This window comes from Intrasporangium mesophilum (assembly GCF_054783095.1).
Genome location: NZ_BAAGRF010000011.1, coordinates 1 through 51,158 on the forward strand (window position 1 = coordinate 1; position 51,158 = coordinate 51,158).

Annotated in this window: 40 protein-coding genes and 1 pseudogene; 30 read left to right on the forward strand and 11 right to left on the reverse strand. The window is 65.9% G+C overall.

Features of this window, described 5'->3' with window-relative positions; genetic code table 11:
- Positions 1–255 precede the first annotated feature (255 nt).
- The 4 genes from ACYVLP_RS10560 (at position 256) to ACYVLP_RS10575 (ending at position 5,725) form a co-directional block, all read left to right on the forward strand.
- Positions 256–1,152 (forward strand): IPT/TIG domain-containing protein, encoded by an 897-nt coding sequence (locus ACYVLP_RS10560; protein ID WP_460627336.1) that lies wholly within the window; start codon positions 256–258, stop codon positions 1,150–1,152.
- Positions 1,149–1,961, forward strand: coding sequence for an IPT/TIG domain-containing protein (locus ACYVLP_RS10565; protein WP_460627337.1), 813 nt, complete (start codon positions 1,149–1,151; stop codon positions 1,959–1,961). Before ACYVLP_RS10560 ends, ACYVLP_RS10565 begins: the two co-directional genes overlap by 4 nt.
- Positions 1,962–3,492: 1,531 nt before the next feature.
- Complete coding sequence (locus tag ACYVLP_RS10570) at positions 3,493–4,344, forward strand: cutinase family protein (protein ID WP_460627300.1); 852 nt, start codon at positions 3,493–3,495, stop codon at positions 4,342–4,344.
- A 745-nt stretch (positions 4,345–5,089) separates the two neighbouring features.
- Complete coding sequence (locus ACYVLP_RS10575) at positions 5,090–5,725, forward strand: cutinase family protein (RefSeq protein ID WP_460627338.1); 636 nt, start codon at positions 5,090–5,092, stop codon at positions 5,723–5,725.
- 104 nt (positions 5,726–5,829) lie between these two features.
- On the opposite strand, the gene ACYVLP_RS10580 is transcribed toward ACYVLP_RS10575, so the two are convergent.
- The 3 genes from ACYVLP_RS10580 to ACYVLP_RS10590 form a co-directional block, all read right to left on the reverse strand.
- Positions 5,830–6,906, reverse strand: a complete 1,077-nt coding sequence (locus ACYVLP_RS10580) for a C40 family peptidase (RefSeq protein ID WP_460627301.1) — start codon at positions 6,904–6,906, stop codon at positions 5,830–5,832.
- Positions 6,907–7,135: 229 nt separating this feature from the next.
- Complete coding sequence (locus ACYVLP_RS10585; protein ID WP_460627302.1) at positions 7,136–7,567, reverse strand: hypothetical protein; 432 nt, start codon at positions 7,565–7,567, stop codon at positions 7,136–7,138.
- Positions 7,564–8,106 (reverse strand): hypothetical protein, encoded by a 543-nt coding sequence (locus tag ACYVLP_RS10590; protein ID WP_460627303.1) that lies wholly within the window; start codon positions 8,104–8,106, stop codon positions 7,564–7,566. The genes ACYVLP_RS10585 and ACYVLP_RS10590 overlap by 4 nt, the downstream gene beginning before the upstream one ends.
- A gap of 910 nt (positions 8,107–9,016) precedes the next feature.
- Between ACYVLP_RS10590 and ACYVLP_RS10595 the strand changes: the two genes are divergently transcribed.
- Together ACYVLP_RS10595 and ACYVLP_RS10600 are read left to right on the forward strand one after the other, a co-directional pair.
- A complete protein-coding gene (locus ACYVLP_RS10595; RefSeq protein WP_460627304.1) occupies positions 9,017–10,018 on the forward strand; it encodes a hypothetical protein in 1,002 nt (333 codons plus the stop codon).
- On the forward strand, positions 10,015–10,353 hold the full coding sequence (locus ACYVLP_RS10600) for a signal peptidase I (protein WP_460627305.1): 339 nt from the start codon (positions 10,015–10,017) through the stop codon (positions 10,351–10,353). The genes ACYVLP_RS10595 and ACYVLP_RS10600 overlap by 4 nt, the downstream gene beginning before the upstream one ends.
- Before the next feature lie 94 nt (positions 10,354–10,447).
- Here ACYVLP_RS10600 and ACYVLP_RS10605 read toward each other — a convergent pair whose 3' ends face one another.
- Entirely contained in the window at positions 10,448–10,972 is a 525-nt protein-coding gene (locus tag ACYVLP_RS10605) for a hypothetical protein (protein WP_460627306.1), read from the reverse strand.
- A 330-nt stretch (positions 10,973–11,302) separates the two neighbouring features.
- Here ACYVLP_RS10605 and mobF point away from each other — a divergent pair, with 330 nt between their 5' ends.
- Together mobF and ACYVLP_RS10615 are read left to right on the forward strand one after the other, a co-directional pair.
- Positions 11,303–14,578, forward strand: coding sequence for a MobF family relaxase (gene mobF / locus ACYVLP_RS10610; protein ID WP_460627307.1), 3,276 nt, complete (start codon positions 11,303–11,305; stop codon positions 14,576–14,578).
- Positions 14,579–14,813: 235 nt separating this feature from the next.
- The gene (locus ACYVLP_RS10615; protein WP_460627308.1) at positions 14,814–18,221 is read left to right on the forward strand and encodes a glycosyl hydrolase; all 3,408 of its coding nucleotides are present in this window, start codon (positions 14,814–14,816) and stop codon (positions 18,219–18,221) included.
- A 76-nt stretch (positions 18,222–18,297) separates the two neighbouring features.
- Here the strand turns inward: ACYVLP_RS10615 and ACYVLP_RS10620 are convergent, their stop codons facing one another.
- Entirely contained in the window at positions 18,298–18,882 is a 585-nt protein-coding gene (locus tag ACYVLP_RS10620) for a TetR/AcrR family transcriptional regulator (protein WP_460627309.1), read from the reverse strand.
- Positions 18,883–19,623: 741 nt separating this feature from the next.
- Positions 19,624–20,649, reverse strand: a complete 1,026-nt coding sequence (locus tag ACYVLP_RS10625) for an Lrp/AsnC family transcriptional regulator (RefSeq protein ID WP_460627310.1) — start codon at positions 20,647–20,649, stop codon at positions 19,624–19,626.
- An 83-nt stretch (positions 20,650–20,732) separates the two neighbouring features.
- Here ACYVLP_RS10625 and ACYVLP_RS10630 point away from each other — a divergent pair, with 83 nt between their 5' ends.
- Positions 20,733–21,299 (forward strand): DoxX family protein, encoded by a 567-nt coding sequence (locus tag ACYVLP_RS10630; protein WP_460627311.1) that lies wholly within the window; start codon positions 20,733–20,735, stop codon positions 21,297–21,299.
- A gap of 732 nt (positions 21,300–22,031) precedes the next feature.
- Here ACYVLP_RS10630 and speB read toward each other — a convergent pair.
- Both speB and ACYVLP_RS10640 read right to left on the reverse strand, forming a co-directional pair.
- Positions 22,032–23,063: an agmatinase gene (gene speB, locus ACYVLP_RS10635; RefSeq protein ID WP_460627312.1), complete on the reverse strand. Its 1,032-nt coding sequence runs from the start codon at positions 23,061–23,063 to the stop codon at positions 22,032–22,034.
- 379 nt (positions 23,064–23,442) lie between these two features.
- Positions 23,443–24,495, reverse strand: coding sequence for a proline racemase family protein (locus tag ACYVLP_RS10640; RefSeq protein WP_460627313.1), 1,053 nt, complete (start codon positions 24,493–24,495; stop codon positions 23,443–23,445).
- Positions 24,496–25,280: 785 nt separating this feature from the next.
- Here ACYVLP_RS10640 and ACYVLP_RS10645 point away from each other — a divergent pair.
- Together ACYVLP_RS10645 and ACYVLP_RS10650 are read left to right on the forward strand one after the other, a co-directional pair.
- Positions 25,281–25,490, forward strand: coding sequence for a Rid family hydrolase (locus ACYVLP_RS10645; protein WP_460627314.1), 210 nt, complete (start codon positions 25,281–25,283; stop codon positions 25,488–25,490).
- 192 nt (positions 25,491–25,682) lie between these two features.
- Entirely contained in the window at positions 25,683–27,533 is a 1,851-nt protein-coding gene (locus tag ACYVLP_RS10650) for a potassium transporter Kup (protein ID WP_460627339.1), read from the forward strand.
- A 262-nt stretch (positions 27,534–27,795) separates the two neighbouring features.
- Here the strand turns inward: ACYVLP_RS10650 and ACYVLP_RS10655 are convergent, their stop codons facing one another.
- Complete coding sequence (locus ACYVLP_RS10655) at positions 27,796–28,539, reverse strand: GntR family transcriptional regulator (RefSeq protein WP_460627315.1); 744 nt, start codon at positions 28,537–28,539, stop codon at positions 27,796–27,798.
- Positions 28,540–28,604: 65 nt separating this feature from the next.
- Between ACYVLP_RS10655 and ACYVLP_RS10660 the strand changes: the two genes are divergently transcribed.
- The 13 genes from ACYVLP_RS10660 to ACYVLP_RS10720 all read left to right on the forward strand — a co-directional run bounded on the left by ACYVLP_RS10660 (position 28,605) and on the right by ACYVLP_RS10720 (position 43,662).
- A complete protein-coding gene (locus ACYVLP_RS10660) occupies positions 28,605–30,035 on the forward strand; it encodes an FGGY family carbohydrate kinase (protein ID WP_460627316.1) in 1,431 nt (476 codons plus the stop codon).
- Between the two features lie 2 nt (positions 30,036–30,037).
- The gene (locus ACYVLP_RS10665) at positions 30,038–31,459 is read left to right on the forward strand and encodes an FAD-dependent oxidoreductase (RefSeq protein WP_460627317.1); all 1,422 of its coding nucleotides are present in this window, start codon (positions 30,038–30,040) and stop codon (positions 31,457–31,459) included.
- Positions 31,456–32,748 (forward strand): NAD(P)/FAD-dependent oxidoreductase, encoded by a 1,293-nt coding sequence (locus tag ACYVLP_RS10670; protein ID WP_460627318.1) that lies wholly within the window; start codon positions 31,456–31,458, stop codon positions 32,746–32,748. Before ACYVLP_RS10665 ends, ACYVLP_RS10670 begins: the two co-directional genes overlap by 4 nt.
- The gene (locus tag ACYVLP_RS10675) at positions 32,726–33,340 is read left to right on the forward strand and encodes a DUF1349 domain-containing protein (protein ID WP_460627319.1); all 615 of its coding nucleotides are present in this window, start codon (positions 32,726–32,728) and stop codon (positions 33,338–33,340) included. The genes ACYVLP_RS10670 and ACYVLP_RS10675 overlap by 23 nt, the downstream gene beginning before the upstream one ends.
- 74 nt (positions 33,341–33,414) lie before the next feature.
- Positions 33,415–34,176, forward strand: coding sequence for an SDR family NAD(P)-dependent oxidoreductase (locus ACYVLP_RS10680; RefSeq protein ID WP_460627320.1), 762 nt, complete (start codon positions 33,415–33,417; stop codon positions 34,174–34,176).
- Positions 34,177–34,233: 57 nt separating this feature from the next.
- Positions 34,234–35,862, forward strand: coding sequence for a GMC family oxidoreductase (locus ACYVLP_RS10685; RefSeq protein WP_460627321.1), 1,629 nt, complete (start codon positions 34,234–34,236; stop codon positions 35,860–35,862).
- Positions 35,859–36,353, forward strand: a complete 495-nt coding sequence (locus ACYVLP_RS10690; protein ID WP_460627322.1) for a hypothetical protein — start codon at positions 35,859–35,861, stop codon at positions 36,351–36,353. The genes ACYVLP_RS10685 and ACYVLP_RS10690 overlap by 4 nt, the downstream gene beginning before the upstream one ends.
- 193 nt (positions 36,354–36,546) lie before the next feature.
- Positions 36,547–37,236, forward strand: coding sequence for a GntR family transcriptional regulator (locus ACYVLP_RS10695; RefSeq protein ID WP_460627323.1), 690 nt, complete (start codon positions 36,547–36,549; stop codon positions 37,234–37,236).
- A 4-nt stretch (positions 37,237–37,240) separates the two neighbouring features.
- Entirely contained in the window at positions 37,241–39,079 is a 1,839-nt protein-coding gene (locus ACYVLP_RS10700) for a putative nucleotidyltransferase substrate binding domain-containing protein (protein WP_460627324.1), read from the forward strand.
- A 59-nt stretch (positions 39,080–39,138) separates the two neighbouring features.
- Positions 39,139–39,708, forward strand: coding sequence for a 3'-5' exonuclease (locus tag ACYVLP_RS10705; protein WP_460627325.1), 570 nt, complete (start codon positions 39,139–39,141; stop codon positions 39,706–39,708).
- 86 nt (positions 39,709–39,794) lie between these two features.
- Complete coding sequence (locus tag ACYVLP_RS10710) at positions 39,795–40,682, forward strand: dihydrodipicolinate synthase family protein (RefSeq protein ID WP_460627326.1); 888 nt, start codon at positions 39,795–39,797, stop codon at positions 40,680–40,682.
- A 40-nt stretch (positions 40,683–40,722) separates the two neighbouring features.
- Positions 40,723–42,195 (forward strand): APC family permease, encoded by a 1,473-nt coding sequence (locus ACYVLP_RS10715; RefSeq protein ID WP_460627327.1) that lies wholly within the window; start codon positions 40,723–40,725, stop codon positions 42,193–42,195.
- A 12-nt stretch (positions 42,196–42,207) separates the two neighbouring features.
- Positions 42,208–43,662, forward strand: a complete 1,455-nt coding sequence (locus ACYVLP_RS10720) for an aldehyde dehydrogenase family protein (RefSeq protein ID WP_460627328.1) — start codon at positions 42,208–42,210, stop codon at positions 43,660–43,662.
- Positions 43,663–43,766: 104 nt separating this feature from the next.
- On the opposite strand, the gene ACYVLP_RS10725 is transcribed toward ACYVLP_RS10720, so the two are convergent.
- A complete protein-coding gene (locus tag ACYVLP_RS10725; RefSeq protein ID WP_460627329.1) occupies positions 43,767–44,678 on the reverse strand; it encodes a LysR family transcriptional regulator in 912 nt (303 codons plus the stop codon).
- A 198-nt stretch (positions 44,679–44,876) separates the two neighbouring features.
- Here ACYVLP_RS10725 and ACYVLP_RS10730 point away from each other — a divergent pair, with 198 nt between their 5' ends.
- The 5 genes from ACYVLP_RS10730 (at position 44,877) to ACYVLP_RS10750 (ending at position 49,387) form a co-directional block, all read left to right on the forward strand.
- Positions 44,877–45,392 (forward strand): RbsD/FucU domain-containing protein, encoded by a 516-nt coding sequence (locus ACYVLP_RS10730; protein ID WP_460627330.1) that lies wholly within the window; start codon positions 44,877–44,879, stop codon positions 45,390–45,392.
- 1 nt (position 45,393) lies between these two features.
- Complete coding sequence (locus tag ACYVLP_RS10735) at positions 45,394–46,215, forward strand: alpha/beta hydrolase (RefSeq protein WP_460627331.1); 822 nt, start codon at positions 45,394–45,396, stop codon at positions 46,213–46,215.
- Between the two features lie 9 nt (positions 46,216–46,224).
- Entirely contained in the window at positions 46,225–47,334 is a 1,110-nt protein-coding gene (locus ACYVLP_RS10740) for a substrate-binding domain-containing protein (RefSeq protein WP_460627332.1), read from the forward strand.
- 5 nt (positions 47,335–47,339) lie between these two features.
- Positions 47,340–48,131, forward strand: a complete 792-nt coding sequence (locus ACYVLP_RS10745) for an ATP-binding cassette domain-containing protein (RefSeq protein ID WP_460627333.1) — start codon at positions 47,340–47,342, stop codon at positions 48,129–48,131.
- A gap of 146 nt (positions 48,132–48,277) precedes the next feature.
- The gene (locus ACYVLP_RS10750; RefSeq protein WP_460627334.1) at positions 48,278–49,387 is read left to right on the forward strand and encodes a sugar ABC transporter permease; all 1,110 of its coding nucleotides are present in this window, start codon (positions 48,278–48,280) and stop codon (positions 49,385–49,387) included.
- 173 nt (positions 49,388–49,560) lie between these two features.
- On the opposite strand, the gene ACYVLP_RS10755 is transcribed toward ACYVLP_RS10750, so the two are convergent.
- Entirely contained in the window at positions 49,561–50,445 is an 885-nt protein-coding gene (locus ACYVLP_RS10755; RefSeq protein WP_460627335.1) for a phosphotransferase, read from the reverse strand.
- Between the two features lie 630 nt (positions 50,446–51,075).
- Here ACYVLP_RS10755 and ACYVLP_RS10760 point away from each other — a divergent pair.
- Positions 51,076–51,158 (forward strand): annotated as a pseudogene (locus tag ACYVLP_RS10760) (electron transfer flavoprotein subunit beta); the annotation flags it as partial.

The window sequence follows — 51,158 nt, forward strand, 5'->3', positions numbered from 1 at the left end:
GTCAGCAACGCGATCACGGTCAAGACCGGCACCACCACGGTGACCCGCAGCGTGCAGCTGCAGCGCCGCCCGTCGACCTCGACCGCCTGGACCACGCTGTCGAGCACGACCACGGCCGCCACCGGCAAGGCCACCATCGGCTACACGGTGCCCGCGGTGGGCACCTGGTACTACCGGCTGTATGCCGTGCCGACCACGACCGCGGCCGGGGCGTACACCCCGGCCCGTACGGTGATTTCGGTCGCGGCCCCGACGGTGAGCGCGGTGTCCCCGAGCAGTGGGCCGACCGCCGGCGGCACGGTCGTGACGATCACCGGGACCAACCTGACCGGCGCGTCCAGCGTCAAGTTCGGCACCGCGACCGGAACCGGCCTGGCCGTGACCGGCCCCACCCAGCTGACCGTCACCTCCCCGGCCGGCTCGGCCGGGACCGTGCCGGTCACCGTGACCACACCCGGCGGCACCTCCACCACCGGCACCGCCACCCAGTACACCTACATCACACCAGCGCCCGCGGCCCCGACGGTGAGCGCGGTGTCCCCGAGCAGTGGGCCGACCACCGGCGGCACCGTCGTCACCATCACCGGGACCAACCTGACCGGCGCGTCCAGCGTCAAGTTCGGCACCGCGACCGGAACCAACCTGACCGTCACCAGCCCCACCCAGCTGACCGTCACCTCCCCAGCCAGCACGGCCGGGACCGTGCCGGTCACCGTGACCACACCCGGCGGCACCTCCACCACCGGCACCGCCACCCAGTACACCTACACCGGGCCGGCTTCCTGCGATACGGCATACACACCCGTGAAGCACGTGACAGGCACTGTCACGTCGAACACGACTTGGTCGCCCGACTGCGCCGGGGTCTACGTGCTCGATGCGCCGGGCGTCACAATCCCCAAAGGCATCGCGCTAGCACTGTCGGCCGGAACTATCATCAAGGCGGCGGGACCTGCGGGCGTCACCGTTGATGGCTCGCTTACAGCCCTGGGAACGAGCGCCGCGCCGGTCATCATCACCTCGTTGCGTGATGACACCGCCGGCGGTGACACCAACGGCGACGGGACAGCCACTACCCCCGCCCCCACCNGTCCCCGAGCAGTGGGCCGACCACCGGCGGCACCGTCGTCACCATCACGGGAACCAACCTGACCGGCGCGTCCAGCGTCAAGTTCGACACCACCCCCGGAACCAACCTGACCGTCACCAGCCCCACCCAGCTGACGGTCACCTCCCCAGCCAGCACGGCCGGGACCGTGCCGGTCACCGTGACCACACCCGGCGGCACCTCCACCACCGGCACCGCCACCCAGTACACCTACACCACACCGGCGCCCGCGGCCCCGACGGTGAGCGCGGTCTCCCCGAACGGCGGCCCGACCACCGGCGGCACCGTCGTCACGATCACGGGAACCAACCTGACCGGCGCCACCAGCGTCAAGTTCGGCACCGCGACCGGAACCACTCTGACCGTCACCAGCCCCACCCAGCTGACGGTCACCTCCCCTGCCGGCACGGCCGGGACCGTGCCGGTCACGGTGACCACACCCGGCGGCACGTCGAGCAGCAGCACCGCCACCCAGTACACCTACACCACACCCGAAACTTGCGATCCGGCTTACACGCCAGTGCGGCACGTCACCGGGAGCATCACAACCAGCACGACCTGGTCGCCCGACTGCGCCGGCGCATACGTGCTCGATGAGACCGTAGCCGTTGCCGCGGGCGCAACTCTTACCCTGACGCCCGGCACTGTTGTTAAGTCGTACCAGACTGGCCTGACCGTGAATGGCGCGTTGAACGCTGCCGGCACCAGCGGGTCACCGGTGACGTTCACCTCCTGGCGCGATGACACCGTCGGNGGCCTCGACCGCGCAAGGGATCCAGCTGGACCACACCATCGTGCGCTACATGGGCTGGACGTCGCTGGGCACCCAGCTCAACCCGGTCACGGTCACTAACAGCACCTTCGAGCACGCCAGGTCGGGCGTGACCGTCACCGGTCAACGCGCCATCACCCTGACCGGAAACACGGTGCGCGACAGCGCCACCAGCGGCCTGACCGTGACCCAGCAGGGGGACGTGACCAACGTCGCCGCATCGACCACCACCGTGTCGGGCAACACCATCGACGACATCCGCGCCGGGGCCGGGCTGATCGTGGATGCCGCACCAAGCCCCTACAACCTCAACCAGGCGCTGCTGAACATCCCGGCGCCAACGGTCACCGGCAACACCGTGCAGAACGTCACCGGCCGCTACAACCCCTTCTACGCGGGCCAGATGAACGGCGAGGCGTTCCGGGTCCTGAGCCATTCCCTGCTGCCAAGCCAACTGACCGGCAACAGCGGAGCGAACAACAGCGTCAACGCACTGCAACTGATCGGGACGCTCAAGGCCGATCTGACCCTGCCCGCGGCAGGGCTGCCCATCGCGATCGGTGGCCCCTACTCCAACAACGTCACCGGACTGACGGTCGCCCAAGGTGTCACCCTCACCCTCAATGCCGGCACCGTCTTGAAAGCCGGGTACGGCACCAACGACTGGGGAACCATCCTGCAGATCAACGGCACACTCCGAGCCCTGGGAACGAGCGCCAACCCGGTCATCATCACCTCGTTGCGTGATGACACCGCCGGCGGTGACACCAACGGCGACGGGACAGCCACTACCCCCGCCCCCACCNCAACAACAGCACCGGGTCGATCAGCCTGGACCGGGTCCGCGTGTCCTACGCCTCGAGTGGGGTGTCGGTCTCGTATGCCGGGTCCGAGTCGATCACCAACAGCACCTTTGACGCCAACGGCTACAACGCCGTGACCCTCAGCGGCCTGCCCGGTGCCCCGGTCCTGACCGGGAACACGTTCACCCGCAACGCCACCCAGTACACCTGCAACGACCCCTGGTGCACCTACAGCTACCTGCCGGTCGTCATCACGTCCGATCATCTGGACCTGGCCAAGCTGGCCGGTAACACCGGCTCGGCCAACAGCTACAACACCATCGGGCTCCATGGCACCCTGACCACCTCCTCGACCTGGCCCACCACCGGGCTGCAGCTGCTCATCGGCCGCTACCCCTACCTGTTCCCGGCCGGTGAAGGCAGCACGCTCACGGTGGCCACCGGGGTGACCCTGACCATGCCCGCCGGCGCGGTGGCCAAGTTCGCCCACGGCAACACCCTGACCGTGAATGGCGCGTTGAACGCTGCCGGCACCAGCGGGTCACCGGTGACGTTCACCTCCTGGCGCGATGACACCGTCGGNCGTGCCCACGGGCGGGCGGGTCAGCCTCGAGTCCACAACGCTGAAGTACGCGAAGCAATGCCTCGCGTCCAGCGGAGGCGGCGTCTATCTGCGGGGAAAGGTAGTCGGCTGCCAGGTGGGGGTGTTCTCGGATGGCACATTCGTCGACGCCCGCGACGTCGACTGGGGATCCGCCTCAGGTCCCGGACCGGACGGCACCGGTGTACCCGTGGTCGGTAGTGGTGTCGTGTACTACCCGTGGGTCGGGTACGTTCCGCCGCCGCGGCCGGCGCCGGCCGACCCGCAGCCGGTACCCCCGGACAACTCCACGAAGTGCTCGCAGCTCGTTGTTCTCGGCGCTCGGGGATCCAGCGAGGACCCTATGGCGACTCGATCCGGACTATTCGGGCCGTGGATCGCGCCTACCTTCAGCGGTGAGTCTGATGGGTTCGGTACCAACTCGTGGGCCGTTTACCAAGAGCTGAAGGACGCACTGGCGATCTCTGATCCTCAGGTCACTGTGAAACCTGTTGCGGTCCAATACCTGGGGCTCAGCGTCCCGGGCTTCGTCTTCCGAGGTCAGTGGGTCGGGCCGGAGGGCTACATGCAGAGCATCTTCGACGGTGAGGACAAGCTCCTTGCTCGGATGCATACGGAACTGCGCGACTGCCCGAACTCCAAGTTCGTCCTTCTCGGCTACTCGCAAGGCGCCCTCGCCATACACCTCAGCCTCCGACTCATGGCAAGCAGTGAACCGTCGCTGCTCGAGCGCGTGGTTGGGGTTGGCCTCATCGCAGACCCCGGTCGGGTCGCGTTCGGGTCTGAGCTGTTGTGGGAGTCCGCCAACACGGAAGCCGGCATCTTGGTCCGCCCATTCACAGGAGTTTGGACGTCGGGCCTCTGGTATGACTCAACCCTCGCCGGTGCGATACCGAACACCGTGACTGGCAGGACGATCTCCCTCTGTCACCAGCTCGATCCCGTATGCGGCGCCAGTATCGGAGGACAGGTACTTGCCCATCTGAACTATTCACCAGCGGAAACCCAGGCCGTCGGGCAGTGGCTCGCACAAAGACTGCACGCCGGCGGAATCGGCTAAAAGCACTCCGGCTCCATGGCTTGTTGACGTCTGCGGCGCCCCGAGCTACGTGGGTCCCACACATCGGCGTTCGCGTCCCCTGGTGATGCTCGAAAGGGGCATCGTGTCGTGGGGGTCGTTCCACCCGCGAATGGCCAAGGCAGACAACGTCCCTGCGCCGGCCGCCGAGCCGCTCACTTTGCCCAAACCAGGTACGTCCGTGCTGAGCTCATCGTAGATTTCGGTTCATCGACGGATGAAGTCGCGACCGGGGTCGCGCCTGGCAGGGGTGGTTCGCTGATGAGTGTCACGCGTCTNTGTGAGCGCAGGAGCGAGCGCAGCTCTAGACGGCGTGAACATCCGCCACGCGACGACGTGCCTCGCCATCATCACGGATGGATTCGCCGAGGTTCACGGCCAGATCACCCACTGTGTGGTCGGTGTGTCATCGGAGTCTTATGTCGACGCAACGAACGTCGACTGGGGAAGTCCGAGCGGTCCCTCGCCAATTGGCACGGGGACCTCGGTATCGGGCTCGGGAGTCGATGTGCTTCCATGGGTTGGCTGGGTGGCGCCGCCAATTCCAGCTCCAGTGCAGCCCGGCAGTCCACCGGACCCTGCCCCTGGCTGCAAGCCGTTCATGTTCTTGGCTGTCAGAGGGTCGGGCGAAGACCCTAAGGACAGCGCGAAAGATACGGACTACCAGGACTGGCTGTCTGGCTTCGGTCGCACGATATGGCCCGTATACCAATCTTTCGTGTCGAAGATGTCTGGGGCCCTCAACGAGCCTGACCCCAAGAAGATCCTGAAGGGGATCGGGCTAAGGTATACGGCGATGCATGTGCCTGTTTGGGAGAACGCGGCGGGCCCTGTCAACCCGCTTTTAGGTATGAATGCCGCGTTTGCTGACGTTTCTTACAACGCGAGCATATGGATGGGCGTCGACCGTATTCAGCAGTACCTTGAGGGCGAAATAGGTCGCTGTGGCACATCGCAGCAGTACGTGCTGGTGGGCTATTCGCAAGGTGCCCTGGCCATCCACATCTACCTCGAGCGAAGAGCTACTAATGCGGTTCTGGATCAGATCGCTGCCGTAGGACTGATTGCCGACCCGGCGAAAAATGGACATGGCGCCGAAAGCGTCTTCACGGATGGATTTAAGACGGCCGAGCCCGGGATGTGGAATGCGACAGGCGTCTATCGGAAGGCGCTCCTTCCTGGGAGTGGCCCACTACCGGACTCAATCACGCCATACACAGCCTCTCTCTGCCACAACAACGACATCGTCTGCGCTCCCGGATGGGGATCCGGATGGTGGAACCACGACTACTGGAACAAGGCTGACGAGATCGACCAGCTCGCGGAATGGTTGGCAAGCACGGCATTGGCCTCCCACCGATAACGGTCGCCGAGCCTCCTAATGGGCCTCTCGCCGGCCCGACGCCTGATCGGGTATAGCCACTGCGCAGTCCGCTGGAACCGCTGACAGTGGATTGCGTGGCCCGATCAGGCGATGTGGCGAAGGCCAGCGAGACCGTCCGAGATGAAGGACTTGAGGGAGACGACACGCACGACGTCGCCGGTGCGGGGTGCGTTGACGACGAGGCCGTAACCGATGTACATCCCGACATGCCCAGGAGCCGCCATGGTGCCAAAGGCTCCGGGGATCATGACGAGATCGCCCGGACGCAAGGCGTCGAGGGAGGCCGGTGTGCCGTTTCGAAGCTGTTGGCCGACGACCCTGCCGATGCGGACGCCGCCGCGGATCCATGCTTGCTGCGTCAGGCCGGAGCAGTCGTAGGCGGCCGGTCCGTTCCCGCCCCATCTATACGGCTTGCCGAGTTGAGCTAGAGCAAACGTGACGGCCATCTGCGCCTGCGGACTCGTGCCAGCGGGTATCGCGTATGCCGTGGGCAATCCGTGGGATCCGTCGATCCCGGGCGGAACTGTTCCGGGTTCGGCGGCGTCGCAGTCTAGTTCGGTGTTGGTGCCCGTTATCGACGCGAGAACGCCGGCCGCGCGCTGGGCTTGGCGCTGGTAGTTCTCGCCGACAACGCTCGACCATCGGTTGGCCTGCGTGGGCACCCCGGTGAACGCTGACCGCTGAACCATCTGGGCGGCATACCAGGGCGTCATGTCCTGCCAGCCCGGCAGCGCCAGCAGCGCGTCGAGGAAGAGCTGAGTCGACTCGATCGGACTCATGCGCTGGGCCGCCGTGCCCCACCCGGGCCGCTGCTGGAACAGGCCAAGGGAGTCGTGGTCGAAGCCGACGCCTTGGTTCGGGTATGCCGCTCCGGTGGGGTCGTTCGGGTTGGCGAGCACTCGCAGCTCCGACTCGGCCAACGCCACCATGACGGCGACGAAGGCGGCGCGTTCGCCACTTCGCTGAGCTGCGACCGCAAAGATGATCCGCGCGTTCTGTGCCTGCGCCGGGGACAGCCCGCCGACGGGACCACCGGACACGCAGGACGGGAGTCGCGCGTCGGCCGGTGAACTGGAAGCGGCGACGATCACGAGTCCCAACGTCGCCAGCACAGTGGCGAGAGCCACGACGACGACAGCACCGATCCGCTGCAGGGACATACGCGCGTCACCGCCACTCGGGGGCACTATCCGGGCTCCTGACTGATCGGTGTCTTTGTCGTGGGAATGCCGCTGGGCTGGGTCACGTCCCTCTGGTGGGGTTCGCTGGTGGGTTTCCACCCCGAACTCGAACGCTGCTCCGTCCTTCTGGACTACGGCGACGGCATCCCGTGGGCACTTCCGGACCAGGCGTTCCGTCCCTGGGCGGCGCGGTCGGCACTGCCACCAGCTATGGCGTCACTGCGATGGCGGAACATGCTGCACTCGCATTGCTGCGAGACCCGGTCGTCTGACCAAGGAGGATCTGGACCTGTCGCCTGGCGTACTGGCGCTCCTTGCCGGTGAGGGACAGCCCCTCGACATAGAGCCGAAGGAGGCCTGGCCAACCCGACGGTGACCCCGCCAGGAGGCGATGGACCGCCCGTCGTTGGGCCGCGGTGTAGCGGAGTTGCTCGAGCATGCGCCTTGTGCAAGCCCGCGAGTTCCCGCCGGCGAGTTTCGCAGTCACGGTCTGCAGTGGGTCGACTGCACCGCGAGCTCGAGCGGCCTCGATACGCGAGATGAAGAGGTCGAACACCGGAGGAAGCTTCATCGCGTCGATCTCTTCCTCGGTGAGACCGAGCTCCTTCATCGTCCACTCTTCGAACGCGTCGACGGTCATGATGCAAGCTCGACCGGATCGGCGTCGGCGAACACGACAGGATCGCCTGGCGAGACGTGGGTCATTCCGTGCAGCGCGTCGCTCTGCGCCGCTCGTGCCGACCCGGCGGCGCCGCGGGTGGCGACGCCGCGGAGCTTGATGAATAAGTCCGTCGGGCTCAGCGCGCGTGCTTCCTCGGCGTGAGCGACCAGCCACTCAATTGCGGCAATCAGCTCGTCAGTCGCGTACTCCGATGTGATGGGGATCGTCGAGCTTGAACCCAGCGGCGTGACTCGGCACAGACCCCGTGTGCAGACCGCGTCTCGAACGGCGAGCCAGAGACGGTCGAGCTCCTCGGAGGCGCGGTCCAGCCTGGAACAGGCAGCCAACGCCTCTGCGAGAAGGTGACCCCTGGCTTCGTTCTTCATGTCGACTCCTTGATTCGGCTGCACCCGTTCGGTCGGGCGCTGCTGGCTTCCGTTGTCGTGCACTGCGGAACTACTTGGTGAGACGGGACGGATGCCTGTGGATGACAGCGGCCCGAGCGCGAGCCCTTCCACAGGCGGCTGATGAGCGACGGCCCCGCCGGTCCCGTCGGGCGCACGATGTGCACGCTGTTGACCGGAGACCGACCGAGTCCTCAAGTCCGAGCAGACCTGGGCGACCCGTGACAGAGTCGGCAAATGGTCCGCTCGCTCCGCCGTGCTGCGGGGCGAAGAGCTCAGGGGAGCAGGAGGGGCAAGTGATCCGTCGGGCGAGTACTCCCGAGCCACCGAGTTCGCGCTGCGCGACCGTTCCTTCCGAAGCTCCATGGCTGCAAGTAAGTCAGGCTCCGACCGGCCCAACTATGACCTGCCAGTGCATCGCCAATGCACTTCAATGTCGGTTCCGCGCCGAACGCCTCGGCGGTGTCGGGCAGTGAACCACGTTGTCGCAGAGTGGCATCCGGTCGACGCGTGCCGACTTCAGCAGGCGATGCGGCTGACCAACGAAGGCTTCGCTGAGCGGCTCGGCTCGGCGCCCCGGACCGTCGCCAAGTGGCACGCCAACCCGAAGATGCGGCTGACGCTCGAGATGCAGCAGGCCTTGGACACGATGCTGAGGATGGCCAGCGATGAAGATCGCGATCGGTTCGCAGCACTAGGCGCCGTCGGCCGAGGCCAGGGGGACGGTCCGCGGTCGATGTGGCGGCGACGACTGGGTTCGGACGCGAACATCGCGTCCGCCATGAACTGGCTGGACGGCATACGGAACGCCCGGACGGGGGAGACGAGGGCCGACGTCGAGAAAGCGCTCGAAGAGTGTGAGGCGACGGGTCCGGTGTCGGCAGCGCGCGCTTCCGTTGACCGGCGGGAGCTGGCGAGCGCAGTGCTCGACTTCTACGGAGACTTCCCCGACGGGTTCGGTGCGGTCACTCTGGCGTGCGACGGTCGCGAAGAGCGGACGACGATGCTCTCGAGACCACAGTGGTTGACAGAGCTGCCGCATCTCGCTGGTGCCACCGCTGCTTTCGAGCTGATTCATGAACCACCACCGGTTGCGGTCGAGCCAACGCCGGACCTGCTTGAGGCCACGGTGCGTCGCATGGTCGAACTGCTGGCGAGCCGGACGCGATTCGTCAATGCCCCCATCTATCGAATGGTGCGTGTGCCCGGAACCTCCGCGGCTCACGGTCCCTTGGGCGGGTTCGCGGTCGACACTTTCGCCCGGTACGCGCTTGTCTGGGACCTGCTCGAGGCGGAGGCTGCAGAAGTCGCCCTCGGCCTTCGCGACCGTATGCCGCTGCGAGCACAGCTCCTGCCTTCGACCGCCTCGGCACTCGAACCATCTGCGCGCGTCTGCGCGGGTGGCGTGCAGGGACTCTGTGCGTTCGCGCGGCCCGCTGGCGCCGATGGAAAGCCCGACTACCTCATCCTGGTGCAAGAACGCAGCCCCCTCGTCGTCAACGCCACGGGCAGGTTGGCCGCCATCCCCAAGTGCTTTCATCAACCGACCACCGACGAGCGCGCTGAAGTCGCGGTTGGAACGAGCCTGCTTCGCGAATTGGAGGAGGAGCTCTTCGGCCGCGAGGAGCTCGACGCCTCTTGGTCCGGCGGTGCGGCCGCAGATCCGATGCACCCGAGCCGGCTCAGCGAACCAATGCGCTGGTTGCAGACCAACGCCGGATGGGACATGCCGCTCACGGGCTTCGGCTTCAACCTCACGACTGGCAACTACGAGTTCAGCGCCCTGATCGCCATCCACGACGAGGCCTTCTGGGGTCGCTATGGAGGCCTGATCCAGGCGAACTGGGAAGCAGCTCGGTTGCGGGCCTTGTCCAGTCAAGACCGTGAAGGCTTGGCGGCGCTCCTCAGCGCGCCCGGGTGGTCCGACGAGGGGCTCGTGACCTTCGCACTAGGGTTGAGGCACCTGGCGGAGTTGAGCCCCGAGCGAGTTGCTCTGCCTCCCATGGAGATCGGAGTCGCCTCGTGAGTATCGCCGCTGGCAACGCCTTCGAAGATGGCAGCCCCTACCGGGGATGGCTCGTCGGTAGCTTCATCGAACCGCCTGACAGCGTGCGCAACTCGACCGATGTCGAGATCAAGTGGGGCATCCACGAGGCCGGTGAGGAACGAGCCGAGTGGACGACAGGGGAGTCGCGGACCTCGCTGTTGATCCTCGTCTCAGGCCGATTCATTCAGAAGCTCCCCGACCGCGAGGTCGAGCTCGCGCGAGAGGGCGACTACGTCATGTGGGGGCCGGGAGTCGTTCACGCGTGGAAGGCGATCGAGCGGTCTGTCGTCATGACCGTTCGCTGGCCGGGCTGATCGCCGGTACCTGCGGGGGACAGCGAGCTGCGGACGAGGGCGGCAGAGGAACGAACCACCGAGTTCGGCCCATACCCCTGCGGTGAGGTCCCCATCAACGGTCATCCGTCGCGGCCGCGGTCGTGCCGTTGCGGAGCATTCGTCGCTCACGCGCGATCCGCCGCAGCGTGGTCTCGTCGGCATCGAGCAGCAATGCCGCTCGGCTCACCCCGGACACGCCTATCAGGGCTATGCGCGCGTCGTCGAGTTTCGCTGTGGCAACGTCGAGCTTCCTTTGGGCGCGGTCTCGGCTTCCGGTGGCAAGCTCCACCGCCTTGAGGGCGTCGGCCTCGGCCCGCTGTGCGGCCTGAAGTCGCTGGCGCGCCGTGGGGCTAACTGGGAAGGGACACATCTTTACTCCTACTGCGTTGGGGTCGTCCTTCGCGATCACTCCGGCGCTGGGCCACCATGCGACAATCGAACAGATGTTCGAGGGCTGCGCCACAATGGGAGGATGGCCGATGGGATGGGTTTCCGGCGCGGAGTCCCGCTTCGCGATCGCCCACTCGCCGGCCCCGGAGCCCCCAAGCAGGCCGTGGCCCGCCAGCGGCACTGCTGGGTCGAAGGCCCAGACGATCATCCCGGGCCGTGGCCCGGCGTTGTGGTCGAGTGGCGCCGTGACCCGGGAACGAGCGACTGGACCGCTCTCGTGGTCTACGTGGTGACCGACGGTCTGCGGTCGACGACGGTTCAGACGTGGCTGTCGGCTCGATACCTCCGACCGCTCGACGGCTCCTGACACCCTGGTCCGACCTGCGCCGTCCGTCTGACCGTGCCCACAAACGCTGCACGTGTCTGTGGCTGGCCTTTCAGGGACCACGACATTGCTCCACACGTCTGGCACCAAGGTGGGCGCCCGCCGGGGTCGGCGCGCATCGTGACCCGCTGGGGTCGTGTGCTCCGAGTGACCATGTCGATCAGGCGGATGACGTTGGGGGCCGGGTTCCGGTACCTCATGTCGTCCGTCGTGCGCGCCGACCAGGCCACGAGAACGACCGATCCGCTGACCGCGTACTACACGGCCGAGGGCACCCCGCCGGGCCGGTTCCTCGGCAAAGGCTTAGCCGGGCTGGACGGCGGCCACGGAGTCGAAGTCGGGTCGGAAGTGACCGAGGACCACCTATGGCGGATGCTCGGGATGCTCCAAGATCCGATCACCGCGGCGCCGCTGGGTCGAGTTCCGGCCGCGGACCGCCCGCCGAAACCCGCAGACGGACCGGGTCGCAAGGGCCGGAAGGCGTCCAGGACGGTGGCCGCGTTCGACCTGACCTTCTCCGCCCCGAAGTCCGTCTCAGTCGCGTGGGCGCTTGCGGACCAGGACACCCGGGCCCGGATCCGCGCCGCCCATGTGAAGGCGCTCGAGTCTGTCATCGGCTACGCCGAGCAGCAGGTGTTCGCAACCCGGACGGGCCGTGGCGGTCTGGTGTCGCAGGACGTGCGTGGGGTGGTCGCGGCGGCGTTCGACCACTGGGACTCCCGCGCCGGGGACCCGCAGCTGCATACCCACGTCGTCGTCCTGAACCGGGTCCAGGCCGCCTCGGACGGCGGCTGGCGGACCCTCGACTCCAAAGCGCTGTTCCGAACGGCAGTCGGCCTGTCGGAGCTGTACAACGGTGCGTTGGCCGACCTGTTGACGGCGGACCTCGGTGTCGGGTGGGAGCCCCAGCGACGCCGCCGGTCGGCCGAGCCGAAGTGGGAGATCACCGGCGTCCCGCAGGCATTGGCTAACGAGTTCTCGCAGCGCTCCTCACAGATCGACGCGGCGAAGGAGCAGCTCGTCGCCGGCTTCGTCGCATCGCACGGGCGGCAGCCCACGACCGCCGAGGTGCTCAAGCTGCGGCAGCAGGCCACCCTCGCGACGCGCCCGGCCAAGCACCTCACGCCGCTCTCTGACCTGGTCGCCCGGTGGCGCAGTCGCGCCGAACCCTTTGTCGGCCCGGCCGGTCCTGGGCAGGAGGCGTGGGTCGCGAGCCTCGCCGGCCGCAACGATCTCCCGCCGCTGACGGCCTCGGACTTGGCAGACGAGATCCTTACCGACGCGGCCCGCGCCGCTCTCGGCAACGTGGCCGCGAAGCGGGCCACGTTCACCCGGCCAAACATCCTGGCGGAGGTTCTGCGGCAGGTCGGCGGCGTCCGGTTCGCCACCCCAGACGAACGGGTCGCGGTTGCGGAACGCGTGTGTGATCTCGCACTCGTCCAGGCTGTCCGGCTCACCCCCGACGACCCACAGCTCGACATGCTCCCGGACGGGTTGCGCCGCCCGGACGGGACATCCCGGTTCCGGCCCACGGACTCAATCCAGTACACATCCCGCGAGATCATCGACGCCGAGCAGCGGCTTCTCGAGGCGAGCCGTACCCTCGACGCCGCCACCGTCGGCCATCACATTGCGGCCGCCTTCGCCACTCGGGAGCTACCGGGACGTGACCACCTTCTGTCCGCGGAGCAAGCCGACGCCGTATGCCGCATCGCCACGTCCGGACGCTGCCTGGACGTGCTCGTCGGGCCCGCCGGGACCGGCAAATCCACCACCATGGCGGGGGTCCGGGCCGTGTGGGAGGCGCAGCACGGGCCTGGGTCCGTTGTCGGGCTCGCCCCGTCCGCCGCCGCAGCGGAGGTCCTCGCTGACGCGGTCGGGGTCCCGACGGAGAACACGGCCAAGTGGCTCATGGAGGCAACCCGCCTGCCCGAACGCCGAGCGCGGCTCGACTCCCTCAAGTCCAGTCTGGACCGGGCCAGCCCATCGCTGCGCGCCCGGGCACTGCTGCGCGAAGCCCACCGAGCCGCGTGCGAAATCGACCGGTGGCGGCTGCGGCCCGGGCAGCTGGTCATCATCGACGAGGCCTCGATGGCTGGCACTCTTGAGCTCGACCAGATCGCCACTTACGCCCGGCAGGCCGGCGCGAAGGTGCTGCTCGTCGGGGACTGGGCGCAGCTGTCCCCGGTGCAGGCCGGCGGCGCTTTCAAGCTGGTTGCGACCGACCGCGACCATGCCCCGGAGCTGCTTGATGTGCGCCGGTTCCGGAACGAGTGGGAACGCGAGGCGTCGCTGAGGCTCCGTACCGGACGCCCCGCTGCCGCAGACACCTATGTTGAGCGCGGGCGGGTAGTCGGCGGGGACCGGGAGCCCGTCCTCGACGCCCTTCTCGAGGCGTGGCAGGCCGACGTCGCCGCTGGGCGCACCTCGCTCATGATCGCCGCCGATGCGCAGACGGTCACCGACCTCAATGTCCGGGCGCGGATTCACCGCGTCCGCACGGGCGAGGTCGCCGCCCAGGGGACGACGCTCGCGGACGGAACGACCCTCGGGGTGGGCGATCACATCGTTACCCGGCTCAACCAGCGCGACCTGGTCACCAGCGACCAGACCGCTTCTCGAGTGGGGGAGTGGGTCAAGAACGGCGACCAGTGGGTCGTCACCAACGTCCGCCCGGACGGGTCGCTGCGGGTGCGACGGGCAACCGGCAGCCGAGCCGTGACGCTTTCGGCGGCATACGTCCACGAGCACGTCGAGCTCGGCTACGCCACCACAGCCCACCGCGCCCAAGGCCGCACCGTCGATGCCGCCCACGCCTACGTCACAGCCACCACCACCCGCGAACCGCTCTACGTCATGGCCACCCGCGGGCGGGAGTCGAACCACCTGTACGTCGACACCGCCTACGACCCCGATCTCGCGACGGCCCACGACGAGACCGAACCCATGGACCCGGTCGAAGTCCTCCAAGCCGTGCTCGCCCGCCCCGGCGCAGACACCTCCGCCACCGCCACCCGCGCCAGCGAACTCGCCACCGCCGCGAGCCCAGCACGGCTCGCCGCCGAAGGCGCCGCCGTGCTCGATGCACGCCGGCAAGCCCACTACGAGCGCATCCTCACCAGCCTCGGAATCACCCACGACGACATCGAGCACGCCAAGACCAGTGACACCTGGCAGCCGCTCCTCGCCCGCATGCACCACGCCGAACGCCTCGGAATCCACGTCGGCGTCGACCCAGGCATCGACGTCGACCGACCGGCCGAACACCCTCGCGGCGATGACCCCCAACGACAGCACGACCGAACCAACTCCCTGCGCGGGTACGAGGCGTACTTGGTCCGCGAGATGAGCCGCGTCGCGCGTCACGATCAGCATCCGACGCTTCTCGAGCGGACGACAGCCCGTCAGGGGACCGAACTCGTCACCTAACAGACCAGAACTCCCCGAGACGGGACGAACAGACCGCTTCGCGGCTAGCGTCACGAGCTCGTCGACGGATGGGCGGCAGCACTGCGAGGCGCCGAACCCGTGACGCTCGGAGGTGGGCGCCGATCATGCCATTTAGTAGACGGACCGTCTCCTATTGACGACATCAAAGGGCGGTTGGTAGCGTCACGAGGGACCATCAATTGAAACCTTTCAATGACGAAGGGAAGTGCGCAGTATGTTCCGATTGCATCGCGCGTACGGCAAGGGCGGGGCGCTGCTGGCAACCTCGATCGCAGCGGCACTCGCGTTGGCCGCCGCGCCGTCGGCTGCATCGCTCGCTGCTCCAGCAGGCCCCACACCAACAGTTGCAAGTTCGGGTGCGCAGCCTGCCCTGACCCCGGCGACGTTCGCCGACCCCCCGGCATCGGTCCGTCCGATTTATCGGTGGTGGATGCCCCTGGCGTACACCCAAGATGATGTGCTGCGCGACCAGCTGCGTGACCTCGCTGCGGCGGGCGCGGGCGGGGTCGAGGTGGCTCCCTTTGTGGTGCCGGGTGAGGGCAACCAGAGCAACGCCTTTCTCGCTCAGTACGGGTGGGGGACCCCGGCGTGGGCGCACAAGATGGAAGTGATCACTGCGGAGGCTGCGGACCTTGGCCTCGTGGTGGACCAGAATCTCGGCCCGCAGTATCCACCCACGGTCCCCAGCTTGAACAGTTTCAACCAGCCTGAGGCCGAGCAGCAGATCATCTTCGGGCGAGAGCTACGCCAGCCAGGCGAGACCCGTTCGGGTGCACTCCCAGCTCCGTCGACCGCTCCGCCGTCAGTGACTACCCAGCTGTGCGAGCCCGCGGCGGCTGGCCAGACCGAGCTGCACGTTCGGAACCTGGGCGGGTTCGCCCCAGGGGACACCATCACGGTCGGCTCCGGCCCCAGCTCGGAGCAGGTGACCGTCACGAGCCTCGGCGATCGGACGGCGGCCTGCGGCGTTCTGACCGTCTTCCTATTGACCAAGGCGCACCCGATCAACGAGACCGTCGCCGACGTGGCGCGCACGACCCGAATTCGGACGCTGGTCGCGCAGTGCGCGAACGCCTGCCCCGTGACGGGGACCGCTCAGCGGCTGCTTGACCCCAACTCGGTGCTCGATGTCACCGCTCAGGTGAACAACGGTGCCCTCACCTACACGTTCCCGGCGGGAAACGGCAACCCCTGGGTGCTGATCGACTTTCTTCAGGCACCCTCGGGCTCCATCGCCCAACGAGGCGGGTATATGGCGACGCAGCCGAACTACGTCGTGGACCACCTGAGCCGGGGCGGGGTCACCATCCAGACCCACTTCTGGGACAAGTACATCCTCACCGACGCTGTGCGGGCCAACCTACGACGGATCGGATCCGGCGCGGTGTTCGAGGACTCGCTCGAGCTGGGTTCGTCGCAGAAGTGGACATGGAACTTCCTCGACACGTTCAAGGACAAGCGCGGGTACGACCTGACGCTGATGCTGCCGGCGCTGGCTGGCGCCGGGAACCAGGGGACCAGCGCGCCCGCGTTCGAGCTGGCGGGCATCGGCCCGAGGGTCCGCGAGGACTACCGGCAGACCATGAGCGACCTCTACAGCAACGAGTACGTCGCCCCGATGCAGGCCTGGGCCGCGGGACACGGCCTCAACTTCCGGGTCCAGTCGTACGGCACCCCGATCGCGACGGCCGTGGCAGCCTCGCGTGCCGGGATCCCCGAGGGCGAGTCGCTCAACTTCGGCAGCCCCAACCCGCTGGGCGCCGAGCAGGACTATCGCGTCGTCAGCGCCGGAGCCCACCTCTCCAGCAAGAACCTGGTCTCGGTCGAGTGCTGCGCAGTGTTCCAGGGCGGGTACCGCTCCAGCCTTGCCGGACCGAACGTCCCCGGCGGTTTCGGTCAGGGAGGTGACGGGTCGGCTGTCGGCGGGCGCTACTCCCAAGGACTGCTCGACAGCATCTACAAGAGCTACGCCGGCGGCGTCAACCAGCTCGTTTGGCACGGCCTGGCCTACCGGGACGCTCCCAAGGGCGTCGGCACCAGCGGCCGCGACGGCGGCACCTGGCCCGGTTACGAACCGTGGGACATCTTCGGCGCCCTCAACGTCAACGACGCGTTCGGTCCGAGACAGGCCAGCTGGGCCGACTACAAGTCGGTGAATGACAGCCTGGCCCGAACCCAGCTGGTCCTGCGACAGGGCCAGGCCAAGCTCGATCTCGGCGTCTACTACGAAGACCTCGGCCTCATCGGACAGAGCGTGAGCGCCCAGCAATCCCCGCAGCATATGCTCGGGACGGATTCGGCGACATCGAGCGCCGGGTACACCTATGAGTACGTGTCCCCGGACCTCCTCGGGGACCCGAGCCTCAAGCCGGACAAGAACGGTGGCCTCTTCGGCGACAGCTCCGGCTACAAGGCCCTGGTGTTGAACAACCAGCGGACCATCTCGCTCGGCGGAGCCCAGCAACTCCTGCGCCTGGCCAAGGCAGGCCTGCGCGTCTTCGTGGTCGGCAACGCACCGATGTCCACGACCGGGGCCGAGCCGGACACGGATCAGCTCGCGCCGGTCATCAGCGCGCTACTCGCCCAGCCCGCGGTCACCCAGGTGGCCACCGAGGCGGCGCTTCCGGACGCGCTGGACCGAGAGTCCATACGACCGGCCGTATCCCCGCAGACGCCCACGCCCGCCCTTGGGCTCGTTCGTCGAGACGCGGGCAACGTCACCTACGACTTCATCTACAACCGGTCCGGAAGCGAGGTAACGCAGAACTTCACCCTGTCCGGGTCCGGACGGCCGTACGCCTACGACACGTGGACCGGCAAGATCACTCCGATCGGGGAGTTCGTCAAGGGCGCTTCCACGGTGACCGTGCCGGTGCGGATCGCGCCGCACGACATGGTCATCATCGCGCTAACCAACCAGGGCGCGATCGTCGGCAGCGACGGGGTCCCGATCCACTCACCCGCGACCTACGCGGTGAGCAGCGACGGACAGATCCTTGCAAGCGGTCAGCCGCAGGGTCTGGTGCTGCGCGCCAGCTCGGACGGTCGGTATGAGACGCAACTGAGCAACGGCACGAGTCGAGTCACGCAGGTGCAGGGTGTATCTGCGCCTCTTCCCCTCAACGCGTGGACGCTCGACGCCCAGACATGGACGCCGGGCGAGAACGAGTACACCACGGTGAAGACCGATCTACCGGTGTTCCCGGTAGTCGCCGGCTCGGACGGGAGGCTTCCGTCGTGGCGCGAGATCACCGCGCCGCAGAACCTCACCCGAAACTCAGGTATCGGCACCTACTCGACGACCTTCCAGCTGCCAACTGGCTGGAGTCCCGCCGATGGCGCCTACCTGAATCTCGGCGACGTGCTCGACTCAGTGACCGCGACTGTCAACGGCCAAGAAGCAACCGTGGACCAGTCCGACCGTGGCCGGATCGATCTCGGGCACTCGCTGCGACCGGGCCAGAACGCACTCACCATCCGGGTCGCCACCACGATGTTCAACGCCGTTCGCTCGACCGGCGACAGCAACTACCAGTCCCCTGACTGGCAACAGACCGGCTTGATAGGACCGGTCGTGCTCACCCCGTACCGCGACACCGACATCGCGCGAGACGGGAAGTAGGAACACCGCTCGGCGCCACGTAGCCGAAACGCTCTGGGGTCCGCGCCGCGTGCGGCGCGGACCCCAGACAGCAGGTTTACCCCCGACCTCGTTGAGACCGCATGATCGCCGGCAGCCAAAGGTCGTTCAGGATGGCTTCAATCCCGTGGATGCTGGCTGGTCGCCCCGTGTGCAAGAACTCGGACATCATCGACGAATGGCCCAGATTCATCACTGATGGCGGCGGTTCAGTCACAAGCTCGCCCCGTACAAGCGCCTCATCAAATATCGTCTGGACTCGGCCAATAATCGTCGGGCCCTCCAGCACGCTTGGTCGCCTAGACATATCGCCTTCGTACATCACTCCCCAGACGGCGCCACCGAAAGGACTGCCCAGGAAGTCAGCCATCTCCTGCAGGAAGCTGAGAAGATCCGCGCGCAGATCGACCGACCTCTCACGCTCCCAGCTGAGGCTGTCCGTCTCTCGCCGGAGCAAGTCCTCCACCAGCTCGACACGGTTCCTCCATCGGCGGTATACAACCGCCTTCGCGGCCTCAGCCCGGGCACAAACTCCCTCAACTGTGAAACCCGCCCAACCCTTTTCGCCCAGCTCGGCCCATGCGGCATCGAGAATCGCCTTCTCGAGGGTTGCACCCCTGCGACGTCGAGCCTTCGAAGTCATGCCGTACAGAATCCTTTCGCGCGGCGGCGGAGCAGGTGATCGAGAGTACGCGCGCCAGCCGACAGAGACACGCCTCCTTGCATCTTCGAAACGCGCGAGACCAAACCCGTGCCGAGTCACTCGGGAGGACGCTATATCACGTTCGCCGGCCGCCTCGACCAAGCCCGGTGAAACTCCCGCTGAGCGGCTGGCCCGTCCGGCATGTCGCGAGGACCGAGGGTCCATCAGCTGGAGCCTCGGTGAGCAGGCACATCCCGGGCTCGTCTTGCCCGCGGCTGACGGCGGCCAAGGACCTTGCCGTCCCGTGCCCGGTTCGAGCGGCTTGGCACCGCGTCCAACCAGAGGCCATCCATAGGTCAGGTCGTCGAGCGGGCACTCGAGCCGCAGGTCACCGCGGGGCCGGCGAGCGTCTCTCTCGTGACTGACCACTCGTCGACCGTGGCAAGCAGCCAAGTACGCGCGTGTGGTTGCAGCGTCGTCGGCGAGGGACTTGGTCGGATTCTGCACGACACGGACCGTGTGCCCGTCGCCGGTGAGCGCGTCGTAGACGCCGCGCCATCCTGCTCCGCTTCCCGAGTCTTCGTGAGGTAGTCAGGCAGTCGCTGCTTGTGTTCATCGCTCATGCGGTTCACCCTGCAGCATCTGCGACACCCGGGTGAGGCAATCACATCCGGACGCGCTGATGCTGCGATGGACTCCGCTGATGACGGCCCTTGAGGCGGGCACTTCGGCAAACCGGGCTCAGCTGGTGGGCAGGACGCGCCCGGATCGCTTGAGCCAGCGTGCGACCAGTTCCGTCTCGACGTGATGCACGCCGGAGAGGGCGCCGATGCGCTCGACGAGGTACCGGCGCAGATCGCGGGCGTCGGAGAGCTCGAGGAACGCGAGGATGCTGGTGCTGCCCGTGGTGGTCGCCGCGTACGCGACCTCGACGTGCGATTCGAGGGCCCGTGTAACGGTTCCGAGCGCGCTCGGGGGGACGTCCATCCAGCAGATCACGTCGACATGTCGCCCGTAGAGCCGGGGGTCGACCTCGACCTCGAACAGGAGCTTGCCAGTGGCGGGGAGTTCGGCGATCCGTCTACGAACGGGCGTCTCCGGCATGCCGGACTCGCGGGCCAGGCGGGTGATGCTCATGCGCCCGTCGGTGGCAAGCAGCCGGAGCAGGCGCGCGTCGGCGTCGGATCGCGTGACACCCTCGGAGCGTGCGCCGCCCGAGCGCGTGCCAACCGTGCGTGTGCCGTCCAAGTGAGTTGCGGTTGACAATGCGGGCGAGGCGAGTGCCTGCTGCTCGGTCGCGGTGAGCGCCGTGAGCCGGCCCGGCCACCCGCCGACGCCGGCGACCGGGGCGAGCAGGCGCTGGGCGGTAACGGCCGCTGTTCCGGCGCTGCGCCGTAGCTGGTCGAGGATGCCCCCCGTATCGCCGGTCGATGCGGGCGCGCGCAGGATGCAGCCGAGACCGTCGTCGCCAGCGAGCGAAGCGATCCAGGACGTGTCATCGCGGCCGGCGAGGCTCCGGGCGAGCGCGCCGGTCGAAGCGCCCGGGCCGACACGGATGAACCAGTCCTCGTGTGTGCGCGGGTCGGCTCGACTGAGCCCGATCACGCGCAGTGCTAGCCGGGACCGCAGGCGGTGGTAGCGCCGCGAGACGGCACGTTCCGACATCCCCAGAATGGACGCGATCCGCGCGAACGAGGCCCGCCCGTCGAGCTGCAGCGCGTGAAGCACCCGCCGATCATCGACATCCAGGGTGATCGGATCCGCCACAACCACCGATGCTAGCTGCGATATTCGCCAAGTTCTGCAGCCGTGGAGGAGGCTTGTGCCAGCGCGAGCCGAGTATCGCCGGCATGGAACCTGTCTTCGCCCTCACTGGCGTAACCATTGCTGTCCTCATCCTGACCCGGCTCTGGCTCGGTCGAGCCGATGGGCTCGAGCTGGCCCTCCGCGCGGGCGTAGGGGTGATGTTCACCCTCACCGGCGTCGCGCACTTCGTCGGCGTGCGCGCCGAGCTCATCGCGATGGTGCCCGAGTCGCTGCCCTTTCCGGGACTCCTCGTCACCGTCACCGGCGTCCTCGAGCTGGCCGCGGCGGCCGCAATGCTCCGCCGTCGTGTCGCCACGGTCGCCGCAGCGGGCCTCACGCTGCTGCTGCTCGTGATGTTCGCGGCCAACGTCACCCTCGCCCGCCCCGGGGCCCAGCTGCCCTGGTGGGATCAGCTGCTGCCCCGCACCGTCATGCAGCTGCTCTTCCTCACCGCCACCATCTCCGTCTTCCTCCTCACGCGCCGCCCAGGGGCCACCGTGACCAAGAAGAGGCGCGCTCGGGAGGCGCCGCCGGCAGGCTTCAGCACCGCCCAGCCCGGTGACACGGTCCTCGAACCCGTCGACCACCGCGCCACCGGGGCCGGCCGATGACCACGGCCGCGTGAGGTCCTCAATGTCGGGGGCCGCGGCGTCCTCGGCGTCGCGCTGGCTGGTGAGCTCGCCCACGCCGACGCGCGGCCGAACAGTGCTCGATCGGGAGGCAGGCGAGCCGCGCCCGGGTCGAACTCGTTCGCCCCGGGCTTCTCGGGACCTAGAACGGGTCGCCAGCAATGAGGGCGGTATTCCTAGCTGTGTAGCCCCCAGTGCTGAGGCGGGCTCACAGCGGCAGCTGACCCCGCTGGTGCTACGAAGGAGGCACGACTAGCACGCTCTCCCACTCGTTAGGACCCACGCGGCCCGATCGGATCGGGGTTTGGGTCTACTGGTAGGCCTCCGTGGTATCGGGCGCCGCCTGGCTCGCCAAGTACCTCGAGACCACGGAGGATTCGCGCGCTCTCCGGCTCCGCCATTCATGCTCGGCTCCTGGGCGCTACGCCACACTCGTGCGGATCATCAAGGCAGCCCACCACCCGGTTAGCCATGGCCGGAAATGCGACTCACCTGACGCACGCCCACAATGCGACGAGCTCGCCGTTCGGTGTGGCTCAGCTCGTACCTGTGCCACCGGCGGCTGTGGGCCCGGGAGCGGTCAGACTTGATCAGCCGCAGCCGGCAGCGGTCGACCCGAGGAGCCGTCGTGCTGTGTTCTAGGCGATCGCCGCGTCACGAGGCGCGAGGCGGCGCGCGACGTCGCGGTGGCGTTCGAGGCCGCGGTCACCGAGGTCACTCATGTGCTCCAGGAGCGACCCCTCCGCGGTGACCGGGCGCTGGTGCCGAATTCTCGGTCAGCTGGGCTGCCTGGTCCTGATCGGCCAGCCCCATAAGGGTAATGAGCTCCCAAGCCGTGTGTGCCGCTGCAAGCCCAGTCAATCCTGCGTGGTCGTAGGCCGGCGCAACTTCCACCACATCGCCACCCACGATGTTGAGTCCGCGCAGCTGGCGGAGCACCGCGAAGAGCTCACGCGTGGATATGCCCGCCACCTCGGGAGTGCCCGTGCCCGGCGCGTGTGAGGGATCGAGCACGTCGATGTCGATCGACACGTACACCGGACCCGAGCCGAGGCGCTCGCGCACCTGCTCGGCGATGCTCCGCATGGAGCGATCCTGGAACGCCTCGCTGCGGATGATGTCGAAGCCCACCCTGCGATCGTCATCGAGCTCGCTCGGATCGTAGACCCCACCGCGAATGCCGACGTGCTGGCAGTGCTCGAGATCGAGCAATCCTTCCTCGGCCGCGCGGCGGAAAGGAGAACCGTGCCAGATGCTCGCACCGTGGAGCACATCCCACGTGTCAAGGTGAGCGTCGAAGTGCAACACGGCGAGAGGTCCGTGGAAAGCGGCCGCAGCTCGCAGTAGTGGGAGGGCGATCGTGTGATCACCACCGAGGGCGAGGACTTTCGTACCTCGGACCGCCAGGCTCTCCGCCTTCGCCTGAATCGTCTCTACCGCTCGCCCGATGTCGTAGGGACCAACGCCGATATCGCCAGCATCAACCACCTGCTGATCCCTGAAAGGGAAGGTGTCGTGGAGCTGGTGGTATGGATGGAGCTGTCGCGAATTCTCACGAATGTGTGCTGGGCCGAAGCGGGCGCCCGGACGGAAGCTGGTGCCCGAGTCGAACGGGATGCCAACGACTGCGACGTTGGCATAGTCCACCTCATCTATCCTCGGCAGAAGCGCGAAGGTTGCGATCCCTGCGTACCGGGGGAGATCCGACTCCTCGCGCTGCCCGACGGTCTTCTGACCCTCCGTCATTGCCGACGCCTCTCTCGTGTCTGGTCAAGACCCGACCCCCCGACAGGCCCGTGCGTCCTGTCAGTTCTGCCGGGTCGTTAACGCCCATGAACGTGTGTCGATGTGGCTGGCGCCTCACTGACACACATGCCTCGCGAGCACCGCCATCCTGGCGGAGTGCGCTACGACCTGGTCGCGGCACAACTTCGGCCGGGCCGGGCCCTGCACTCGCAATACTTTGTCCAAGCCATGGATCCGCGGGACGCGAACCATCGCTCGCTCCAGGGGGCCGGAGCGCCCCAGTCTCTTCTGAGCTGTGTTGAAAACACGCCGCAGTCCCGGACAATGATGATCGAGATGTCGATTATCTCACCACGGAGGCGACTTGAGATGCGGCCTCCTACTCCGGCAGCAGTTCGGAGTTGCCACCCATCCAAGTGTCCGCAAGCGTGTATCCGAGCGGGAACGGATCGGAAGGGTCGAGCCCGACCTGGGAAAGTTCATAGATCCACGCCTGACCAGTCACTGACGGTACGACGGCTTGGACGCCACCGACATCGGTGAGGGATTCAATGCGCGAGTTAAAGCGGCTCCCGATGATGGACTCGTGCACGAACTCCTCTCCCACCTCAATCTGGCCGCGGGCATGCAGAACTGCCAGGCGCGCGGAAGTCCCGGTGCCGCACGGGGACCGATCGAGTCGACCGGGTGAAACTACGACGGCATTTCGGGAGTGGAGGGCGCCCTCGATTCTTTCGAGCGGTCCCGTGAACTCGGTCTGGGTGATGCCAGCGTATTCCGGATGGACCGGGTGAACGGCCTCGAGCTGCTCCGCGCCAGCAGCCTTGAGCCGCTGACCCACGTCGCATAGATCCCTGCCCTCGTCTGGCGACAAGCCAAATCCCAGAGCCCGGGCGTCCGCAAGAACGTACGCCATGCCGCCCCATGCCACGTCGACCTGAACGCTGCCGAGGCCCTCGACCTCGATCGTCTGGTCGAGGTTGTAGACGAACGCCGGCTGGTTCGTGAACGTCACGCCGGTGACTTTGCCGTCCCGACATTCGCAGCGCAAGCGAATGAGACCCGCCGGCGCCTCGAGCACCAGCTCGGTGATCGGCTCGGTCATGGGGACGATGCCAGTCTCGAGCAAGACCGTGGCGGTGCAGATGGTATTGCTACCCGACATTGCCGGGTACTCCTTGGGCTCGGCAATGACGTAGCCCATGGCGGCCTCCGGGTTGTTGCTGGGGAGAACGATGTTGGCACAATGGGTGACCCCGCCGCGTGGCTCATTCAGCAGGAGCTGGCGGACGTCGTCCCGATGACGTGCGATGTACTGCATCTTGTCGAACATCGTTTTGCCTGGGACATCACCGAATCCGCCAGTCACCACCTTGTTCACCTCCCCGCCGGTGTGACACTCGACGACATTCAGGACGCGACTCCAACGCATAATCTGACCTCCGGACGGGTACTAGTGGAATGCCGCGCTGGTACGCGGCCGAGTTGGGGTCGCTCGTCTCGCAGACGCCGCCGATCCAACATATGGCCCTTGCCTTGGCGCAAACAGACACTCCACGTGGTGACATCTCCTTTGTCGACAATCGACCATGCGTGTAGTGTTGACCAGGAGTCCGGCATCGTCAACCCTCATCGTCGCCTCCGCGCTCTGGGTCCATGATGGCGAGCCCCGATCCGACGCCGGCTCGCCGAGCAAGCACCGCGGCGGCTCGGGTGACGTCGGGGCGGCCAACTCCGCCGCAGTCTCGACCTCCTGCGCGCCTTGGCGAAACACGTTGCGCCCGGCGTAGGCGGGCGATGCCGTTGACCGCGACGCAGACCTTTTGCGCGACGTGTGAGTCCACGTCCGGCTGCGCAACCAGCTCTTGCGACCGCAGGCTGGTCGAGCACGGCACTCTCTGATCCCCCGCCCCAACCCCCCTTCCGTCTGCAGCGATCGGCCCGGCTTGCCCAACGGGCGGACGGCGAGTTGACACCCATCCACCACGAGGCGACTATGGACTGGACCAGCTGGTATAGACCAATGATTGAGGAGCAAGATGACTGTGTGTCAGGAGACATCGTCGGGACCCAGCCCTGAGCCATTCGTCGGTACTCGCACGCGGTCGTGATCGGCAATCTGGGGTACGTCACTGGGACCACGGCGGGCTCGAGGGAGGGAGCACCGGGGGGATGGATCCCGCGGGACAAGCCAGGGAAGTCTGAGTCCGGATCGAGATGGCGCTCAAGCAGGCTGGGCGTAACTCTGCAGACGTTGTCCGCACGCGGAAGCACATCACGAACGTCGATATCTTCAACGCGGTGGGGGCCGTCCACAGCGAGATCTTCAGCGACATTCGTCCAGTCACGGCAGCAGTCGAGCTGGGCGCTCTCGCTGCTCCTGGGCTCCTGCTCGAGGAAGAGGCAGACGTCGTCCACCAAAGGTAGTGACGACCCCTGGGCTGTGATCAGGTGCGTCGAGACCCGCCATTCGCAAGTCCTCAGGTCTCCGCTGGAGGTTTGGTGGCAGTGCTTGTAAGTAGCGAAGAGGACGGGCCAAGTGGCGCTGTCAATGGTTCGGTAGGTCGTCTCTTCCGTTATCCCCTGGCGCAGATCACCAGGGCCCGCCTGCCCTTGGCTTTGGGGGCCTTGGGTGTCGTCTTCGGGGACATCGGCACCAGCCCGCTTTACGCCCTCCAGACCGTGTTCTCGATCGATCACAACATGGTCGACACCGCCCCGGCGGACGTGTACGGCGTTATCTCCCTGGTGTTCTGGTCGATCACGCTCGTCGTCTCGGTCAAGTACGTGGTCTTCATCCTGCGCGCGGACAACGACGGCGAGGGTGGCGTGATGGCGCTAGCGGCGCTAGCGCGGCGCACGGTGCGCCCCGGGGGCAGGCGCTTCGCGCTGGTCATGCTGCTCGGCGTGCTCGGTGCATCCCTCTTCTACGGGGACAGCGTGATCACGCCAGCCATCTCCGTGATGTCCGCGATTGAAGGCTTGTCGGTCACGACGCCCCAGCTCGTGCACCTTGTAGTCCCGCTGGGAGCGACGATCATCACAGCGCTGTTCGCAATGCAGCGCTTCGGGACGCACCTCGTCGGGCGATTTTTCGGCCCAGTGATGGTGCTCTGGTTCGTCGTGCTGGGAATGCTGGGCGTGGCTCAGGTCGTCCGCGACCCAGTGATCCTGCGCGGGCTGTCCCCGCACTACGCGGTGCTGTTCGTGGCCCAGCACCCGGCCATCGCCTTCGTCGCCATGGGGGCCATCGTGCTGTCCATCACGGGCGCTGAGGCGCTGTATGCCGACATGGGCCACTTCGGGCGCAGCCCCATCCGGCGGGCCTGGTTCTTCGTGGTCTTCCCCGCGCTCACCCTGAACTACCTCGGCCAGGGCGCTCTGATTCTCAAGGAGCCGTCAGCCGCGGCGAGCCCGTTCTTCCACCTCGCCCCCGAGGCCCTCGGCATCCCGCTCGTCGCGCTGGCGACTGCGGCCACGGTCATCGCGTCGCAGGCAGTCATCTCCGGCGCTTACTCGGTGTCCCGGCAGGCGGAGCGCCTCGGCTACCTGCCCCGGCTCACTGTGCGGCATACCTCACGGGTCGAGCGCGGCCAGATCTACATTCCCGCGGTCAACTGGGTATTGTTCGTCGGCGTGATGCTGCTGCTGGTCCTGTTCCGGTCCTCGGATCGGCTGGCCACGGCATACGGCCTTGCAGTCACGGGTACCTTCCTCATCACAACCACACTGTTCCTCATCCATGCCGAGTCGGCATGGCACTGGGGGCGTGGCAGGCTGCTCCTGCTGGGTGTCCCCTTGGGCGTCCTCGAGCTAACGTACTTCGGCGCCAATCTCACCAAACTGTTCCACGGCGGGTGGCTCCCCGTGCTGATCGCGCTCGTCGTGGCCGCGGTGATGCTGACCTGGCAGCGCGGACGGATCCTCGTGACCGATCAGCGCACCGCGATGGAAGGACCGCTCCAGCCGTTCATCGACATGCTTCACCGCGACCCGGTGGACAAGGTGCCGGGCACCGCCGTGTTCCTACACCCGGACAAGCAGACGACGCCGCTGGCATTGCGGGAGAACGCCAGGTTCAACCATGTCATCCACGAATCCGTACTCATCGTCAGCACCACGTCGGAGAACGTGCCGTTCGTTGCCGATCACGAGCGCGTCGAGCTCGACCACCTCGGCGACCCGTACGACGCGATCTCCCACATGACGCTGCGTTTCGGCTTCCAGGAGGACCAGGACGTACCACGGGCGCTCGCCGCGGCTCGCACGCTCGGGATCATCGACGTGGATCCGACGGCTGCCTACTACTTCTTGTCCCGAATCAGCCTTCAGCGCGGCAAGAGCGGCGAGATGAGCTCGTGGCGCAAGCGGCTCTTCCTCGGGCTGGCGCACAACGCCGCCACGCCCACCGAGTACTTCCGGCTCCCGGAGGATCGGACCGTGGTGATGGGCGCCACGGTCATCTTCTGACCCCGTGGACACTGCTGCCAACGGATCGCCCACCTCCCGTCCGGTTCGCACCCGGTTCTCGCCCGCCGTGCGAGTCGCACGCCTCCGGGGGCTGGTGCTGAGCGGCCTTCCTGGCCATCGGCATCATGGTTCGGTCGCGCGTCGAGGTCACGGCGCCAACCAGCCGGCAGGATCCTTGCGCAGCCGATGAGACACATCAGGCGCCCCTCGCGACCAGAGGACCTCGGTGCCGATTGCGATCAGCCGGGCATGCAGCCGTGCGTCACGCCAAGTGCCGACTGATCGGGCCAACGTCCGCCGCGAACTCGAACGCCGCTCGGTCAGCTCGGTAGGTGTCGATGGCGTACTCGACGCACACCCCGACGGCGTCGACCGTACGTCGAGTCATCAGAATTCCAGGAGCCCCTTCGCGAACGCCAAGGAGCGTGGCGGCCTCTCGGTCGAGGCTCCGGCTCTCGAGCAGTGCGTAGGCCCTCTTCGGTGTGACGTCATAGGTGTCGCTCATGAGCGCCCAGAGCGATCCGTCAAGCCGATGATCGAGAAAGCCTGGCATGAGCTCAGCGGGGAGAGCGGTCTGTTCGATGGCGAGGGGTTCACCATCGACGAGTCGTAGGCGTTTGAGGGCATGAACGAGGGATCCTGGGGAGAGGTTCAGCTCCTTCGCCTGCTCGCCGGAGGCGGCGATGGTTCTCGCCTCCAATACTCGTGCTTGGGGGGACTTGCCGAGCCGCTCGACCTGCTCTGTAAACGAACCGACCTGGAAGCGGACGCGCGGTTCAGCTACGAAGGTCCCACGTGGGGGTCGCCTGTAAACCGACCCCTCACTCTCAAGGACGGTGACTGCCTGTCTGGCGGTCATTCGGCTCACCTGGAACTCTTCGCCGATCTCGCGCTCGGAGGGCAGCAGGGTGTGCGGAGGCATGTGGGCGATCCGTTCGCGCAGCTCTTCCGCGATTCGGGCGAACGCCGGAGCAGCCTGCTGGTTCTGTATCCCTTCAATCCTCACCCTTGCAGACTAGCACCGCGGTCTATACCATGTGGTTGTTGCATGGTATAGACCAAGGAGTCAACATGGCGATCCTGGCCATAGACCAGGGCACCTCCGGCACCAAGGCGGTGGTGGTCGGTGACGACGGCCCGACGGTCCTCGGGTCGGCGTCCCTGCCCATACATCCGCGGAAGCTCCCCGGCGGGGGTGTTGAGCAGGACCCGCGCGCACTCCTTGAATCGGTCCTCGAAACGGGCCGGCGGGCCTGCGCCCAGGCTGGCGTGCGTATAGACGCCGTTGCCCTCGCGAACCAAGGCGAGACCGTCCTGGCATGGGACAAGCGGACGGGCGAGCCATTGTCCGAGGCAGTCGTGTGGCAAGACCGGCGGGCTGCGAGACTCTGCGCCGAACTAGCGTCCTCCGCCACCTTGGTAGCCGCACGGACAGGACTCACCCTCGACCCGTACTTCTCAGCGCCAAAGATGGCGTGGCTGCGGCGGAATGTGACCGAGTCCGGTGTGGTGACGACCACGGATGCGTGGCTGGTGCATCACCTGTGCGGCGCTTTCGTCACGGATGCCGCGACGGCGAGCCGATCCCTAGTCACCGATCTCGACTCCGGTGAATGGGACCCCGAGCTGCTCGAGGTCTTCGGTCTGGGTGACGAGCAACTCCCCGCGATCGTTGGCTCGGACGACGTGGTAGGTACGACAAATGAGTTCGGATGGGGTGACGTACCGGTCGCCGGGCTGGTTGTAGACCAACAGGCGGCCCTGTTTGCGCAAGCCTGCTTCGAGCCCTCGAGCGCCAAGTGCACGCTGGGGACCGGAGCATTCCTTCTCGCGAACACCGGGACGGTCGGCGTCCGATCGGCTACAGGGCTCGCCGCGTCAGTAGCGTGGCGACTTCGAAACGAGATTACCCACTGTCTCGACGGCCAGGTTTACACAGCCGCCTCCGCGTTCCACTGGCTAGAGGAAATCGGTCTGATCACCGGCCCCGAGGGGCTAGATCAGCTGAACGTCGAAGACGCAGGCGGCGTCCTTTGCATTCCGGCGTTCGCCGGTCTCGGTGCGCCGTACTGGCGCCCGGAGGCGACTGCCACCTTCAGCGGTGTGACCCTCTCCTCGCGCTCCGAGCATCTTGTCCTGTCGGTGATGCAAGGGCTCGCGGCGCAGATCGCCGAAGTTCTCGACGCGATCGGCCAGGACCTCGAGCTCAAATCAGGCGTCCTCCGTGTCGATGGAGGCCTAACCAGGTCGGACCGACTAATGCAGACTCTGTCCGATATCGCACAGGTCCGGGTCGAGGTCTATCCCTACGCTGACGCCACGCCTCTTGGCGCGGCCGCCATGGCGCGCATGGCGATGGATCCCCATCTGAGCTCCCGCGATGCTGTTGGCGAATGGCGTGCGAACTCTGCCTACGAGCCCATGTGGCCAGCTGACCGCGCCGCGGACTTCCGCGACCGCTGGAACCGAGCGCTGAGAACAAGCGTGAGTGCCGAGGAGTGAGAATGACACCAACAGCACCCGACTACGACGTCGCCGTCATCGGCGCCGGGATCGTTGGCGCGGCCATCGCCCGAGAGCTAGCCGGCTACCAGCTCGACGTCGCACTGCTCGAAGCGCGGGACGACATCGGTGAGGGCACCAGCAAGGCCAACACCGCGATCCTGCACACCGGCTTCGACGCCAAGCCCGGAACACTCGAATCCCGACTCGTTGCGCGAGGCTACGAGCTGCTGTCACGGTATGCCGACACCACGGGAATCCCCATCGAGCGGACCGGGGCTCTGCTGGTCGCCTGGGACTCAGAGCAGCTCGCCGCACTTCCAGGGCTCCAGGAGAAGGCGCGACAGAACGGCTACGACAAGTGCGAGATCGTAGGCGCTGATCACGTCTACGCAGAGGTTCCGGCCCTGGGGCAGGGTGCGCTTGGTGGCCTGTCAGTGCCTGATGAGTCCATCATCTGCACCTGGACGACAAACCTCGCGTTGGCTACAGAGGCGGCCATGCGCGGCGTCTCTATTCACCTCAATCGGGCGGTGACCGGTGTCTCCCGTGAGGGCGAATTCACCGCCCTTCACACCGACCACGGCGGAATACGCGCCCGGTGGGTGGTCAACGCGGCGGGACTGGGCTCTGACCACATTGATCGCCACTTCGGATACGAGCGGTACACGGTGACACCCCGGCGTGGCGAGCTGTTCGTCTTTGACAAGCTCGCCCGTCCGCTAGCGCCCAAGATCGTGCTGCCTGTTCCAACCTCGAGAGGTAAGGGCGTCCTGGTAAGTCCGACCATCTACGGCAACGTGATGCTCGGACCCACATCAGAGGATCTCGAAGACCGCCGGGCCACGGGAACCTCCGAGGAGGGTTTCGCTTTCCTCACTGCCAAGGGTGAGCAGATCATGCCCGCCCTGATGACGGAGGAGGTGACAGCGACCTATGCCGGGTTGCGGGCGGCCAGCAACCACCCTGACTACCTCATCGACCTGGACCAGGATCAGGCATATGTGCTGGTCGGTGGCATTCGTTCCACCGGTTTGACCTCCGGCATGGCTATTGCCGAGTACGTCTTGGGTTTGCTGCGCGCCGGGGGTTTGACATTCGAGCCCCGCGAACAGCTGCCCGACCCACCGAAGATGCCAAACCTCGGGGAGTCCTTCGTTCGGCCTTACCAAGACGCAGCGTTGGTGTCCACCGATCCCGCGTACGGCACGGTCGTCTGCTTCTGCGAACGGGTTACTGAGGGCGAGATCCGCGACGCGTGTGCGTCGGTTGTGCCGCCACACAGCCTGGAGGGGCTCCGCAGGCGCACTCGTGTCTTGAACGGGCGCTGCCAAGGCTTCTTTTGCGGCGCCCGCGTTGCAGAGCTCGCCGAAACACTTGGCGTCGGTAACGGTGCGCAAGCGCGAACTGAGGAGCCATCGTGACGGAAGCCCCACGCCAAACACTCGAGCCGGCCGTCGCGATCGTCGGCGGAGGCCCAGCGGGTCTGACGGCTGCCCAGGCCCTCGCGGGCCGCCTTTCCGGCGAGGTGCTCGTGCTCGACCGCGAGGCGGAGGCCGGCGGCATCCCCAGGCACAGCGACCACACCGGTTACGGGCTGCGGGATCAACACCGCATCATGTCGGGCCCTGACTATGCAAAGCGACTGTCGGCTCTAGCCCGACGGGCCGGTGCCAACATCATGACCCAAGCCATGGTCACCGGCTGGTCCGACCCCGCAGGGTCGCCCGCGCCGACTCTCGAGGTCACCAGTCCTCATGGGCTGCTGCTCGTCCGGGCGGGCGCTGTAGTCCTGGCTACCGGGGCGCGGGAACGTCCTAGGACGGCCAGACGAATCCCTGGAGATCGCCCCAGGGGAGTGCTGACCACGGGCCAGCTTCAGAACCTTGTGCACCTGCACCATCAGGCGGTGGGGCAACGCGCGGTCGTGGTGGGCAGCGAACTTGTGAGCTGGTCGGCCGTGATGACGCTGCGCGAGGCTGGCTGCCGTACCGTGCTCATGACCACGGACAAGACCCATCACGAGGCCTATCTGGCGTTTTCGTTGGCAGGCCGCATCGGTCTACGGGTCAAGGCCGCGACGAGCACCCGCGTCGTGCGTATCGTCGGGCGGGGTCGTGTCGAATCTGTCGAGGTGGAAGACGTCCGGACCGGTCGACGTAGCTTCGTCGACTGCGACACCGTTGTCTTCACCGGTGACTGGATCCCTGACCACGAGCTGGCCCGCACCGGGGGCCTGCTCATGGACGCCGGAACCAGGGGACCCACTATTGACTCTTCCCTGCGTACGAGCCGTCCCGGCGTCTTTGCCGCAGGCAATCTCATCCACCCCGTGGACACTGCCGATGTGGCCGCGCTGGATGGTCGCCAGGTGGCCCGGAGCGTGTGGGACTTCCTCCGCGCCCAACGACCCGATCCTCACACCGAGGTCCTGAATGGGGCGCCGATTCGAGCCGGTTGGCCCTTCTCGTGGGTGGCTCCCAATGTCCTCACCCTGGGCCGCCCAGCCCCCTCCCGTGAGCGCCTCTTGCTGTGGCCCCAGCAGTTCGTCAGGAGCCCCGTCGTCGAGGTAACGCAGGGGGACCGTCCAATCTCACGACGACGCCTTCCCTGGCCGGCTGCGCCCGGGCGCGTGTTCCGCGTGCCCTGGTCGCTCCTTTCGCCTGCAGATCCGGAGGGTGGTGAGATTCGTGTCGGACTCACCCGTCGGTGAGGTAGTTCAGACGAGGCGAGTCGAGTGGCGCCGCGGAGCCTGGTTCAACCCGCCCAACTGGATCCGCCGGAACGGGGACGCGTTGTCAATCCCGGCCCCGAGGGGTTCCGACATGTGGCGATCGCCGACTTCCGGCGCCAGACGGGAGTCCGCGCCAGCATTGCTCTTCGACCTCCCCACAGGGTCGGCCATCGAGGTGGACATCCAGCCTTGGCTTGCCTGCCCGTACGACCAAGCCGGCGTCCTGATCCAGGGCGGTGCAGGGGACTGGGTCACGGCAGGTTTGGAGCAGGGCCTCGGTGTTCTCATGCTCGGAGCTCGGCTGTCACGGTCGGCACGGGACGAAGCCGCCGTTGCGGTTGCTGGCTGGGCGGAGCGCATCGTCACGGTCAGGGTCAGTCGGGGGGAGCACGCCCTGACCGTCCGCGCTCGGTCGCAGCAAGATCCATGGCGCCTCGTCCTCGTCACGCCGCGTGCGACGACGGGCACGATCCGCGTAGGGCCGTACTGTGCCGCCCCGCAGCGCAGCGGGCTTGAGGTGTGTTTCAACCGAGTGGCGATCGGGCCATCGGACAATTCGCCGCGTTTGTAGGCAGGCAGGGGCTTGACGCAACTAGGGTCGCCGGGCCAAGATGAATAGTCGATTGTCGACAATAGGAGAAGGTAATGGGAGTTGTAGACGGCAAGGTCGTCGTAGTCACAGGCGCGGCTGGCGGCATCGGCATCGCGATCGCCGAGGACCTCTTCGCCGAGGGTGCGACGGTGATCGCCACCGCACGAAAGGACGGGCAGGTCAAGGAGCTCGCCGCGCGCCACACGGACCCGCGCTGGCGCGCAGCGCAGCTGGACGTCACCAGCGATGAGTCCTGGGCCACACTCATCAAGGACGTCCTGGCAGCGGATGGACGTATCGATGGGCTCGTCAACAACGCGGGTGTGCTGTCCCCCAACGATGTTCCCTCGTCGACCCTGGCGGAGTACGACCTGCACTTCGACGTCAACGTCAAGGGTGTATACCTCGGCAGCAAGCACGTCCTTCCCGCCATGATTACGGCCGGCAGCGGCTCAATCGTCAACTTCGGCTCGATCAACTCGCTTGCGGCCGAGCAACAGCTTGCTCTGTACACCGCGTCCAAAGGCGCCGTTCTCATGCTGACCAAGGCCATCGCTCTGGACCATGCCGCGTCGGGCGTCCGTGCAAATACCCTGTGCCCGGGTTTCGTCGACACGCCGCTGAACGTGCCTCATTACACGAAGCTTGGGGGTCGCGAGGCGCTCGAGGAGGGTCTCCCCTCGTTCCAGCCCATTGGACGGGCGATTGAACCGCGGGAGATCGCGCAGCCGGTTACCTTCCTGATCTCGGACGCCTCAACTGCCATCACTGGCACCGCCTTTGTGGTCGACGGCGGCGTACTCGCCAAGGCCTAGCGGCCCCCAACCACAAGCCAAGATGCCCGCCGACGGAAACCTCACTTAGGAAGCCTCATGAGCGACATTGCCAGCACGGCGGAGATCGCGGACGTAGTCGTGATCGGAGCCGGTCCGTCCGGGTCGGTCGTCACCCATACCCTCGCCCAGCGGGGGTTCAACGTGGTCTGCCTAGAGCAGGGTGACTGGGTCAACCCTTCCGACTACCCCGCCAACAACCCCCAATGGGAGCTGCAGATCCAGCACCAGTGGGCCCACGACCCGAACGTGCGAAAGTTGCCCTCCGACTACCCAGTCGGTGTCGAAGAGTCGGACATGTGGCCGGTCATGTTCAACGCCGTGGGTGGGTCAAGCATCTACTACGGCGCAGAGTGGCCCAGGTTGCTCCCCTCGGACTTCCGTGTCCGTTCCCTAGATGGCATCGCCGACGACTGGCCCATCACCTACGAGGAGATGGCCCCGTACTACGACGAAGTCGATCGCTTCATCGGCGTCGCGGGTCTCGAAGGAGACACGGCATACCCCGCTGGTCTGACCTACCCACTTCCTCCTCACCCCTTGGGAAAGGCCGGCCGTAAGGCGGCCGCCGCGGCGAACGCTCTCGGTTGGCACTGGTGGCCCGGCACGAACGCCATCGCGAGCCAGAAGTTCAAGGAACTGTCGCAATGCGCCCGTTGGGGAACCTGCGAATGGGGCTGTCCCGAAAGTGCCAAGGCGAGCTTCGACGTTGCCTACTGGCCGCATGCACTGCGATCCGGTGCCACCCTGATCACCGGGGCACGAGTCCGCCACGTCGAGACCGGGCAGGACGGTCGCGCAACTGGCGTGGTGTGGATCGACCGAGACGGCCGAGACCACCTGCAGCGGGCGAACGCGGTCGTGCTCTGCGCCAATGGAATCGGCACCGCGCGAACGCTGCTGCTCTCCAAAAGCTCGCAACACCCGGACGGCCTTGGCAACTCCTCAGGGCTGGTCGGCAAGAACCTCATGCTGCACCCCAACTGCAGCGTCACCGGCTTCTACAACGAGGACTTGGCCAGCTGGAACGGGCCGGCCGGCCAGCTCATCCACAGCCTCGAGTTCTACGACACCCGCCCGGAGCACGACTTCGTTCGCGGTGTGAAGCTCCACGCCCTGCCCACTCCAGGTCCGCTGAACGCGGTTGAGGCCCACCGCGAGCTTGGCTACGACGCGGTCTGGGGGCCGCGATTCCTCGAGGTTGCGAAGTCGCATGCAGGAGGCATCCTATGGGCCGCGAACACCGAGGACCTCCCTGACGAGGCCAACCACATTGGGCTTCACCCCACGCTGACGGACGACAGTGGGATCCCCGCTCCCTCCGTCCACTATCGGATCAGCGACAACACCCGAAGGCTTCTTCGCTTCGCGGTGGACCGGATGCAGGATCTGCATGACGCTGCAGGGGCGGATCACACGATCCCTGTCGAGTTGTGGATCGACCAGCCAGGCCACCTGCTCGGGACAGCCAGGATGGGAGCCGACCCAGCAACCTCGGTGGTCAACTCCTTTGGCCAGGCCCACGACGTCGACAACCTCTTCATTGCGGACGGCAGCATCTTCGTCACGAGCGGCTCGGCCAACCCAACGTGCACCATCGCCGCCCTCGCCCTCCGCGTGGGGAAGCACATCGCCGAAACGGCATCGCAGAGGAAGGAAAGCGCATGAGCACGCAGCCGCTCAGGCTGTCGGTCCCGCCGCCGCGAAAGCAGACCCCTCGTCCGCTCACGGACGGCGAGCGCGCCGTCTACACAGCCATCGCGGACGTACTTTGCAGTGGCGACGGCAGCGCGCCTCCACCGAGCCAGTGCCCCGAGTTCGACGACACGCTCGACTTGGCCCTCGCTACCCGGTCGGACTCCTTCGACGGGATTGTCCGCACAATCGCGCAGGCCCCGGAGGGTGCCGAAGCGATCCAGCGATGGCTGAGAAGTCTCCACGACAACGCCGCCTCCGACTTCCAGGTCCTGTCGGCGGTCGCCGCAGGCGCCTACCTGATGGTCCCCGAGATCCGGACAGCGGTCGGATACCCCGGACAGCGGCGCAACCCGCCCAAGGCCGAAGAAGCGATCGACGAGATCATGGACGGAATCCTGGACCCAGTCCTCGAGCGTGGGTTCTTCTACGTCCCGACACCTGGTCAGGAGCGCAGCCCGTGAGCAGCGGGTCGTCGTACCATCAAGGGCAGGCCAAAGCATGGATGCCGCAGCTCTGCCAACTCGGAGTGAACACGTCCCAACCTGCTGCCGGCGGGACAGGAACGCCGAGCCAGGTGGACTGAGGACCAACTGTGGCTGGCGCAACCAGCAGCATTCACGCAGGAGGTTTTGGGCGTTGGCTAGATCATCAACCGTGAAGTTCGGGCCGCTCAACCAGCGCACGACGCCGGACAACATCCACGGACTGCTGCGCGCTGCGATCCTTGATGGCCGCCTGGCGCCGGGCAGTCAGCTTCGGGAGGCCCACATCGCAGCCGACCTCGGGGTGAACAGGGCTCCTCTGCGCGAAGCCCTGATCAAGCTGGAGGAGGAAGGGCTCGTTGTCAGGATCCCCTTCCGTGGTGCGTTCGTTGCGGAGGTCAGTGCCGAGGACATCGCAGAGATCGCCTCCCTGCGCTTCCTTGTGGAGCCATATGCCGCCCAACTTTCTTTCGATGCCCTGCACGGTCCGCAGAAGGCCAGGATGACCCGGGTCATCAAGGCCCTGCACGCTGCGACGGACAAGCGCGATATCCCGGCAAGCATCGATGCCCACCTGCAGTTCCACGGGCTCTTCTATGAGTTCTCGGGCCACAAGCAGCTTCAGAGTCTCTGGGGCGGGTGGGAGTCGAAACTCAGGCTGTTCTTCGGGGCGGACCACCGTTCCTACGCGGACCTGCACGAGATCGCGGTCGCTCACGAGCAACTGGCCGAGATGCTCCTGACAGGAGATTGGGATCGGTTCCGGCACGAGCTCGCCCACCATGTGCACTCAGCCCCTGGGGCGCCCCTCGACCTGTACGAGAAGGCACCAGAGGACGCACAGCTGGCCCAGCCCCAGTAGCACCGTGCAGGAGTACATCGACTTCCTCGGCAAGCAGGCGCCGTACGACCGTCTCGACGAGGACGACTTGGCGCGCCTGGGCCGGCTCGTGGAGGTCGAGTACTTCGCAAGCGGCACGACCATCGTGGAAGCGGATCAACCTCAGCTGGACCACCTCTTTGTGGTCCGAACTGGGATGGTCCAGGTCATGGATCGCGGGCGCGTCGTTGATGAGCTGGGCCCAGGGGATACCTTCGGCCACATCTCAGTGCTGAGCGGCCTGCCTCCGCCCTTGTCCGTCGTGGCGTCATCGGACACCCTCTGCTACTTGCTCCCGGATCCAAGACGGGTGCTCGCGCACCCGGAGCGTCTGACCTTCAGCCACTACCACAGCCTCGTGAGCCGTCCCCTGCTCGTCGCGGCATCGGCGGAATACGCCCTCCGCGAGGTCTCCGACTTCATGCGCCCGCCAACCTGGGTCGAAGAGGGGACGGCGATACGCGATGCGGCCATGAAGATGTCTCAGGACCACCAGTCGTGCGTGCTGTTCAGGACTGCCAGAGGCCTCGGAATCATGACCGACAGCGACTGCCGCAGACTTGTCGCGACGGGGCTCCTAGCCATCGATGCGCCCGTCAGGGACGCTGGCAACGTCCCCGCACTGACCGTTGATGCCGGCGCGACCGCCGCGACCGCCCTTCTCGAAATGGTCCATCACGGCGTCCACCATCTAGTGGTCTGCGCGCCCGGTGGCGAGGCCATCGGGATCGTTCGCGCCGTCGACCTGGGTTCCGCCGACGTCCGCGACCCTCTCATCACTCGATCGGCGATCGAGAACGCGCGAGACCTCGACGAGCTGAGGCAGGCCGCTGAGCTACTCCTCCCGACGGTGGCCGAGTTGCATGCCAACGGGCTGCCGAGTCTGCGTATTGGAGCACTGCTCGGTGCGATGACCGAGGCAGTCATCGAGAAGTGCGTGTCCTTCAGCCCCTATTTCGGGAGCGGGGGCAATGGCGAGGGCACCGATCAGGTCGTGACGTCCTGGCTCGTACTTGGCTCACTTGCGCGACGGGAGCCCCTGCCCTGGTCAGACATCGATACGGGTCTCATCTGGTCCGCTCCACCTGGTTTGCGCTCGCCGGACCCGCGACGCCTGCAGGACGCCGCAGAGAGTGTCATCAGGTTGTTCGAGCGCTGCGGACTCCGCCGGTGCCCGGACGGTGCCAACGCGAGCAACCCTCTCTTCAACAGGTCAAGCGATGCTTGGCTTGCGGCCGCGTCGCATTGGGTGGAGCGGCCTGAGGCGCCTGGTGCCCTCCTCCTGCCGGCGATCATCGCGGACAGCAGACCGATTACCGGCATGGAACTGGGAAGGTCAGTCACACGAAGGCTCGAAGGCCGTGCTTTCACGCGAGCTTTCCTTCAGGCCCTCCTCAACGAGGCGCTGGCGAACCGGCCGCCCACAGGCTTCGTACGGGACTTTGTCGTCGAGGCTACTGGGCGGCATCGAGGGGAGCTGAACCTCAAGCGTGGAGGGCTCCAACCTGTGGTGGCAATGGGCCGGTGGATCGCAATCACCCTACGCAGCACCATGTCCAGCACGGTCGAGAGGCTCCGCGCCGGCACCTCGGCAGGACTGCTGACCACCGATGAGGGCCAGACTCTCGAAGGGGGGTTCGAAGACATGTACGACCTTCTCTTCACAGCAGAACTGGAGGCGCTGCTGACAGGCGTCCCCGTGAGCACGTATATGAACCCGCATGAGCTCGACACCCTCGCGCGTCGCCACCTGCGCGAGTCATTCCGAGCCATCGCCAAAGTCCAGACCCGACTCGAGGCGGAGTGGATCTCACGTCTTGGCTGACCAAGCACCGCAGACTCAGCGGCTGGCCGGAACCAGGTCCGGGTCCGTGGCGTGGGGCCTTGTTCTCGGTCGTTGACGTGGAGACCAGCGGCCTGGACCTGCGCCACGACGAAATCCTGTCCATCGGTGTCGTCCCCATACGGCGGGCGCGGGTCACGGCGGAGACGTTCTATGCGGTATGCCGCCCCGACGGTCCCATCAGTCCGGAATCGATGAAGGTGCACGCCCTCACCTCCCAGGAGCTCGCGGCCGCCGACAGCTGCCGTGAGGTCATCGAGAAAGCCGCCGTCCTGATGCGTGGAACCGTGCTGGTTGCGCACGCCGCGTGGGTTGAGAGAGCATTCATCGACCGCGTGCTCCAGCCCTCCCGCCAGCGGCTGCCCAAGGGAATTGTCGATACCGCGGCGCTCGCACGAGCAGCGGCGCTCGCGGAGGCCGATGCTCGAGAGCCCTCGCTCGAGTGGCTCGCCCGAACGCTCGGACTGCCGGTCCACACCCCGCACCATGCCTTGGGTGACGCCGCGACCACCGCGATGGTTCTGCTCGCGTTGATCGGTCACCTCGAGCGGGTCGAGGGACCACTCGACATCACGCGGCTCATCGAGCTCTCGCGAGTCTTTGGCCGCTAGGAAACTGCCCTGACCTCGAGTCTTGCTTTCCGGCTCCACGTGCGAGACGATTGTCGACAATCGACTAACCTACTGAGGAGCTCACTATGACCGACCTTCGCGGCGTGCTTTCGGCTGTTGCGACCCCCTTCGACGCGAACGGAGACCTCGACGAGAAGGCCCTCAGGGTCCTGATCGAACGCACCATCGAAGGTGGAGTGCATGGCCTGGTGCCGTGCGGCTCTACCGGCGAGTTCGCCCAGATGACCAACGAGGAGCGCCGTCGGGTCGTCGAGGTCGTTGTCGACCAGGCTGGCGGGCGCGTTCCTGTTGTCGCGCACACCGGAGCCATGACCACCCGAGAGGCGCTCGGCCTGGCGCAGCACGCTGAGGCCGTCGGCGCCGCCGCCATCATGGCTGTGGCTCCCTACTACGAGCCGCTGGAGGTCGAGGAGGTCAAGGACTACTTCCGAGCTGTCGCCGAGTCGGTCACGATCCCTGTCGTCGTGTACAACCTGCCGGTTGCGACCGGCGTGAACCTAACCCCGGACGACATCGCTGAGCTCGCGACGTCGGTCCCGAACATCGAGTACGTCAAGGACACCTCCGGAGACTTCAGCCAGGCTGCCCGGCTCATCCATGACTACGCGGACGTCGTCAAGACGCTCGTCGGGTGGGACACGCTGTTTCTGGCCTCTGTCGTCGAGGGTGCCGCCGGATCCATCGTCGGCGCGTCCAACTTCATCGCGCCCCAGCTCGTCGCCGTCTATGACGCCGTGCAGGCCGGCGATCTGCCCACAGCGAAGGCGGAGTGGGATGCGATCTTCCCGGTCATGCAGTTCCTCGTGTCTGGTGGCTACGTCGCGGCCGTCAAGGGTGCCCTGGACCTTCTCGGCGCTCCGGTGGGGAGCCCGCGGGCACCGATCAGTCCGCTTGGTGAAGCTCGCCGGGACGAGCTCGCCGGGATCCTCAACAAACTCGATATCCGCCTTTGATGGCGTCCCCTACACTCCGTCTCTTCAAAGGTGAAAAGGCATGAGCACTGACAACCTCGCGTCCGACAGCGGTCGGACCACCTCGGCCACCCCCGAGACCATCGCATCCGCAGATGAAGAGCTACTCCTCAAGCTCGGCTACAAGCAGGAGCTGAACCGGGCCCTGGGCCTATTCTCCAGCTTCGGAGTGCAGTTCACGTCCATCGCCATCTGCTCCGGCATCTACACGACCATGATCGTGGGCTTCGGCTTCTTCGGGCCGGCCTCCTTCTGGTCTTATGTCGTCGGCGGTGCTTTGCAGGTCTTCGCTGTGGGTTTGGCCGTGGCACAGCTGGTCTCTGCGTACCCCCTGTCCGGCGGTGTGTATCAGATCGTGGGACGCATGACCCCATACCGCACCCTGGCATGGCAGTCAGGATGGTGGCTCGTCATCGCACACACCGTCGCAACGGCTGCTGTCGCGGTAAGCCTTGTTCCGTTCATTGCGGCCTGGTTCGGAATGACCGACGTTTCAGGCTTCCAGACCTCACTCATTGCCGCGGCTCTGGTGCTTCTGGTGACGGCGTTCAACCTCGTCGGCGTCAAGGCCGCCGCACTCTTGAACAACATCGGTGTCGTCGCAGAGATTGCCGGTGGCGTGCTTATCCTCGCGGCGCTCCTGATCGTCAAGCACCCCACCCAGCCCCTCTCCATCCTTAACGACTCTGCCGGAACGGCTGCCGATGGTTGGATTCTTCCTTTCCTGTTCGCGATGATCCTTCCCGCCTATGCGATCTCTAGCTTCGATGCCACTGGGAACGCTGCGGAGGAGACCAAGGACGCGCACAAGACCGCACCAATGGGAACATTCCTAGCCAATACGTCGGCTTACATCGTGGGTCTGGTGTTCATCTATCTCGTGGTCCGGGCGATCCCCAACGTCGACGAGATGATGAAGAGCTCAACACCGATGAAGTACATCCTTGAGTCGGCGGTCGGTTCAACGATCTCGACGATCTTCGAGGTAATCGCCATCGTCGCGCTCATCTCGACCATGTGCATGCTCCAGCTCACCGGTGTTCGTGTCCTCTGGTCTCAGGCACGTGACGGGCAGATGCCGGCGGCTCACTGGCTGCGCAAGGTCAGCGCCCAGCGCATTCCGATCAACGCGACGATTGTGCTGGCAGTGCTGTCGATCGTGTTCGTGTTCTGGTCGTCCGCGTTGTCCGTCCTCGCAGCTCTGACAGCGCTCGCCTGGGCCCTGGCCTACGGAGTGGTCGTGACCGCTGGAATGTGGGCGATCTTCAAGGGAAACATGCCGAAGTCGCACTTCAACCTGGGACGGGCTACTCCCTTTGTGTTCGCTGTCGCGGTGCTGTGGTCCGTCGTTCTGTGCTACCTGCTCGTCAAGTCGGACTGGACCCACGTCGGGTTGGGCATGCTGGGCGTGATCATCGTAGGAGCCATCATGTACATGACCATCCCGTCATCACGACGGGGAAAGATCGGCGTCATGGCCGAGCTCGGCGAGTGAGAGGAAAGACCGTTGACTGCAAACGCCACCGAACTCGGCGAGCTGCGCATCCACAGCATCATCGACGGCCGGACCGTAGACGGTGCGACAGAGCGCTCCGTCTCAGTGCTGAACCCCTCGACGGGCGCCGTGCTGGGGACGTTCGCCGAGGCGACCCCTGAGCAGGTCGACGACGCTGTAGCGTCGGCGCGACGGGCGGCCCCCGGTTGGGCGCGACTTACCCCAGGTGCCAGGGCAGCCCACCTCCACCAGCTCGCGGACCGCCTCGAGGAGCGGCTCGAGGAGTTTGCGGCCCTTGAGTCAGCCGATGCGGGCAAACCGTTCACGACGGCGCTCGAAGATGAGGTTCCGGGAATCCTCAACTCCCTGCGCTACTTCGCGAGTGCCGCGCGTTCCAGCACCGCAACTGCAGCGGGCGAGTACATCGAGGGCAACACGACTCTGGTCCGACGGGAGCCGGTCGGGGTCGTGGTGGCCATCACTCCGTGGAATTTCCCGCTGTGGCAGGCTGTCTGGAAGATCGCGCCCGCCCTCGCAACAGGTAACACGGTCATCGTGAAGCCGGCCGAGAACACCCCCGTCTCCACGACGCGATTCGTGGAGATGGCCAATGAGATCCTCCCTCCGGGCGTTCTCAATATCGTGCACGGGCGGGGCAGAACCATTGGTGAGCAGCTCGTCTCGCATCCGGAAGTTGACCTGATCTCCTTCACCGGATCCACTCGGGCTGGACGACGGATCGCCGAGCTGGCTGCGTCAGGGCCCAAACGGCTCATCCTCGAGCTGGGTGGAAACGCACCGGTCATCGTGTTCGATGACGCGGACCTGGACCACGCCCTTCCCATCCTGACCAACGGGATCTTGTTCAATGCTGGCCAGGAGTGCATGTCAGGGACACGCATCATCGCTGCGGAAGGGATCTACGACCGATTGGTCGCAAAGCTGGCCGAGCACCTGCAGACCTGGCAGATCGGCGATGCCTCCGACCCGGCGACCAAGCTCGGGCCGCTCATCAGCGAGGCGCATCTCGCCAGCGTGAGAAAGCTGGTCGAGAACCGACCGGCTGACTCGCATCTCATCGTTGGCGGTGACTCTCCTGACCTTCCTGGCTACTTCTTCAACCCCACTCTCATTGGTCGCCTGAACCAGACTGACGAGCTCGTCACCGAAGAGATCTTCGGGCCGGTAGCTACGGTCCAGACATTCTCGTCTGAGTCGGAGGCGCTGGAGCTGGCGAATGGAACGCCCTACGGTCTCGCGGCGTCCGTGTGGACCCGAGATGTGGGTCGGGCCCTCCGAATTGCGCGTGACCTTAACTTCGGCAACGTCTGGGTGAACAACCACATGGCTGTTGGTCCCGAGGTGCCGATCGGTGGCTTCGGCGCATCTGGGTACGGGAAGGAGGGTGGCCCAGCGGGCGTGGAGGAGTTCACGCGACTCAAGCAGGTCGTGGTCAACCTGACATAGCTGAACCCTCACCCAGAGCCCAAGGGAGGGGCGCCGAGAACGATGTCCGGCGCCCCTCCTGGCAGTCTGTCGGACTGCCTTTGTGTGCGTCGGACACGGCCGAATCAGGCAACCCGCCCCGCTGCAGCCGCGAGCCGAGAAACGAGCCACTCGTGTGCGGGGTCATTTGTCCGCCTGAGGTGCCAAACAGCGGTATCGCGGATGTGTGGAATCTCCACCGGCGGTTCCGTGTAGGTCAGTTCTGCGGCGCGCTCGGCGAGTGTCACGAGTCTGCGCGGCACCAACGACACCAGCCCCGTCCCTCGCAGCAGGTAGGGGATCAACAACTGACTCTCAGTCCGCACCTCGACCTGGAGCACGATGCCCGCACGATCCAAGGCGTCATCCGCCAGGTTGAGCCGTTCACCAGTTGAGTACTGAACGTACGGCATGGCCTCGAAATCCTCCTTTGAGACCTGCCCGGTCAACGCGCCGGCACCGAGCCATCCACAGAGAACGAACCTGTCCTCGTACAGGGGCAGGGTCGGATGGTCGGTGAGGCCCGCCGCGAGCAGCTGCTCGGAGATGATCAGGATGTCAACCTCGTCGCGAACGACGCGCTCGGTGTAGTCGTCCCGCAGCGGTTGAATGTTGACCCGCACCCCCGGCGCCTCGCGACGCAGACTCTGAAGCATCGGGCGGAGGATGATCAACGTGCTGTAGTCGCTGGCAACGATTGTGAAGCTTCGTTGCGCCGTGAGGGGGTCGAACGTCGGCCGGTCGATCAGGATCTGCTCGACCCGAGCGAGGGTCTCCTCGAGAGGTCCTTGCAGAGACTCTGCGTAGGGCGAGAGCGTCAGCTCGCGCCCACTCCTGACCAGCAAAGGGTCGTCCAGCGCCGTTCGTAGCCTTGCAAGGGCCGTGCTCATCGCGGACTGGCTCATGTGGAGTTCGGCAGCTGCCCTGGTGACGTTGCGGGTCCGCAGCAGGACCTCCAGGGGGACGAGAAGGTTCAGGTTCAGCTGCTGCAGTCGCATCGGCGCGTGCCTCCTCGCCCACGTGAGTATCCGATCTGCAGGACACCACGTATGCGCAAAACGAGTCTTCCGGCTTCTGTCGCCCCCACGATACCGTCGATTGTCGACAAAAGACGAGTGCTGAGCTCGTCGTCGACTCGACCGCTCACGGACCGCCCGGGTCCCGAGCGAATGTCACTGGAGTTCAGGAGGCGGAGCATGGCACCGAAGTCACGACTGCTGCACCCCCGTCTGGCGGAGCTTGTCGCGACGCTCCGACACGGCGAGATGCTATTCATTGCGGACGCGGGCTCGGGGACCAGCGCCAAGAGCCTGGTCCCGCTGGCGCCAGACGTTGAGTTCATCGATCTGGGCATCGCACCGGGCGTGCCGTCCGTCGCAGACCTGCTCACCGTGATCTGCGACGTGGGGGACATCGAGGCCGCGATCGTGACGACCGAGATGCGCCAAGCCAACCCTGAGGGTCGGGACTTCGTCGAGTCGCTCGTCGGGACATCGAACGTCCACGAGCTGACCTACGTGCCGGACTTCTACGAGTTGCGCGACCGAGTCAAGGCCGTCATTCAGACAGGCGAATACGCAGTGCACGGCAATGTGGTTCTGGTTGCGGGCTATCCCAGTCCACCGATTCCCCTGGAGTGGCTCACGTCGTCCACGTGGTTCCGCAGCCTCGGCAACGACAAGAGCATCCAGCCGCAGGGCCAAGGGGCCTAAGGTGCCGACCTTCGACGGAGTCACCGGTCCGGTCTATTACCGCATCTGGGGCCACCAGAATCCTCGGGCCGCGGTTCTACTCCTCCACGGCTACGGCGAGAACATCGCCCATTACCAAAGGCTCGCAGCGCAGCTCACGGAAGCCGGGCTCGAAGTCTGGGGGCTTGACCACATCGGGCACGGCCATACCCCCGCGCAGCATCCCGGCGTCTTCGGGTCCGTGGACAACCTGGCCGAAAACGCGCGCATCCTCCTCCGGCGTCTCGAGGAGACCAGGCCGGGACTGCCAGTAGTTCTGGTGGGCCACTCCCTGGGCGGGGTCGCGGCCGTGCAGGTGGCCACTACGGAACCTGCTCTCTCAGGCCTCGTTGCCACCGGAGCGCCGCTCTCGGGCTTGCCCCGAGAGGGGGTCGGAGAGGATCCCGTGATGTCGCGAGACCAGGGCTATCTGGACGCGATCGCGAATGACCCGCTTGGGTTTGACGCGGCATCAGCCGAGGACGCGTTGTGGCAAGCGATTGGGCAGGTCGTGCCGAACCTACGGGCCCGGGTACGCACGCTCAGGATTCCGGTTCTGCTGATCAACGGAGAGCACGATTGCTTCACACCGCCAACCGTGGCACGTGACTGGGCGGATCTGTTCCCCGATGCCCAGCTCGTGCTCCTCGATGGCTACCACGACATCGTCAACGACCTCCCGCACCGACGAGTCGGGGACTTGATCACCGACTTCGTGATGCGGGTCAGCGCCCCAACCCAACCCAACCCTCCAACAGCCGCTGCCGCTCCTTCGTCGTCAGCTGCTTCGCGCACCCACCACTAAGGAGACTCAATGCGCACTGTCACCAGCCTTGTGGCACTCGGCGGCCTGTCGGTCTTGGCCCTCACCGCCTGCACGACCAACCCGGACGCCGGCAATACTCCGTCGGCACAGGGGACCGCAGATCTCACCGGCACGATCGCCTTTCTCACCCCGAGCCAGACGGTCGTTCGGTGGACGCAGTACGACCAGCCAGCCATGGAGAAAGAGCTCAAGAAGCTGGCGCCGGGGATGAAGATTGAGGTTTTCAATGCCCAGGACGACGCCACGAAGCAGGTTCAGCAAGCCGAGGCGGCAATCACTAGCGGCGCCAAGGCAATCATTCTCACCGCTGTGGATCCGGACCAGACAGCGGCGATCACCGCGAAGGCCAAGGATGCAGGTATTCCGCTGATCGCCTACGCGCACGAGGCCAACAACAGCGACCCGAATTACTACATCACGGTCCCCTTCGAGCAAATCGGTGAAGAGTCGGCCACAGCCCTCGTCAGTGCCATGAACCCGGACACCAAGCCCGTCCGACTGGCGAAGATCTACGGTGACCCGAAATTCTTCTTCTACAGCGAGCAGGCAAAGGGGCATGAGAAGGTTCTGAAGTCCCTGGAGGACGCCGGCAAGGTCAAAGTGGTCTGTAAGGCGGACAGCCTTGACTACGACACGGGGAATGCGCGCCAGGCCATGGAGCAGTGTCTGACCAAGGTCGGCGACCAGGTCGATGCTGTGCTGGTGACCAACGACAGCACCGCCAACGGGGTCATTGCCTCACTCAACGCCAATGGCCTGGCCGGCAAGGTGAAGGTGTTCGGCGGGTACGACGCTGAGGCGGGGACGATCCAGCAGCTCCTCGCTGGAAACATCTCGACCGACATGCGACCGCCTTACGAGAAGATGGGCGCTGTGGCTATCGATGTTCTTGTCGACGCCGTGAAGGGACAGAGGCCATCTGCTGATGTCGTCAACGGGACCTACGACAACAAGAAGTCCCAGATCCCGACTGCCTTCGTTCCCAATATTCTCATCACCCCGGACAACGTCCAGCAGACCCTCATCGCCCCGGGCATCCTCACCAAGGAGGACGTCTGTGGAGGGCCTGCTGTGAGCTCGACCTTCTGCAAGGGCTGATTGTGATGTCGCTGGACACGCTCACACCACCCCCGACGCAGTCCTCGGCGGCACCGGCCCTCGAGCTGCGCAACATCTCCAAGCACTACGGTGGCGTCACGGCGCTCGCGGATGTCAGCCTTCACGTCAACAGTGGCGAGGTCGTCGCACTGGTCGGTGACAATGGCGCCGGGAAGTCGACGCTGATCAAGACCATCGCAGGGATCGTCATCCCGGATACCGGGGAGTTCCGCGCGAGCGGGCAGGAGATCCGCATCTCCTCGCCAACTGACGCTACTGACGTCGGCATCCAGACCGTGTATCAGGATCTCGCGCTTTGCGACAACCTCGACACTGTCCAGAACCTCTTCCTCGGCAGAGAACTCCACTCACGACGAGTGTTCGGCGCTCGACTGCAGCGGCCTGCCATGGAGAAGCGGGCACGAGAGGTGCTTTCGGACCTTGGAGTGAAAACGCTGCGCGACCTGACAGTTGCCGTCGGTGGGCTTTCTGGTGGACAGCGCCAGTCCGTGGCCATATGCAGGTCCGTCCTGTGGGATCCGGCCGTGGTACTCCTGGACGAGCCGACCGCGGCCCTGGGTGTTGCTCAGCGAGAGCAGGTCCTGAACCTCATCGGACGTCTGCGGGATCAGGGGCGAGGAGTCATCCTCGTCTCCCATGACCTCGCCGACGTCAAGTTCATCGCCGACCGAGTGCTGGTACTGCGCCTTGGCCGCCTGGTCGCCGAGTTCGAGCGTGGCAAGTACACGCGCGAAGAGTGCGTTGCGGCCATCACTGGAATGGACGGTGCAGCATGACTGTGGAATCAGTTCCGGGTGCCGGTGGGCCGACCTTGACGCCCCACGGCCCGCATGGAGCACCGCCGACGTCGGGCGTCACCGACGGCCAGCCGAGCGTCAGCACATGGACGAGACTTCTTGAAGCCTTCGCAGGCAGGTGGCGCATGGTGCCTGTGCTCCTGACTCTCGTAGTCATCTGGGCGTTCTTTGCCAGCCAGTCCTCGGCCTTCCTGTCGGCGCGGAACCTGTCGAACCTGTCCGTGCAGATCGTGGTAACAGGCATTCTTGCGCTGGGCCTCGTGATGGTTCTGCTCGTGGGGGAGATTGACCTCTCAGTGGCCGCTCTCGGAGCCGTGAGCACGGCACTGATGGCTCGGGTCATGGTTGCGGGCCATGCCTCAGTGGTGTTGCTACTTGCCACCGCTCTCATCACGGGAGTTGTGTTTGGCGCTCTGCAGGGAACGATTGTGACGCGATTCCGTGCCCCGGCATTCATCGTGACTCTCGGATCTTCACTGGTGCTGCAAGGCATCCTGCTGCAGATCCTTCCGCGAACAGGTCAAATCCCCCTGGCTGGTACTTTCGTCGAGAACATCGCTGGGAGCTACATGGTGCGATCGGCAGGGCTGGCGCTGGCGCCCGCCGTGGCGATCCTGGTGTTCCTCCTTGCCCATCAGACATACAGAGCCAACCTCCGACAGGGACACCAAACGTCTTACGCGCGTACGGTTCTCGTGCCGACGGCCATCTGCGTCGTTGCCAGCATCGGCGTTGTCCTGATCCTGAACGCGCACAGGGGCGTCCCAACAGCGGTCATCCTTCTGCTCTCGCTACTTGCGGTGATGTCGTACGTGACTACGCAGACCCGGTTCGGAACGTACTTGTACGCCATCGGTGGAAACGCGGAGGCCGCTCGCCGGGCCGGAGTCAAGGTGCGATCGATCAAGGTGGCGACCTTCGCCCTCGCCGGCGGCTTCGCAGCCATCGCAGGCTTGGTAGCGGCCTCGCGCACCCTCGGTGTCTCGTCGCAATCGGGTAGCGGGACGCTCCTCCTGGAGGCGGTCGCGGCCGCGGTGATCGGCGGGGCCAGTCTCTTTGGTGGCCGCGGATCGGTGTGGGCCGCTCTCGTCGGCTCGCTTGTCATCGGAAGCATTTCCAATGGCCTGGACCTGATCGGGGCGGAAGCCCAGGTGAAGCTGATCGTCCAGGGGACGATCCTCATCCTCGCCGTTGCGGTCGATGGCGCGCTGTCCCGGGGGCGTAGGGCCGGGTAAGGCCTGTGCGGTGTGGCACACCCTATGCGCTTGGTGCGCCACACCGCGCCAGCCTGTCCGAGCAGGCTCTCCATATAGGCGGCGCATTGCGCCGACCGCGCGATTCCTCCCCAGAACTCACGTGACCTCAGAGGGCGGTTTCGGCCGGCGTGACACGAAAAACCAGCGGCTTGTTATCCGCGGGCCGCCAGGTTGAATCGCTCACGAGCTTCGCCTTCGGCAAGCGACGTCATCCTGCCGGCAATGAGATCCTTCTTGGCATCGAAGAGGGCGACCCACAGGCCGGCTGCCCAGAAGAGCGCTTCATGGTCCGTGGACCAACCTGTCGCATGTGAGCGGTACTCATCCGCGAAGGCCGCTGACTCCTCGACGGATGTCACACCACCGCGATATCCGGCTGCGGCCATTCCGGCTAGCGCGGGCTCCGGTAGCCGCGCCAGGCTGTCCCAATCGAGCACTCCCTCGATCTCAGTCTCAGACCGCCACCAGACGTTCTGGGGGATCCAGTCGACGTGCCCCACAACCGGAGCGAACCCCGTTGCTTGCGCAAGAATCCCGCGCGTCGCGGCGCCCAGGTCATCAATCCAAAGCACGTTGACCGAGTTGAGGTCAACCTCCCTGTCGTCCGGCTGCGGCCACGTCCCCCGTTCCGTGTGCGCCCAAGCGGTCCAGGCCGGGTGGGGATCGAGGCCTCCGATAGCCGGTATCTGCGCAGTGAGCCGAAGTAGTTGTCCAAAGAGCTGCGCCGAGGCCTGTGGCGTGCCGATGGCGCCGGTCCGGCGCTCGACAAGCGTCTCTGCTGATGCCACAAGCCGGGGTCCGTATTGCGTTGGACGAACGAGAGGGCGTGGGCAGGCAAGTCCAGCGTTGAACAGGTGCTGCTGGACGTCGAAACAGGCATTCAAGCGGCTCTGCGCCGTGCGCACTTTGACGACAACGCCGCGGCCATCCTCGAGTGAGAGCCCGATCACGTCGGAGAAGTATCCAGATCGAAAATGCTGACTCTTTGGGCGGCTGCCGAGGTTCAGCTCACACCAAGCAACGAGTCGTGTGTCCAAAGCTCAACCAGCCCGAACGATGAGGCGCTGCTGAAGGGACTGTAGGTACCGATCGGTCTCCGCAGACCAGGGCCTCGAGCCGATCAGTGGCCCAAGTCGCCTCGCCGTGGATCCCGCGATATGGGCGCTCCGTGGCGGGTGTCCACCGACGATGATGTCCAGCATCTGCCCCCAGCTGTATGCCAAGCCAGGGGAGTCGACACCAACGCTGGCCGCCATCTCGGCCGGCGACATCCCTTGGCATCGAAGCCGGAACACGTCACCGAGCCTGGTTGTGTCCTTATCTAGGGCATCTTCAAGCTCTGCGCGAACCGTCTCGCTTACGTGCATAGCGCTTCGTCACGGGCGGTGGCGGGACGGACCAGTGAGGGTGGCCCGGGAGGTCAGGTGCCAAGGCGTGTCGGCGATCAGCGTCACCAGGGACCGCCACGTGGATCGCCACACTCCGGCGCCGACATCGTTGTGCGACCTCGGGGCGGTTGCTGGCTTGGGAGTCATGAGTCCGCACCTCTCGTTGATTGTCGACAATCTAGCGCATGTGCCCGACCCGCGGTAGAGGGTCGCGTAGATCACCTTCGCTGTTCAACCAGGCGGGTCTCCCGTATAGTCGATTGTCGACAAAGGAGTGGTATGAACATCGTCGTCTGTGTCAAGTACGTGCCCGACGCCCAGGCCGAGCGCACGTTCAACGCATCTGACAACACGACCGACCG

Bases quoted from the DNA above. Each gene is read 5' to 3' on its own strand.
- ACYVLP_RS10685 (WP_460627321.1), top strand. From the start codon at position 34,234: ATGAGCGACATTGCCAGCACGGCGGAGATCGCGGACGTAGTCGTGATC.
- ACYVLP_RS10745 (WP_460627333.1), top strand. From the start codon at position 47,340: ATGTCGCTGGACACGCTCACACCACCCCCGACGCAGTCCTCGGCGGCA.
- ACYVLP_RS10715 (WP_460627327.1), top strand. From the start codon at position 40,723: ATGAGCACTGACAACCTCGCGTCCGACAGCGGTCGGACCACCTCGGCC.
- ACYVLP_RS10615 (WP_460627308.1), top strand. From the start codon at position 14,814: ATGTTCCGATTGCATCGCGCGTACGGCAAGGGCGGGGCGCTGCTGGCA.
- ACYVLP_RS10660 (WP_460627316.1), top strand. From the start codon at position 28,605: ATGGCGATCCTGGCCATAGACCAGGGCACCTCCGGCACCAAGGCGGTG.
- ACYVLP_RS10640 (WP_460627313.1), bottom strand. From the start codon at position 24,495: ATGCGTTGGAGTCGCGTCCTGAATGTCGTCGAGTGTCACACCGGCGGG.
- ACYVLP_RS10680 (WP_460627320.1), top strand. From the start codon at position 33,415: ATGGGAGTTGTAGACGGCAAGGTCGTCGTAGTCACAGGCGCGGCTGGC.
- ACYVLP_RS10750 (WP_460627334.1), top strand. From the start codon at position 48,278: ATGGTGCCTGTGCTCCTGACTCTCGTAGTCATCTGGGCGTTCTTTGCC.
- ACYVLP_RS10740 (WP_460627332.1), top strand. From the start codon at position 46,225: ATGCGCACTGTCACCAGCCTTGTGGCACTCGGCGGCCTGTCGGTCTTG.
- ACYVLP_RS10645 (WP_460627314.1), top strand. From the start codon at position 25,281: ATGGCGCTCAAGCAGGCTGGGCGTAACTCTGCAGACGTTGTCCGCACG.
- ACYVLP_RS10605 (WP_460627306.1), bottom strand. From the start codon at position 10,972: ATGATCGTCTGGGCCTTCGACCCAGCAGTGCCGCTGGCGGGCCACGGC.
- ACYVLP_RS10725 (WP_460627329.1), bottom strand. From the start codon at position 44,678: ATGCGACTGCAGCAGCTGAACCTGAACCTTCTCGTCCCCCTGGAGGTC.
- ACYVLP_RS10630 (WP_460627311.1), top strand. From the start codon at position 20,733: ATGGAACCTGTCTTCGCCCTCACTGGCGTAACCATTGCTGTCCTCATC.
- ACYVLP_RS10575 (WP_460627338.1), top strand. From the start codon at position 5,090: ATGTCTGGGGCCCTCAACGAGCCTGACCCCAAGAAGATCCTGAAGGGG.
- ACYVLP_RS10690 (WP_460627322.1), top strand. From the start codon at position 35,859: ATGAGCACGCAGCCGCTCAGGCTGTCGGTCCCGCCGCCGCGAAAGCAG.
- ACYVLP_RS10665 (WP_460627317.1), top strand. From the start codon at position 30,038: ATGACACCAACAGCACCCGACTACGACGTCGCCGTCATCGGCGCCGGG.
- ACYVLP_RS10710 (WP_460627326.1), top strand. From the start codon at position 39,795: ATGACCGACCTTCGCGGCGTGCTTTCGGCTGTTGCGACCCCCTTCGAC.
- ACYVLP_RS10620 (WP_460627309.1), bottom strand. From the start codon at position 18,882: ATGACTTCGAAGGCTCGACGTCGCAGGGGTGCAACCCTCGAGAAGGCG.
- mobF (WP_460627307.1), top strand. From the start codon at position 11,303: ATGTCGATCAGGCGGATGACGTTGGGGGCCGGGTTCCGGTACCTCATG.
- ACYVLP_RS10730 (WP_460627330.1), top strand. From the start codon at position 44,877: ATGGCACCGAAGTCACGACTGCTGCACCCCCGTCTGGCGGAGCTTGTC.
- ACYVLP_RS10585 (WP_460627302.1), bottom strand. From the start codon at position 7,567: ATGACCGTCGACGCGTTCGAAGAGTGGACGATGAAGGAGCTCGGTCTC.
- speB (WP_460627312.1), bottom strand. From the start codon at position 23,063: ATGACGGAGGGTCAGAAGACCGTCGGGCAGCGCGAGGAGTCGGATCTC.
- ACYVLP_RS10580 (WP_460627301.1), bottom strand. From the start codon at position 6,906: ATGTCCCTGCAGCGGATCGGTGCTGTCGTCGTCGTGGCTCTCGCCACT.